This is a genomic window from Streptomyces sp. NA02950 (assembly GCF_013364155.1).
GTDB lineage: Bacteria > Actinomycetota > Actinomycetes > Streptomycetales > Streptomycetaceae > Streptomyces.
The window spans coordinates 230686-288356 of sequence record NZ_CP054916.1 but is presented as its reverse complement, the minus strand read 5'-3'; the positions used below and the strand labels follow the sequence as shown (position 1 = coordinate 288356).

44 protein-coding genes and 9 pseudogenes (2 of these 53 only partly in view) are annotated in these 57671 nt (G+C 70.3%); 34 read left to right on the top strand and 19 right to left on the bottom strand.

Features of this window, described 5'->3' with window-relative positions; genetic code table 11:
• Together HUT19_RS01195 and HUT19_RS01190 are read left to right on the top strand one after the other, a co-directional pair.
• Positions 1-3715, top strand: partial view of a non-ribosomal peptide synthetase gene (locus HUT19_RS01195; RefSeq protein ID WP_217712224.1) — the 3' end only. The gene continues 16142 nt to the left of window position 1, outside the view; 3715 of the gene's 19857 nt are visible here — the last part of the coding sequence; its start codon lies beyond the left edge, outside the window; the stop codon is at positions 3713-3715.
• A 112-nt stretch (positions 3716-3827) separates the two neighbouring features.
• Entirely contained in the window at positions 3828-4439 is a 612-nt protein-coding gene (locus HUT19_RS01190) for a hypothetical protein (RefSeq protein ID WP_176178650.1), read from the top strand.
• A gap of 70 nt (positions 4440-4509) precedes the next feature.
• Here the strand turns inward: HUT19_RS01190 and HUT19_RS01185 are convergent, their stop codons facing one another.
• Complete coding sequence (locus HUT19_RS01185) at positions 4510-5820, bottom strand: HAMP domain-containing sensor histidine kinase (RefSeq protein WP_176178649.1); 1311 nt, start codon at positions 5818-5820, stop codon at positions 4510-4512.
• 19 nt (positions 5821-5839) lie between these two features.
• Complete coding sequence (locus HUT19_RS01180) at positions 5840-6493, bottom strand: response regulator transcription factor (RefSeq protein WP_176178648.1); 654 nt, start codon at positions 6491-6493, stop codon at positions 5840-5842.
• Positions 6494-6954: 461 nt separating this feature from the next.
• On the opposite strand from HUT19_RS01180, the gene HUT19_RS01175 reads away from it, so the two are divergent.
• The 4 genes from HUT19_RS01175 (at position 6955) to HUT19_RS01160 (ending at position 11624) form a co-directional block, all read left to right on the top strand.
• Positions 6955-8106 (top strand): efflux RND transporter periplasmic adaptor subunit, encoded by a 1152-nt coding sequence (locus HUT19_RS01175; RefSeq protein ID WP_176178647.1) that lies wholly within the window; start codon positions 6955-6957, stop codon positions 8104-8106.
• A 29-nt stretch (positions 8107-8135) separates the two neighbouring features.
• A complete protein-coding gene (locus HUT19_RS01170) occupies positions 8136-8900 on the top strand; it encodes an ABC transporter ATP-binding protein (protein ID WP_176186338.1) in 765 nt (254 codons plus the stop codon).
• Positions 8897-10099 (top strand): ABC transporter permease, encoded by a 1203-nt coding sequence (locus HUT19_RS01165; protein ID WP_176178646.1) that lies wholly within the window; start codon positions 8897-8899, stop codon positions 10097-10099. The genes HUT19_RS01170 and HUT19_RS01165 overlap by 4 nt, the downstream gene beginning before the upstream one ends.
• A gap of 520 nt (positions 10100-10619) precedes the next feature.
• Positions 10620-11624: a helix-turn-helix domain-containing protein gene (locus tag HUT19_RS01160; RefSeq protein WP_254885358.1), complete on the top strand. Its 1005-nt coding sequence runs from the start codon at positions 10620-10622 to the stop codon at positions 11622-11624.
• Between the two features lie 183 nt (positions 11625-11807).
• Here the strand turns inward: HUT19_RS01160 and HUT19_RS01155 are convergent, their stop codons facing one another.
• Both HUT19_RS01155 and hppD read right to left on the bottom strand, forming a co-directional pair.
• The gene (locus HUT19_RS01155; protein ID WP_176186336.1) at positions 11808-12896 is read right to left on the bottom strand and encodes an alpha-hydroxy acid oxidase; all 1089 of its coding nucleotides are present in this window, start codon (positions 12894-12896) and stop codon (positions 11808-11810) included.
• Between the two features lie 79 nt (positions 12897-12975).
• Positions 12976-14100 (bottom strand): 4-hydroxyphenylpyruvate dioxygenase, encoded by a 1125-nt coding sequence (gene hppD / locus HUT19_RS01150; RefSeq protein WP_254885357.1) that lies wholly within the window; start codon positions 14098-14100, stop codon positions 12976-12978.
• A 192-nt stretch (positions 14101-14292) separates the two neighbouring features.
• On the opposite strand from hppD, the gene HUT19_RS01145 reads away from it, so the two are divergent.
• The 9 genes from HUT19_RS01145 to HUT19_RS01105 all read left to right on the top strand — a co-directional run bounded on the left by HUT19_RS01145 (position 14293) and on the right by HUT19_RS01105 (position 28013).
• Complete coding sequence (locus HUT19_RS01145) at positions 14293-15612, top strand: prephenate dehydrogenase (protein ID WP_254885356.1); 1320 nt, start codon at positions 14293-14295, stop codon at positions 15610-15612.
• 164 nt (positions 15613-15776) lie between these two features.
• A complete protein-coding gene (locus HUT19_RS01140) occupies positions 15777-18671 on the top strand; it encodes a helix-turn-helix transcriptional regulator (protein ID WP_176178644.1) in 2895 nt (964 codons plus the stop codon).
• A gap of 147 nt (positions 18672-18818) precedes the next feature.
• Entirely contained in the window at positions 18819-21098 is a 2280-nt protein-coding gene (locus tag HUT19_RS01135; protein ID WP_176178643.1) for an aminotransferase class I/II-fold pyridoxal phosphate-dependent enzyme, read from the top strand.
• 128 nt (positions 21099-21226) lie between these two features.
• Positions 21227-22393, top strand: coding sequence for a 3,5-dihydroxyphenylacetyl-CoA synthase DpgA (gene dpgA / locus HUT19_RS01130; RefSeq protein ID WP_176178642.1), 1167 nt, complete (start codon positions 21227-21229; stop codon positions 22391-22393).
• Between the two features lie 26 nt (positions 22394-22419).
• The gene (gene dpgB, locus HUT19_RS01125; RefSeq protein WP_217712222.1) at positions 22420-23079 is read left to right on the top strand and encodes an enoyl-CoA-hydratase DpgB; all 660 of its coding nucleotides are present in this window, start codon (positions 22420-22422) and stop codon (positions 23077-23079) included.
• Positions 23076-24383, top strand: a complete 1308-nt coding sequence (dpgC, locus tag HUT19_RS01120; protein WP_176178641.1) for a (3,5-dihydroxyphenyl)acetyl-CoA 1,2-dioxygenase DpgC — start codon at positions 23076-23078, stop codon at positions 24381-24383. Before dpgB ends, dpgC begins: the two co-directional genes overlap by 4 nt.
• Complete coding sequence (dpgD, locus tag HUT19_RS01115; protein WP_217712221.1) at positions 24380-25243, top strand: enoyl-CoA-hydratase DpgD; 864 nt, start codon at positions 24380-24382, stop codon at positions 25241-25243. The genes dpgC and dpgD overlap by 4 nt, the downstream gene beginning before the upstream one ends.
• An 83-nt stretch (positions 25244-25326) precedes the next feature.
• Positions 25327-26127, top strand: a complete 801-nt coding sequence (locus tag HUT19_RS01110) for an alpha/beta fold hydrolase (RefSeq protein WP_176178640.1) — start codon at positions 25327-25329, stop codon at positions 26125-26127.
• 470 nt (positions 26128-26597) lie between these two features.
• Complete coding sequence (locus HUT19_RS01105; protein WP_176178639.1) at positions 26598-28013, top strand: glycoside hydrolase family 16 protein; 1416 nt, start codon at positions 26598-26600, stop codon at positions 28011-28013.
• Positions 28014-28348: 335 nt separating this feature from the next.
• Here the strand turns inward: HUT19_RS01105 and HUT19_RS42565 are convergent.
• Positions 28349-28529 (bottom strand): annotated as a pseudogene (locus tag HUT19_RS42565) (DUF2267 domain-containing protein); the annotation flags it as partial.
• A 252-nt stretch (positions 28530-28781) separates the two neighbouring features.
• On the opposite strand from HUT19_RS42565, the gene HUT19_RS01100 reads away from it, so the two are divergent.
• Positions 28782-29273: an Hsp20/alpha crystallin family protein gene (locus HUT19_RS01100; RefSeq protein ID WP_176178638.1), complete on the top strand. Its 492-nt coding sequence runs from the start codon at positions 28782-28784 to the stop codon at positions 29271-29273.
• Between the two features lie 200 nt (positions 29274-29473).
• Here the strand turns inward: HUT19_RS01100 and HUT19_RS01095 are convergent, their stop codons facing one another.
• Positions 29474-29905, bottom strand: coding sequence for an SPW repeat protein (locus tag HUT19_RS01095; RefSeq protein ID WP_254885355.1), 432 nt, complete (start codon positions 29903-29905; stop codon positions 29474-29476).
• Positions 29906-30227: 322 nt separating this feature from the next.
• Between HUT19_RS01095 and HUT19_RS01090 the strand changes: the two genes are divergently transcribed.
• A complete protein-coding gene (locus HUT19_RS01090; RefSeq protein ID WP_176178637.1) occupies positions 30228-30878 on the top strand; it encodes a hypothetical protein in 651 nt (216 codons plus the stop codon).
• A gap of 855 nt (positions 30879-31733) precedes the next feature.
• Here HUT19_RS01090 and HUT19_RS01085 read toward each other — a convergent pair.
• The 5 genes from HUT19_RS01085 to HUT19_RS01065 all read right to left on the bottom strand — a co-directional run bounded on the left by HUT19_RS01085 (position 31734) and on the right by HUT19_RS01065 (position 35747).
• Entirely contained in the window at positions 31734-32129 is a 396-nt protein-coding gene (locus HUT19_RS01085) for a DUF2267 domain-containing protein (protein WP_176186324.1), read from the bottom strand.
• 101 nt (positions 32130-32230) lie between these two features.
• A complete protein-coding gene (locus HUT19_RS01080) occupies positions 32231-32662 on the bottom strand; it encodes an Hsp20/alpha crystallin family protein (RefSeq protein WP_176178636.1) in 432 nt (143 codons plus the stop codon).
• A gap of 90 nt (positions 32663-32752) precedes the next feature.
• The gene (locus HUT19_RS01075) at positions 32753-33055 is read right to left on the bottom strand and encodes a hypothetical protein (RefSeq protein ID WP_176178635.1); all 303 of its coding nucleotides are present in this window, start codon (positions 33053-33055) and stop codon (positions 32753-32755) included.
• A 71-nt stretch (positions 33056-33126) separates the two neighbouring features.
• The gene (locus tag HUT19_RS01070; RefSeq protein ID WP_368661673.1) at positions 33127-34470 is read right to left on the bottom strand and encodes a carotenoid oxygenase family protein; all 1344 of its coding nucleotides are present in this window, start codon (positions 34468-34470) and stop codon (positions 33127-33129) included.
• The gene (locus HUT19_RS01065) at positions 34467-35747 is read right to left on the bottom strand and encodes an MFS transporter (protein WP_176178634.1); all 1281 of its coding nucleotides are present in this window, start codon (positions 35745-35747) and stop codon (positions 34467-34469) included. The genes HUT19_RS01070 and HUT19_RS01065 overlap by 4 nt, the downstream gene beginning before the upstream one ends.
• A 129-nt stretch (positions 35748-35876) precedes the next feature.
• Between HUT19_RS01065 and HUT19_RS01060 the strand changes: the two genes are divergently transcribed.
• Positions 35877-38540 (top strand): AAA family ATPase, encoded by a 2664-nt coding sequence (locus HUT19_RS01060; RefSeq protein ID WP_176178633.1) that lies wholly within the window; start codon positions 35877-35879, stop codon positions 38538-38540.
• On the opposite strand, the gene HUT19_RS01055 is transcribed toward HUT19_RS01060, so the two are convergent.
• A complete protein-coding gene (locus HUT19_RS01055; RefSeq protein ID WP_303331538.1) occupies positions 38502-38864 on the bottom strand; it encodes a DUF2255 family protein in 363 nt (120 codons plus the stop codon). The two genes, HUT19_RS01060 and HUT19_RS01055, sit on opposite strands and share 39 nt — an antisense overlap.
• Before the next feature lie 119 nt (positions 38865-38983).
• Between HUT19_RS01055 and HUT19_RS01050 the strand changes: the two genes are divergently transcribed.
• Positions 38984-39253 carry a hypothetical protein gene (locus HUT19_RS01050; protein ID WP_176178631.1) on the top strand — a complete coding sequence of 90 codons (270 nt, stop codon included), beginning with the start codon at positions 38984-38986 and terminating at the stop codon, positions 39251-39253.
• A gap of 264 nt (positions 39254-39517) precedes the next feature.
• Here HUT19_RS01050 and HUT19_RS01045 read toward each other — a convergent pair.
• Positions 39518-39936: pseudogene (locus HUT19_RS01045) on the bottom strand (IS701 family transposase); the annotation flags it as partial.
• 27 nt (positions 39937-39963) lie between these two features.
• Between HUT19_RS01045 and HUT19_RS01040 the strand changes: the two are divergent.
• Positions 39964-40218: pseudogene (locus tag HUT19_RS01040) on the top strand (transposase); the annotation flags it as partial.
• A 272-nt stretch (positions 40219-40490) separates the two neighbouring features.
• On the opposite strand, the gene HUT19_RS01035 reads toward HUT19_RS01040, so the two are convergent.
• Positions 40491-41063 carry a dihydrofolate reductase family protein gene (locus tag HUT19_RS01035; protein WP_176178630.1) on the bottom strand — a complete coding sequence of 191 codons (573 nt, stop codon included), beginning with the start codon at positions 41061-41063 and terminating at the stop codon, positions 40491-40493.
• Positions 41064-41235: 172 nt separating this feature from the next.
• Here HUT19_RS01035 and HUT19_RS01030 point away from each other — a divergent pair, with 172 nt between their 5' ends.
• Positions 41236-42138 (top strand): LysR family transcriptional regulator, encoded by a 903-nt coding sequence (locus HUT19_RS01030; protein WP_254885353.1) that lies wholly within the window; start codon positions 41236-41238, stop codon positions 42136-42138.
• A 110-nt stretch (positions 42139-42248) separates the two neighbouring features.
• Here the strand turns inward: HUT19_RS01030 and HUT19_RS01025 are convergent, their stop codons facing one another.
• Positions 42249-43166 (bottom strand): NADP-dependent oxidoreductase, encoded by a 918-nt coding sequence (locus HUT19_RS01025; protein WP_176178629.1) that lies wholly within the window; start codon positions 43164-43166, stop codon positions 42249-42251.
• A 196-nt stretch (positions 43167-43362) separates the two neighbouring features.
• Here HUT19_RS01025 and HUT19_RS42560 point away from each other — a divergent pair.
• The 3 genes and pseudogenes from HUT19_RS42560 to HUT19_RS01010 form a co-directional block, all read left to right on the top strand.
• Positions 43363-43913, top strand: a pseudogene (locus tag HUT19_RS42560) (IS5/IS1182 family transposase); the annotation flags it as partial.
• 624 nt (positions 43914-44537) lie between these two features.
• Complete coding sequence (locus tag HUT19_RS01015; protein WP_254885351.1) at positions 44538-46007, top strand: FG-GAP repeat protein; 1470 nt, start codon at positions 44538-44540, stop codon at positions 46005-46007.
• A gap of 581 nt (positions 46008-46588) precedes the next feature.
• A complete protein-coding gene (locus tag HUT19_RS01010) occupies positions 46589-46861 on the top strand; it encodes a type II toxin-antitoxin system Phd/YefM family antitoxin (protein ID WP_176178627.1) in 273 nt (90 codons plus the stop codon).
• Here HUT19_RS01010 and HUT19_RS01005 read toward each other — a convergent pair.
• Positions 46842-47562 (bottom strand): annotated as a pseudogene (locus HUT19_RS01005) (leucine zipper domain-containing protein); the annotation flags it as partial. The gene HUT19_RS01010 and the pseudogene HUT19_RS01005 overlap by 20 nt on opposite strands.
• Before the next feature lie 138 nt (positions 47563-47700).
• The gene (locus HUT19_RS01000) at positions 47701-48411 is read right to left on the bottom strand and encodes an SDR family oxidoreductase (protein WP_176178626.1); all 711 of its coding nucleotides are present in this window, start codon (positions 48409-48411) and stop codon (positions 47701-47703) included.
• A 90-nt stretch (positions 48412-48501) separates the two neighbouring features.
• On the opposite strand from HUT19_RS01000, the gene HUT19_RS00995 reads away from it, so the two are divergent.
• From HUT19_RS00995 to HUT19_RS42555, 5 genes and pseudogenes are all read left to right on the top strand, one after another.
• Entirely contained in the window at positions 48502-49095 is a 594-nt protein-coding gene (locus HUT19_RS00995) for a TetR/AcrR family transcriptional regulator (protein ID WP_176178625.1), read from the top strand.
• A 3-nt stretch (positions 49096-49098) separates the two neighbouring features.
• A complete protein-coding gene (locus tag HUT19_RS00990; protein ID WP_176178624.1) occupies positions 49099-49299 on the top strand; it encodes an SDR family NAD(P)-dependent oxidoreductase in 201 nt (66 codons plus the stop codon).
• A gap of 319 nt (positions 49300-49618) precedes the next feature.
• Positions 49619-50350 (top strand): annotated as a pseudogene (locus HUT19_RS00985) (MFS transporter); the annotation flags it as partial.
• Positions 50347-51192, top strand: a pseudogene (locus HUT19_RS00980) (helix-turn-helix domain-containing protein); the annotation flags it as partial. The pseudogenes HUT19_RS00985 and HUT19_RS00980, both read left to right, overlap by 4 nt.
• Positions 51193-51194: 2 nt before the next feature.
• A pseudogene (locus HUT19_RS42555) lies at positions 51195-51421 on the top strand (transposase); the annotation flags it as partial.
• Positions 51422-52380: 959 nt separating this feature from the next.
• Here the strand turns inward: HUT19_RS42555 and HUT19_RS00975 are convergent.
• The gene (locus HUT19_RS00975) at positions 52381-52665 is read right to left on the bottom strand and encodes a hypothetical protein (RefSeq protein WP_254885350.1); all 285 of its coding nucleotides are present in this window, start codon (positions 52663-52665) and stop codon (positions 52381-52383) included.
• 202 nt (positions 52666-52867) lie between these two features.
• On the opposite strand from HUT19_RS00975, the pseudogene HUT19_RS00970 reads away from it, so the two are divergent.
• The 5 genes and pseudogenes from HUT19_RS00970 to HUT19_RS00950 all read left to right on the top strand — a co-directional run.
• Positions 52868-53435: pseudogene (locus HUT19_RS00970) on the top strand (SAM-dependent methyltransferase); the annotation flags it as partial.
• 561 nt (positions 53436-53996) lie between these two features.
• Positions 53997-54644, top strand: a complete 648-nt coding sequence (locus HUT19_RS00965; protein WP_176178623.1) for a TetR family transcriptional regulator — start codon at positions 53997-53999, stop codon at positions 54642-54644.
• A 199-nt stretch (positions 54645-54843) separates the two neighbouring features.
• Positions 54844-55626, top strand: a complete 783-nt coding sequence (locus HUT19_RS00960; protein WP_176178622.1) for an ABC transporter ATP-binding protein — start codon at positions 54844-54846, stop codon at positions 55624-55626.
• Positions 55623-56360, top strand: coding sequence for an ABC transporter permease (locus HUT19_RS00955; protein WP_176178621.1), 738 nt, complete (start codon positions 55623-55625; stop codon positions 56358-56360). The genes HUT19_RS00960 and HUT19_RS00955 overlap by 4 nt, the downstream gene beginning before the upstream one ends.
• 482 nt (positions 56361-56842) lie before the next feature.
• Positions 56843-57367: a TetR family transcriptional regulator gene (locus tag HUT19_RS00950; protein ID WP_176178620.1), complete on the top strand. Its 525-nt coding sequence runs from the start codon at positions 56843-56845 to the stop codon at positions 57365-57367.
• 229 nt (positions 57368-57596) lie between these two features.
• Here the strand turns inward: HUT19_RS00950 and HUT19_RS00945 are convergent, their stop codons facing one another.
• Positions 57597-57671, bottom strand: partial view of an NAD(P)/FAD-dependent oxidoreductase gene (locus tag HUT19_RS00945; protein ID WP_176178619.1) — the 3' end only. The gene runs 1269 nt beyond the window's last position; only the last 75 of its 1344 coding nucleotides appear in the window; its start codon lies beyond the right edge, outside the window; the stop codon is at positions 57597-57599.

Sequence of the window (57671 nt, the reverse complement as noted above, 5' to 3'; positions counted from 1 at the left end):
CACTCTGCGGAACGTCACGGCCGGGGAACTGCCCGCGGTCCTCGCGGAAGGGGCCCGCAAGGGCTTCGACCTGACCCGCGACCTCCCGTTGCGGACCGAGCTGCTGACGATCTCGCCGACCGAACACATCCTCGCGATCGTGGCCCATCACATCGCCGTGGACGGCTGGTCGATGGGCGTCCTGCAACGGGACCTCCAGCGGTCCTACACGGCACGGCAGTCCGGTGTCGCGCCGGACTGGGCGCCGCTGCCGGTGCAGTACGCCGACTACGCGCTGTGGCAGCGAGAAGTGCTCGGTGACCTGCGCGACTCCGACAGCCTGATCAGCAACCAGCTCGCCTACTGGCGGCAGGCGCTGGCCGGACTGCCCGAGGAGCTGACGCTCCCGGCCGACCGGCCCCGCCCGGCGGTCGCCTCCTTCCGTGGCGGAGACGTTCCGCTGCGGCTCGGCGCATCGGCCCACGCCGCCCTGGCGGAGGCCGCGCGCCACGGCTCGGCCACCCTGTTCATGGTGGTTCAGGCGGCGCTGGCGATGCTGCTGGCCAGACTCGGCGCCGGCGCCGACATCCCCATCGGCACCGCGGTCGCCGGCCGCACGGACAGCGCCGTGGAGGACCTGGCCGGATTCTTCAGCAACACCCTGGTCCTGCGCACCGACGTCGGCGGCGACCCCACTTTCGAGGAGCTGCTGGCCCGGGTCCGCGAAACCGACCTGGCCGCGTACGCCCACCAGGACCTGCCGTTCGAACGGCTCGTGGACGACCTCGGACATGTGCGCTCCCTCGCCCGGCAGCCGCTCTTCCAGATCATGCTGGCCCTGCACTCGGGCGGCCCGGCCCGGCACTCCGCCTGGCGGCTGCCCGGACTGGAGGCGACCCAGGTGACCGCGGAGCACGAGGTGACGGCCCGCTTCGACCTCTCGGTCACGCTCGGCGAATTCCGGGACAACAAGGGCGCGCCGGACGGCATCGGGGGCACCCTTCAGTACGCGGCCGACCTGTTCGACGAGAGCACGGCGCGGTCCCTGTCCGTTCGGCTGGTCGCGGTGCTGGAGCAGATCGCCGCCGATCCGCGGGTGCGCGTCAGTGACCTCGATGTCATCGCCTCCGCGGAGCGGCGGACGGTGGTCGAGGAGTGGAACGACACCGCCCGGCCGCTGACCGTCGGTACCCTCCCGGAGCTTTTCGAGCGTCAGGTCGCCCGCGCCCCCGACGCGATCGCGATCACCGCCCATGACATCACCCTGACCTACGCGGAGACAGAGGCGCTGGCCAATCGGGTCGCGCACTGGCTGATCGCCCGGGGTATCGGACCCGACGACCGTGTCGCGGTGGTCATGGACCGCTCGGCCGACCTGCTGGTGGTGCTGCTCGGCGTGGTGAAGGCGGGTGCGGTCTATGTGCCCGTCGACCCGGCCTACCCGGCCGAGCGCATCGGGTTCATGCTGGCCGACGTGCGGCCGGCCCTGGTGCTGGCCGCCGCGGCCGAGCGGCGCGCCGTGCCCGACGGGTTCGAGCGGGTGGTGTGGGAGGAGGCCGTCGTCGAGATGGCGCACTGCCCGGCGACCACGCCCGGCGACGGTGATCGGACGGCGCCCCTGCGCCCCGGTCATCTGGCGTATGTGATGTACACCTCCGGGTCGACCGGCACCCCCAAGGGCGTGGCCGTGACGCACCGGAACGTGGTGAGCTTCGCCGAGGACCGCAGCTGGCGCCCGGAAGTCACCGAACGCGTCCTCGTCCACGCCAACCACGCCTTCGACGCCTCCACATACGAGATCTGGGTGACGCTGGCGCACGGCGGCCGGCTGGTCGCCATGCCCTCCGGCGACGCCGGTGTCGCCGAGCGCGGTGCGATGATCGCCGCGCACGGGGTGACGAACGTCCATGCCACCGCGGGGCTGTTCAGGCTGCTGGCCGAGGAGGCGCCCGAGATCTTCGCCGGGGTGCGCGAGGTGTCGACCGGCGGTGACGTGGTCCCCGCCGCGGCGATCCGGACCCTGCTGCGGGCCCAGCCCGGGCTGACCGTCCGTACCACCTACGGGCCCACCGAGACCACGGCCTTCACCACCCAGCTCGCCTACACCGCGGGCGATACCATCCCGGCGAACGTGCCCATTGGCCGGCCGATGGACAACAGCCGGACCTTCGTCCTGGACGAGTTCCTGCGACCGCTCCCGCCCGGAGCGATCGGAGAGTTGTACATCGCCGGCGCGGGTCTGGCGCGTGGATACGCGGGCCGGGCCGCTCTGACCGCGGAGCGGTTCATCGCCTGCCCGTTCCCCGCTGCCGGCGAACGCATGTACCGCACCGGCGACCTGGCACGCTGGACTCGCGCCGGAGAACTGGTCTTCGCGGGCCGCGCCGACGAGCAGGTGAAGATCCGCGGCTTCCGCATCGAGCCCGGCGAGGTCGAGGCGGTGCTGGCCGCCCACGAGGGCGTGGCCCAGGCCGCGGTCGTCGTGCACGAGGACACGACGGGGACCAGGCGTCTGGTCGCCTACGTCGTCCCGGCCGACCCGGTTCTGGAGGCGGAGGTGCTCCGCGCGTACGCCGTGCGGACGCTGCCCGACTACATGGTCCCGGCCGCGGTGGTGCTGCTGGAGCGCCTGCCGGTGACCGCGAACGGAAAGCTGGACCGGGCCGCGCTGCCCGACCCCGGCACGGGCGGGACCGGAACCGGCCGGGATCCCCGCCTCCCCGTGGAGGCAGTCCTGTGCGGGCTGTTCGCCGAGGTGCTGGGCGTGCACCGGGTCGGCACCGAGGACTCGTTCTTCGATCTGGGCGGCGACTCGCTGCTGGCGATGCGGCTCATCGAGCGGATCCGCACGGCGCTCGACGCGGAGATCGGCATCCGGGACCTGTTCGCCGGGCCGACGGTCGCCGCCATCGCCGCGGTGCTCGACACGGACCCCGAGGTCACGGGCGACTACGACATGCTCCTCCCGCTGCGCACCACGGGCGACCGGGCACCGCTGTTCTGTCTGCATTCCGGAGGCGGCCTCAGCTGGCACTACGCGGCCCTGGTCAACCATCTGCCGGCCGAATACCCCCTCTACGGCCTCCAGGCGCGCGGCCTCACCGCGTCCGGCCGCCTGCCGGAAAGCATCGAGGAAATGGCCGCCGACTACGCGGCCCAGATCCGCTCCGTCCAGCCGAGCGGCCCCTACCACCTGCTCGGGTGGTCTTTGGGCGGAGTGCTCGCGCACGCGGTCGCGGCACGATTGCAGAGGGAGGGCGACACGGTCGCCATGCTGGCCATTCTGGACGGATATCCGAACCGCGAGATAAAGGCCGAGGAGACCCTCGACGGCGAATTCGCGGGATTCGGCGGAATGCGCCCCGGAGACCGGCCGGTGCTGCTCATCGACGGTGAGGTGGTGGACGAGGCCGCCCCGGCGGCCACCACGAAACCCGTCGGCGGCACAGCGCTCAAGGAGACGCTGTCGGCCGTCCGGAAGGTCGAGGAGAACAATCTGCGACTTCTGCGCACGTACACTCCCGGCTGGTTCGATGGAGATGTAGTGCTTTTCGTCGCGACGCTCGGACGCCCGGAACTGCTCTCGGCGCAAGCCGCCCCGGAAGCATGGCGGCCCTATGTACGGGGCATGGAGACGCACTCCATTGAGACCGACCACCGCCGCATGATTAACGGGGAACCGCTTGCCAGGATCGCCGGCGTGCTTTTGGAGAAGCTGGCAGACGAGCGTTCGTGAAACCGCGCCGAAACCCTCCGGTCCGTAGCCTTTGATTGAGCGTCATGGCGACCACAGCGCCCCCGAACGCTGGAACAGCCACCAGGAACCTCAACCAGAAACGGAGAACGACATGCAGGGTGCTTTCGGCCACGGCGGTCCGGGCAGTGGGCGTCCCCTCCGGTCCCGGCGGGGTAGGCGGCTGGCCGCGTCCCTCGCCTCGGTGACGGCGATCATGCTGTTCGCGGGCGCGTGCTCGGACGGCGACGATGAGGCGGGAAACAGCGGCGGTCCGGGTTCCTCCAGCAAGGACCCGGGTGGGGCGGGCAAGGGCAAGAGCACGCTCGCGTACGCCAAGTGCATGCGGGAGAACGGAGTGAAGAACTTCCCCGACCCCAACGCCCAGGGACTCATCGATCTCAACGGCAACCAGGTCGACATGAAGTCCTCGCAGGCCCAGGCCGCCGACAAGAAGTGCCGGACGCTGCTGCCCCCGGCGGGCAACGGATCGGCGCCCGAAGCGGTGCGCAAGGCCTCGCTGGACTACGCCAAGTGCATGAGGAAGAACGGCGTCAAGAAGTTCCCCGACCCCAACTCCGAGGGCGGCCTCGACGTGAACGGCGAGACCCTGGGGGTGGACCCCAACGGCCAGGTCTTCAAGGACGCCGACAAGGTCTGCCAGCCCATCCTGGAGAAGGCCGCCGACGGCGCGCCCAAGGAGGTCTCCACCGGCCGGCCGCAGTGACCCTGACCGATCGAGCGCCGTACCGTGCCGCCCCGAGGAGGGGCGGCACGGTACGGCGTTTCTCGGCAGGTCACGGGGTGCGCACCTGGGTCTGCACCTGCTGTGCGGAGCGGCGCCGGGAGGCCGGGGCGGGCTCGCTGACGGGAGGGAAGGTGACCGTGATGGTCAGGCCGCCCTCGGGCCGGGCGGTGGTGGAGAGGGTGGCGTCGTGGGCGGCCGCGATGGCCTGCACGATGGACAGTCCGAGGCCCAGTCCCTCGGGTCGGCCCGTGCGGGCGGCGGTGAGGCGCTGGAACGGCTGGAGGAGCCGTTCGACGGCGTCCTGCGGCACCACCGGACCGGTGTTGGAGACGGTGAGGACGGCGCGTCCGTCCACCGTCGCGGTGGTGACGGCCACCTCGCCGGCGGGGACGTTGTAGCGGATGGCGTTGTCCACGAGATTGACGACGAGGCGTTCCGCGAGGGGCCGGTGGCCCGATGCCATGGCGTCCGAGCCAGACACGCTCAGTGTCACACCGCGGAACTGCGCTTCCACCCTGCGGACGTCGACGGCTTCGTGGACCAGCCGGCCCAGGTCGAACGGCTGGCGGACCTCGATACCGGCATGGCTGCGGGTGAGGGTGAGCAGGGCTTCGATGAGCCGCTCCTGCTCGGCGCCCGCCACCAGGATCCGTTCGTGCGCCGCCCGCAGTGACTGCACCGTGGCCTCCGGGTCCGCGAGCGCGACCTGACCGAGCACCCGCTGCCGGGCCAGTGGGGTGCGCAGCTCATGGGAGGCGTTGGCGACGAACTGGCGCTGGGCCTGGAAGGAGCTCTCGAGTCTGCCGAGCAGCCCGTCGAAGGTATGGCCCAGCTCCTTGAGCTCGTCGTCGGGGCCGTCCAGGGCCAGGCGCTCGTGCAGATTGGTCGCCGAGATGTTCCGTGCGGCCGCCGTGATCGTCCGCAGGCGGCGCAGAATGCGTCCGGCGACGATCCAGCCGAGCGCTATCGAGATCACCGACATGAGGGCCAGCGCGATACCGGAGTTCACCAGCAACTCGTGCATCATCGCGTCGTTCTGCCGGGCGAGCGCCTTTCTTGCCTGCTCCGAGAGAGTGTCCATGGAGGAGACCCAGCCGCCCGGCGGGCGGGCCGGTTCCCGGGGATCGCCCGGGGGAGCGTCGCCGCCGCTCACGGTCGGCCGGGGCAGGGAGTCGGAGACGTTGCTCCGCGGGCCGTCCCCCCAGACGGAGGACCGCACCAGGATGTAGGTCATCGCCAGCAGGGCCGCGCCCGAGACGAGGAACAAGCCGCCGTACAGAAGGGTCAGCTTGGCTCGTACGGTACGGCGCGGCAGTTGCGGACGGGCGATGCGGCGGGCGAGGGCGGAGATGGCCGACATGTGCCTCCTTCGGGATCCGTCAGATCCGGTATCCCCGTTTGGCCACGGTCTCGATGATCGGCGGGTCGCCGAGCTTGGCCCGCAGCCGGCTGATCGTGATCTTCACGGCGTTGGTGAAGGGGTCGGTGGCCTCGTCCCACACCCGTTCGAGGAGTTCCTCGGCGGACACGGCCCGGCCACGGGACGTCAGCAGCAGCTCCAGTACGCCGAACTCCTTGGGCGCGAGCTTCAGCGGCTGGCCGTCCCGGCTGGCGGTGCGGCGGGCGGTGTCCATCACCAGGCCGCCGTGCCGGACCACGGGCGGTACCGCCGGGTGGGACCGGCGGGCCAGCGCGCTGACGCGGGCCACCAGCACCGGGAAGTCGAACGGCTTGGGGAGGTAGTCGTCGGCCCCCAGGCTGAGCCCGTCCACGAGGTCTTCCGTCGTCGCCGCCGCGGTGAGCATCAGCACCCGGCCCCGGCATCCGGACACGATCAGTTCCGCGCACACCTCGTCGCCGTGCATCCCCGGCAGGTCGCGGTCGAGCACGATCACGTCGTAGTCGTTGCACAGCGCGCGATCGAGCCCGCCGGGCCCGTCGAACGCCACGTCCACGGCCATATGCGATTGGCGCAGACCCGTGGCGACCGTCTCGGCCATCTCTTTGTCGTCTTCAACGACGAGAACACGCACCGGAACCCCCCTGGATGACTATGTCTCCGACACCAGCACCTTGACAACACCGGCCAGGATGTTGCATCCCCGGTTTCCTCAGCGTTTCATCGGGCCTCCGCGCGCTGCCCGGCCCCGATGACGATTCTTCTCCGGATTTCGTAAGTGTAGGTGACGCTATTCGGCCACATGGCGTCCTTGCGCGAAGACCACGCGGTCGGGTGGGGAACAAGTGTCCCCCTGCCTTCCCCTCGCGCGGGACGCCGCCGGACGCCGAGCGGCGTCGCGGAGCGAAACCTTGGCGAAACCGCGGGTCCCGTAGAAAGAGGCCATGCAGGATTTCGGCGATTAATGGAGGGGGATATGCAAAGCACCGTCGGGCGCGCTGCCGGTCCGCACACGGACGTCAATCGGGCGGCACGTCTCCGCGTGAGGTTCCAGCCGCTCGCCAACGCGGCTTCTCTTCGGCCCGGGAGCGGATCGTGAGCACTGCGGAGATTTCCACGGATGACGCGGACGTCACCGAGCCGGACGGGAACGGCGGGCGTCGGCGCTTTGGAGGTCGGCGCGGGCTGACGGCGGCCATCGTCGTGACCCTGCTGGTCGTGGCCGGTGCCGGGATCGTCATCGCCGATCCGTTCGGCCCCCAGGAGGACGACACTCCCGCCAAGCCCAGCACCCGCACCGCGGTCGCCGAGGTGGCCCGGGGCACGCTGTCCGCCCGGACGCAGGACAACGGGACCCTGGGATATGCGGGCGACTACAAGGTGGTCAACAACGGCAGCGGCACGGTGACGAAGGTGCCGGGCGTGGGCACGGTTGTCCGCCAGGGCAAAGTGCTCTACCAGGTTGACGGCAAGCCGGTGGTCTTTCTCTACGGTGCCTATGTACCCGCCTACCGGGCGCTCGAGTGGCGGATGAAGGGGGCGGACGTGCAGCAGCTCAACGCCGCTCTGGTCTCTCTCGGATATGCCAAGAAGAGCGAGCTCGACCCCGATTCGAACTACTTCGGCTGGGGGACGTACTACGCCCTCAGGGAGCTCCAGGACGACCTCGGCTTGAAGACGACCGGCAAACTGCCGCTGGGGCAGGCGGTGTTCCTGTCCGCCAAGGAGGTCCGGGTCACCAAGGTCGGCGCCGTGCGCGGCGCAACGGCCCAGCCCGGCAGCGTGCTCATGGAGGTCTCCTCGACCCAGCGGCAGGTCACCGTCGCGCTCAACGCCAGCCAGCAGTCCGATGTGGCGGTCGGCGACAAGGTGACGATCACGCTGCCCAACGGCAAGACCACCCCGGGTGTCGTGACATCGGTCGGCAAGGTGGCGACCAAGACGGACGACAGCATGACCATAGACGTCCACATCAAACCGCTGAACGCGAAGGCGACCGGTGAGCTCGACCAGGCACCGGTGCAGGTGTCCATCGTGACCGGCTCGGTGAAGAACGCGCTGACGGTCCCGGTGAACGCACTGCTGGCGCGGGCCGGCGGCGAGTACGCCGTCGAGGTCGTCGGGGCCAATGGGAAGAATCGTCTGATCCCGGTGACGACCGGCCTGTTCGACGACAGCGCGGGCACGGTCGAGGTCAAGGGCGAGGGGCTGCGAGCCGGCCAGAAGATCGTGGTGCCGTCCTCATGAGCGGGGCGAACACGAACACGGACACGGCCATGGACACGGCCACGGTGCCCGCCCAGGTGACCGGCGCCCGGCACACCGGTGAGCCGGTCCTCCAGCTGGAGAAGGTGTCCAAGGTCTACCCCGGCGCGTCGCCCGTGGTGGCCCTGGACAAGGCCGGCTTCACCATTCACCGGGGCGAGCTGGTCGCGATCGTGGGCCCGTCCGGCTCGGGGAAGTCGACGCTGCTGCAGGTGATGGGCAGTCTGGACCGGCCCACCTCGGGAACGGTTCGGATCGTCGGCGAGGACGTCGCCAAGATGTCGGACCGGGCCCTGGCCGGACTGCGGGCCACCCGGATCGGCTTTGTGTTCCAGCAGTTCTTCCTGGCACAGCACTCCACCGCCCTGGAGAACGTGGCAGACGGCATGCTCTACTCGGGTGTCAGACACCGTGCGCGGATGAAGGCGGCGGCGGTGGCCCTGCGCCGGGTCGGGCTCGCTCACCGGGCCGACCACCGGGCCCCCGAGCTCTCGGGCGGTGAGCGGCAGCGGGTCGCGATCGCCCGCGCGCTGGCCAACAACCCGGCGATCGTGCTTGCCGACGAGCCCACCGGCAACCTCGACAGCGTCAACGGTGCCGCGATCTTCAAGCTGCTCCAGGAGCTCAACGCCGAGGGCACCACCATCGTCATGATCACTCACGACCGGGAGCTGGCAGCCCAACTGCCCCGCCGCATCGAGGTTCTCGACGGCCATGTGGTCGCCGACGTCGACGCGGAAGAGCAGCCGCTGCCCACGGGGAGGCACCTGCCATGACCACCACGGCTCCGGCTCCTGCCCGGATGCATCCGGCCGACCTGGCCCGGACGGCGAGCGTGGGGCTGCGCACCCGGCGCATGCGGGCGGCGCTGTCCGCACTGGGGATCGCCATCGGCGTCGCCGCGATGGTGGCGGTGATGGGCCTGTCCGCCTCGTCCCAGGCGGGATTGCTGGCCGAGCTCGACAAACTCGGGACCAATTTGCTGACGGTCACCCCGGGCCGGGTCCTGGGCGGCGGAGAGGCCAAGCTCCCCGCCGAGGCGCCCTCGATGATCAGCCGGGTCGATAACGTCGAGAAGGTCCAGAGCACCGGAAAAATCAAGGCCGATGCCTTCCGCAGCCCCTATATCCCGTCGATCAACACCAACGGCCTCACGGTCCACGCCGCCAGTCTCGGCCTGCCCGCCGCGGTGCGGACCACCGTCGCCGAGGGCCGGTATCTCAACGCGGCCACCGCCAGGGAGCCGGTCGCGGTGCTCGGCGCGACCGCAGCCGCCCGCCTGGGCGTCGGCGAGGTCCACCCGGGGGCGCGCATCTGGGTCGGCGGTCAGTGGTTCTACGTCGCGGGGATCCTCAATCCCGCGAAGCTGACCCCGGAGATCGACTCCGCGGTGCTGGTCGGGTACTCGGCCGCTGAGAAGTATCTGCACTTCGACGGCCACCCATCGATGATCTACGTGCGGGCCGACACCGACCATGTCACGGACGTCCAGCAGCTGCTGGCGGCCACCGCCAACCCGGAGCACGCCGACGAGGTCAGCGTCAGCCAGCCTTCGGAGGCGCTGGAGGCACGGGCCGCGGCCCAGTCGGCACTGAACGGCCTGTTCCTCGGGCTCGGTGCGGTGGCCCTGCTGGTGGGCGGTGTCGGTGTCGCCAACACCATGGTCATCTCCGTCCTGGAGCGCCGCTCCGAGATCGGACTGCGGCGTGCGCTCGGCGCCACCAAGGGCCATATCCGCCTCCAGTTCCTGTGCGAGGCGATTCTTCTCGCGGCGCTCGGCGGCGCGGTGGGCGTGGCCCTGGGCGTGGTCGCCACCATGGTCTACGCCCAGGTCAAGGACTGGGCCACGGTGGTTCCGGTGCTGGCCTGGGGCGGGGGGCTCGGCGCGGCCGTCGCGATCGGAGCCATCGCCGGCCTGCTGCCCGCGCTCCGCGCGGCACGCATGGCGCCGACCGAAGCGCTCCGGACCACCTGACGGCCCCCTTCTCCATGCCCGGCACCGCGGTACCCCCGACCGCGTGCCGGGCATGGTCGTTTTTGGGCGCATGTATACGGTCGGGCATGTGCGGAATGCGCCGGGCCGTTCCTCGCCGCCCGCGCGAGCCCCGGTCCGCGCAACACCACGTCACGCCGCCTACAGTGGCTTCACCACCCCCTACGAGCCGCTGTCGCCCGCCGGGCTTCGTGCCCGTGGCAGCGCCGTTCACCTGCTCAAACCCCTCTAGGGGGACGGGCATAGGGGTGGGGTGCGGCTCCGGGCAGGGGTTTCTGTATCGAAACAGGGCTGTTAATTTCGCTCATATCCGCCGGAAGAGCATTCCACCGCTCAGATGTTCTACTCCTTGTCGGGGCGACGGGGTGGAGAGCATTGTCGACCATCTGCTTCCCTCAATTCCGCAAGAATTGCGGGGCATTTAGCAGCGGAGGGAAGGGTCCGGCGGGAGTTTCTCGCGCGGACGGCGAGGGTCGGCCGCGTCAACGGGGGAGGAGCTGGCGTGGAACCCGATGAGGAGGCAATCAATCAGCAGCCTGTCGTGGAGGTCGACATCGGCTCGTTGAGCCTGGCCGGCTCACCACGACTGGCAGGGGAGAGGCCGGAGCACATCCAGGTCCTGGCGGTGGCCCAGGACCCGCTGCCGCCGATCACGGTGCACCGGCCGACGATGCGGGTCATCGACGGCTTCCATCGGCTGAAGGCGGCCCGGCTGCGCGGCGAGCACACCATCGCCGCCCGTTTCTTCGACGGGGACGAGGCCGCGGCCTTCGTCCTCGCCGTGAAGCTCAACGTCACACACGGTCTGCCGCTCTCGCTCGGGGACCGCAAGCGCGCGGCCGAGCGCATCATCGCGACGCATCCGCAGTGGTCCGACCGGCGGGTCGCCTCGACCACCGGGATCTCCCCGGGGACGGTGGGCGACATCCGCAGCCGGGTGGTGCGGGAAACCGAGCTGACCGGCAGACGGCTGGGACAGGACGGCCGACTGCGGCCGGTCGACGGAAGCGTGGGCCGCCTTCTCGCCGGAGAGCTGCTCACGGCCAATCCGGAACTGTCGCTGCGCCAGGTGGCCCGCGCGGCGGGCATCTCTCCGGAGACGGCCCGTGATGTGCGCAACCGGCTGCGCAACGGCGAGGATCTGCTGCCCCGGAGGCGGGGGAGGAAGAACGACACCGGCCCGGATGAACCCCGCGCCCTGCGGCAGGAGTTCGGGCCCGTCGGGATCGGCCGACAGGGAGCCCGGCCGAAGGGAGCCCCCGTGCCGGACCGTGCCGTGCTCGTGAAACGGTTGAAGGCCGACCCGGCGCTGCGCTTCACGGAGACCGGGCGCAATCTGCTGCGGCTCCTCGCGCTCCACACGGTGCGCAAGGAGGAGTGGGAGGCCATCATCACCAACGTCCCGCCGCACTGCAGCGACATCGTAGCGGATCTCGCGCATCAGTTCGCCGTCCAGTGGTCGGAGTTCGCCGCACGGGTGAAGGAGGAGGTCGCACAGATCGGCTAGCCCGTGTCGGCCGGGCGTGCGAGCGTCCGAGCGTCGAAAGCGGACGGTTGGACGTTCCCTGCCGTGCCGTGCCGTGCCGGGCCCACGCCCGCCCGGGCTTCCCTCTCACATACGCGACGGGACCGCCGCGGAGTTGGCCTCCGCTGCGGTCTCCTCATACGCGGGACCCCCCGGGGCCGGACCTCACCGTGCGGGAACTCTCCATACGGTGGCCAGCCGCGCCGCGTCGGCGACGCCCGCACAGCCCGACAGACCGAGCGCATCCCGCAACTCCTCGGCCAACAGCTCCAGAACCCGCGCCGCACCGCTCTCCCCGGCGGCGGCCAGACCCCACATGACCGGGCGGCCGACCAGTACTCCGTCGGCACCGAGCGCGAGGGCCCGCAGCACGTCGGTGCCGCTGCGTACCCCGCTGTCCACAAGAACCTGGCAGCGCCCGGCGACCGCCCCGGCCACCTGCTCGAGCATGTCGATGCCGGGCACGGCGCCGTCGAGCTGACGGCCGCCATGGTTGGACACCACCAGCGCGTCCACGCCCGACTCCGCGGCGTGCACCGCGTCCTCGGGCGCCAGCACCCCCTTGAGCACCAGCGGCAGCCGGGTCCGCTCCCGCAGCGCCGCCACGGTCGGCCACCCAAGCGCGGCGGAGAAGGACTGGCGGGTGTGCTCGGCCACGGCGGAGACCTCGTCCCCGGGCCGCCGGTGCGCCACCGACCCGGGGGACGGTGCGCCGCCGCCGGTGAGGTGGACCGCCGTCACCTGGCCCGGCAGGGTGAAGCGGTTGCGTACGTCCCGCAGGCGGCGCCCCATCCAGGGCACGTCGACCGTGAGCACGATCGCCTCGCAGCCGGCCTCCTCCGCCCTGCGTACCTGCTCCAGGGAGCGCTCGGCGTCGCGCAGCCAGTACAGCTGGAACCACACGGAGCCGCCGAGGGCCGTGAGCTCCTCCACGGGAACGCTGCTCATCGTGGAGACGGTGAACGGTACGCCCGCGGTCCTCGCCGCGCGCGCGACCGCGAGTTCCCCGTCCGGGTGGAGCAGCCGTTGATAGGCCACCGGGGCGACCGCGACCGGCATGCTCACCGGCCGGCCGAGGAGCGTGGCGTCCGTCCTGCACGCCGAGACGTCCCTGAGCACCCGGGGGACCAGGAACACCCGGTCGAAGGCGCTCCGGTTGGCGTCCAGGGTCGTCTCGGCGCCGCTGCCGCCGGCGACGAAGTCCCGGACGTCGGCGGGCAGGACGCGGGAGGCGGCCTCTTCGAACTCGGCCAGCGTATGGGCCCGGGACGGCGCGAAGGCCTCCGTCCCGGGCCGGCGCGCCTCCCGCGCGCCGTGCGTCGCCGGGCCGGGCTCAGCGCTGGAGCCCACGCTGGCCCGTCCTCTCCAGTTCCACTGCCTCGTACAGCGCCTTGATATTGGAGCTGCCGAAGGTTCTGGCGCCCTGGCGCTCGATGACTTCGAAGAACAGCGTATGCCGCGGATGCGTTGAGGCAGTGAAGATCTGGAACAGCTGCCCCTCGTGGTCCTCGTCCGCGAGCACATGGGTCGCCCGCAGGTCCTCCAGCCGCTGCCGGTCCAGGTCGATCCGCTCCCCGAGCAGGTCGTAGTAGGCGGAGGGGGTGGTCAGGAAGGTGACGCCACGGTGGCCCAGCGCGCGCACCGAGCGGACCGCGTCCAACGACGAGAAGGCCAGATGCTGCACACCGGCGCCCTGGTGGCCTTTGAGGAACTCGTCGATCTGGCCGGGCTCCGCCGTCGGGTCGGGCTGGATGAGCGTCAGCGTGACCGACCCGGACGGGCTTTGGACGACCTTCGACTCCATCGCCTGCGCACCCACCACGATGTGCTCTTCGAAGATGTCGCGGAAGCCGAGGGTGTTCAGGTAGTAGTCGACCGTGGGCCGCAGATCGCCCGTGTTGAGGCAGACGGCGACGTGGTCGATGTCGGTCAGTCCCACGCCGGCGGCCCGTTCCCCGGTGCCCCGCAGGACGGGGACGAACCCCGCCGGCAGCCCCGGGCCCTCGCCGGGGGCACGCTGCACCAGGGTGTGCACGACGTCGCCGAAGCCCTTGACCGCCGCCGTGACGACGGGGCCGACCGTGGCGTCCGCCCCGCCCGAGGCATGCCGGTTCGGGCGCCGGTGGGCACCGGCTCCGTTGCCGGTCGCCGCGGTGAACGCCGCCTCGACATCGGCGGTGCGCAGCGCGATGTCGGCCACCCCGTCCCCGTGCGTGGCCACGTACGCGGAGGCGGGATGCTGGTCCGAGACGGCCTGCGTCAGCACGAGCGTGATCCGCCCGTGGCGCAGGGCGATGCTGCGGTGGTCGTCGGACTCTCCGGTGCCGGCCACCGTGAAGGCGTACCGGTCCACCCAGTCGAATGCGGCGGTCTCCAGGTCGCCGACGTACATCTCCACGTAGTCGATGGACAGATCGCGGAGCGGATCCACGTCCTGGGACTTCGATAAAGCCATCATGTGTCCCCCAAAACGGAAAAGGAACGAGAGATTTCTGAACTGTAGGGCCCGTTTCCTTGATCTGGCCATGAAGTCCCCCGCGACGGTTGGACGCCAAACCATGCTCGTTAATTGTCCGCTCTCGTGGTCGGTGGGGGTTTCTCCATAAACTCGTCGCGCTTTTCACCGTCTTTCAGGATGGGGTGATGATGCGTGTTGCGCACGATGGCCGTCGTCGGCACCGGTCTGATCGGTACGTCGATCGCGCTCGCCGCGAACCGTCGGGGGGTGACGGTCTTCCTGTCCGACCGGAACCCCGTGGCCGCGAGGACGGCCGCGGCCCTGGGGGCGGGCCTGGCCGAGGAACCCGCCGCGCCCGTGGACCTCGCGGTGCTCGCGGTGCCGCCGAGCGCGGTCGGAGCGGCACTGGTCGAGACGCAGCGGCGTGGGCTCGCCCATACGTACACCGATGTGGCCAGTGTGAAGGCGGTGCCGGTGCGGCTGGCGCTGAGCCAGGCCCCGGATCCGTCCCGGTACGTCGGGGGGCATCCGATGGCGGGCCGTGAACGGTCCGGTCCGCTGGCTGCCCGGGCCGATCTCTTCCGGGGCCGGCCGTGGGCGCTCACCCCGTCCGGGCGCACCTCGGACGCGACCCTGGAGGCGGCCCTCGAGCTGGTGGAACTGTGCGGCGCGGTCCCGGTGCTGACCCGGAGCCGGGAGCACGACGACGCGGTGGCGCTGACCTCGCACGTGCCCCATCTGCTGGCGAGCCTGATGGCGGCGCGGCTGCGGGAGGCGCCGGAGGAGGCGTCCCGCTTCGCCGGCCAGGGGTTGCGGGACGTCACCCGGATCGCCGCGGGCGACTCCCGGCTGTGGGGGGACATCCTCCAGTCCAACGCGGGGGCCATAGCCGGGGTCGCGAAGGACCTGCACGCCGATCTGTCCTGCCTGGTGACGGCCCTGGAACTGCTCGCCGGGCCGGACGGCGAGCCGGACGGCGCCGAACGCGACCGGGCCAGGCGGACGGTGGTGGATCTGCTGGACCGGGGAATCGAGGGTCTTGCCGCCGTACCTCAGGCCCGGCCTGGCGACGCCGGTGCGGGCGCCCGGGTGTGCGTGGGGGTCCGGGGCCGCCCCGGAGAACTGCGATTGCTGCTGCACGCGGTGGCGGAGCTCGGCGTCAGCGGCGAGGACGCGGTGGTGACCGACGCGGGGGCCGGACCGGAGGGCATGGCGGACGGTGGGCTCGCGGTGACCTTCCCCCTGCCACCCGCCGTGGCGGCACCGCTCACGGCCGGGCTGCGAGCCGGGGGATGGGCGGTGAGATGCGAGTACGACGAAGACGTCACGGCAGTCAAGGGAGGTCAGACGGACCAGAGTTGCGAGCGAGACAAGTGGGCCGAGGGAGAAAGCAAAGAGGAAAGGGGAAGCCGGGTTTCCGTGCCCGGCCTCCGAGGCTCGGAATCGGCTATTCCCTTTCCGGCGGCAGGAATGCGGCACACAGGGGCCGGATCGAGCCGCTATCCTGACTGACGAAGTGCTTCTGTTGTCGGCATCCTTACAGGTTCCGCCACCCCCACCTCGGTATCGATGCAGGTCAGAAGCCCCTCTCTTTTTCTTCTCCATTGCTGGACAGTTTGCCGGGCCGTGGCGCGGAATTCAGCGGCGTCGTCGGGTCGCGGCACAGGGTGCGGGGGGTGCCTGTGAATCTCAGTGAAAGAGGCGAAGAACTCCGGCTGCTGGAGAAGCTGTACACCGGGTGCGAGCAGGGGAAGGGCGCGGTCGTCCTGGCGCACGGGCCGGTGGCCTGCGGAAAGACCGCGCTGATCCGGTGCTTCGCCGACTGGGCCACCGAGCGGGGCGGCCGTTTCCTGTCCATGACGGCCTCCGCCAGCGAGCAGTTGGACCGACTGGGCCTCGTCGACCAGTTGCTGAGTGCGATGCGCGCCGTGGGGACGGTCGCCGATCCGCTCGCCGATGCGGACGAGGTGTTACCCGGGTCCGGACGGGTACCGCTCGCCGTGCTGCAGCGTATCTGCCGGACCGTCACCGAGTTCGCCCGTGAACAGACCCTCGTCCTCGGCGTCGACGATGTGCACTTCGCGGACGAGGCCTCGCTCGAGTGCCTCAGCTACCTCATACGCCGCATAGACGCCTCCGCGATCCTGGTCCTGCTGGCCGAGAGCTCCTGCCACGAGCGGGAGCTGAGGACGCTCCACGCCGAGACCCTGCACCTTCCCTACTGCCATCGGATCCGCCTGGGCACGCTCGGCGTCGACGGTGTGGCCGGACAACTGGCCGCTCACCCGGTCACCGGCTCGGCGGCCGGGGAAACCGCCAAGCTGTGGGCCGAGACCAGCGGCGGCAACCCGCTGCTGCTGCACGCCCTCATCGAGGACGCCGAAGACGCCCCGTACGCCGAGGAGCTGAGCGAGCGCGCCGAGGCGGACGCACGGGACACGCCGCCGACCGGGCCGTACTCGGCCGCCTCCCACGCTCCGCTGCCCGGTGAGTCCTTCCGGCACGCCTATCTGCGCTGCCTGCACCGCTGCGAGCCGGCCATGTCCGCGACGGCGCGCGCCATCGCGGTGCTCGGCGAGTCGGTCGGCCCCGCCCTGATCGGTGACTTCCTCGGCGACGACGTCACCTCCGTCCGGCGCAGCATCGCCGAACTGAACGCGGCCGGCCTGCTGTCCGGCAACCGGTTCCGCCATGAACGGGCCCGGCTGGCCGTCCTCGCGGACATCCCCGCCAGGGACCTCTTCGCGATGCGCGCCCGGGCCGCCGAACTCCTGCACGAGAGCGGCGCCCCGGCCGCCGCGGTGGCCGACCAGCTCATGGCCACCCATGAGTCGCTCAAGGCCCCTTGGCATCCCCATATCCTCCGCGAGGCCGCCCGGGAGGCCATTGACGCCGGAGACATCGATGCCGGGATCACCTATCTGCGCCACGCCGCCTCCGTCTGCGTTGACGCCACCCAGCGGGCCGGAGCGACGGCCGCCCTCGCCCAGGCCCAGTGGCTCGTGGACCCGGTGAAGTCGGCCCGGCACCTGGCACAGCTCAGCCGGATGGTCCGCGCCGGACTGCTCACCGGACCCGACGCCCTGGCCGTGGTCGGGCAGCACGCCTGGCTGGGCGAGTTGGCGCAGGCCGACGCACTGCTGCGGACCATCGAGGCCCGTGCGGCCACGGAGAGGTCGGAGGCCTGGGACGGAGCGGGGACGCCACCGGACGCCGTACACTCCGACCTCGACCTGGCACGGCTCTGGCTGTCCTTCTGCCGCCCCGGGCCGCGACGCGACACCGGTGAGGCCGCCCCCGGCGCCCGGGCCGGCACGCCCGGCGCGCGGGCACCGGGGTCCATGTCGCCGCGCACCTTCCTCACCCTCGCCACTGGCCTCAACGGCGACGACGAGTGCGACCGGATGGCCTACCGGGTGCTGCGCGGCGCCCGTACGAGCAGCACCTTCGAGGCCACACTGTGCGCGCTGGTTCTCCTGATCGAGTGCTACCGGCTGGACGAGGCGGTGGCGTGGTCGGAGCGGCTCCTGGAGGAGCCGTGGAACCGGCGCGTCCCCATGCGGCGGGCGCTGCTGGAGACGATCCGGGCGGCTGCCGCCCTGCGCAGCGGCGACCTGAAGGTGGCGGGCGAGGCCGCGCAGGCCGCGCTCGGCCTCGCCGCGCCCGAAGCCTGGGGCATCGCGCTCGGTCTGCCGCTGTCCCTCGCCGCCCGGGCGGGGACCGAACTGGGCGACGTCGACACGGCCATGTCGTACCTCAACCTGCCCGTGCCCATGGTCATGTTCGACACGCCGTTCGCCCTGCCCTATCTCCACGCCCTCGGCCGCTACCACCTCGCCATCGGCCGGCCGCGCACCGCGCTGCGGAACTTGCGGTCGTGCGGGGAGCTGATGAGGGAATGGCGGCTGGACGTCCCCGAACTCGTGGACTGGCGCAATGACGCGGCTGCCGCCCTCCTCGCCTTGGGCGAGAACCGGCGGGCACGGGCCCTGCTCGAGGAGCATCTGTCCCTGCTCGGTGAGCAGACCACCCGCGCCCGCGGCGTCGCGCTGCGCCTGCTCGCCGCGGCCGGCCCGCCCCAGGGCCGACTGGAGCGGCTCCAGGAAGCGATACGGATCCTGCGCGCCTGCGGTGACCGGCTGGAGCTGGGCCGGGCGATGGCCGACGCGGAGACCGCGCGGTCGGCGGCGGAGCAAGGGTCCGCCCCCGCCGAGCCGCCGCGCCCACAGACCTCGCCGTGGACGTATGTGGAGCACGCCCGGGACCACTCCGGGCCGGCGTGGCCCGAGGAGCCCGAGCCGCGCGGCACGCTGCCCGAGGACCCGGCCTCCGGGGCGCCGGAGGTTCCCGAATCGCTCACCGAACTCACCGAAGCGGAGCGCCGGGTTGGCGCGTTCGCCGCTTATGGCTGCACCAACCGGGAGATCGCCGGCCGACTCTTCATCACGGTGAGCACCGTGGAACAGCACCTCACGAAAATCTATAAGAAGCTTCACGTGCGCAGCCGGGCGGAGCTGCCGGAGTCGCTCATACGCTTCGCCGACGTCCCATGCTCGCCGAATGGGCGGTAAAGGGGAAGACACCCGGTTGCGCCTGGTCAACTCCTCGTCCAAGTGCGCATTCTGGCGTGTTGGACAGCGTTGTGAGGCCCGTCGGATTCATGTGATCCTGGCCGCCGAAATCAGCATGCCGAATTCGATTCCGCCGAGGGGATATCCATGGCCGGACGGACCCTGGACGACTATGGCCGACAGGCACGAGAGGTCCTGGAACCCTCTCTCGCGGAATTCCTGGCAGCGGAGGAGGAGGCCGCGGCGGAGAACCGGGCCGTCTTCGAGCGGGCAGGGCTGAAGCAGGGGCGGTCCGCGCGGCCCGGGCCGCCCGACACCGCCGTCAAGATCCTCCACCGTGGCTGGAGCGCGCCGCTCGTCGTCGGCCCGCTCGCCGGGCTCGCCCGTCCCAAGGGCGCGCCGGCCGTGGCCCGGGCGGCCGGCGCGGTCGTACTCCCCGCCGTCGTCGACGCGTCCACCCCCCACCGACTGGCGGATCTGGCAGCGGCCGGGGGCGGCCCGCTGTGGCTGCGGACGTACGTCACCGGCGGCCCCGATGCCACCCCGCACCGCGTGGCCGAGGCGGCGGAGGCCGGATGCGCCGCCCTCGTCCTCAGCTTGCGGCCCCACAGCGGCGACCGGCCGCCACGGGGCGCGGCGGCCGGCTGGGCCGATGTGGAGCGGCTGCGCGCGAGCTCCCCGCTGCCGCTGATCGTCGCCGGTGCCGCCACGGCGGCGGATGCCCGGTGTGCCGTCGACGCGGGAGCCGACGGCCTGGTCACCGGATCCCTGCGGGCGCTGCCCGCCCTCGCCGACGCTCTCGCCGGGCGCTGTCCCGTGCTGCTCGACGGTGGTGTGCGCGGCGGAGCCGACGTGCTCGTCGCGCTCGCCTCGGGCGCCGACGCCGTCCTCGTCGGGCAGCCCGTGCTGGACGGGCTTCTCGTCGGCGGTGAAGCAGGCGTCACCGAGGTGCTGGACGGCCTCGTCCGGGAGTTGAGGGATGCGATGACCTTCACCGCGACCCCGTCCGTGGCCGAGGCGCACCGCGCCGCGATCGCGGCCGGCCCCGGCCCGGCACCCGCCGCGCCGCGCCGGGACGCGCCGGGGCCGGGTGGGGTTCCGGGCAAGGGCGAGGCGCGCTCGGCCGAGCTGCGCAAGACGGACCTGCACCCCAGCCTCTGCGACCCCGTCCTGGACACCATGAACTTCCTGAACGAGGTCACCCACCGCTACCCGGACGCCATCTCCTTCGCCCCGGGACGGCCTTACGACGGGTTCTTCGACACCGAGGAGATCTTCACCCACCTGCGCCGCTACCTCGACCACCTCGCCGCCCGGGGACGTACCCCGCAGGACATCCGCACGGCCATGTACCAGTACGGGCCCACCGCCGGCCAGATCCGCGAGATCGTGGCCGACTCGTTGCGCGCGGACGAGGACATCGACGTCCCGGCCGAGTCCATCGTCGTCACAGTCGGCGCGCAGGAAGCCATGCTGCTGGTGCTGCGCGCCCTCATCAGCGGACCCGACGACGTCCTTCTCGTGGCGAGCCCCTGCTACGTCGGCATCATGGGCGCGGCACGGCTGCTCGACGTGGCGGTGACGCCCGTTCAGGAGGGCGAGGACGGGTTCTCCTGCGCCGAGCTGGAGGCGGCGATTCTCGGGGAGCGAGCCCGCGGCCGACGGCCGCGCGCCCTGTATGTGGTCCCCGACCACTCCAACCCGTCCGGGACCACGATGGACGCCCCGACGCGCGCCGCCCTGCTGGAGCTGGCGGAGCGGCACGGCATCCTGATCATCGAGGACAGCCCCTACCGCAGGGTGAGCCCGGGCGTGCCGCTGCCGACCCTGAAGTCCCTGGACCGCTCGCGCACGGTCATCCACCTCGGCTCCTTCGCCAAGACGGTGTTCCCCGGCGCCCGGGTCGGATTCGCCGTCGCCGACCAGCGGGTCCTCGACGACACCGGCCGGACGGAGCTCCTCGCCGACGAACTCGCCCGGATCAAGAGCATGGTGACGGTGAACACCTCGTCGCTCAGCCAGGCCGCCGTGGCCGGCGCCCTGTTGGCCGCCGAGGGCCGGCTCTCCGTCCTGAACGCCGACGCGGCGGCGTACTACGGCAACGCCATGCAGACCACCCTCCGCAATCTGGACGCACGCCTTCCGGCCGCCCGGCGGGCAGCCCTGGGCGTGCGGTGGAACGAGCCCACCGGAGGTTTCTTCCTCACGGTGCAGGTCCCCTTCCGGGCGGACAACGCGGCCCTGACCCGGTCCGCACAGGAATTCGGCGTCATCTGGACGCCGATGAACTACTTCTATCCGCGGGGCGGCGGCCACCACGCCCTCCGCCTGTCCACGAGTTATCTGACGACCGCGGACATCGAAAAGGGCACCGCGCGACTCGCGCGCTTCATCGAGGCGCAGAGCGCGGCGCGGAAGACGTCATAACGCACGGAGCCGGGCGCCGGACTGTACGGCGCCCCGGCATCGGCATCTCTCGGGAAGGCGAAGCACGTGACCGGCAGCAATACTCAAAGGCCGCGCAGTAAACCGCGCATGTGGGGGTGGACGTTCCGATGACCATCAATCTCGATCCTCCGGAGGGCCTTCGGACGACGGCCCTGGAGGCCGAGGCCTTCGACACCGCCGTCCTGACCGGAGACGGCGTCCTGAAGACGCCCTACCGGCCGCGGATCCTCGGGGTGGGCACCGCCGCCTCGTCCACCGTCTACTCCCAGCAGGAAGTGCTCGACGCGTTCGGCATCACCGATGCCAGGATCAGCTCCGTCTTCCGCAACAGCGCCATCGAACGGCGCCACCTGACCCTGCCCGAGCCGGACGGGGACGGCGTCCGCCACCCGGAGCCGCAGGGCGATCTGCTGGACAAGCACAAGGCCCTGGCGGTCGAGATGGGCGCCGAGGCGCTGCGCGCCTGCCTGAAGCGGGCCGGTGCCGAACTCTCCGACCTGCGCCACCTGTGCTGCGTCTCCTCCACCGGCTTCCTCACCCCGGGTCTGAGCGCCCTGATGATCCGTGAGTTGGGCATCGACCGGCACTGCGGCCGCAGCGACATCGTCGGCATGGGCTGCAACGCGGGGCTCAACGCCCTGAACGTGGTGGCCGGCTGGTCCGCCGCCCACCCCGGCGAACTCGCCGTCGTCCTGTGCACGGAGGCCTGCTCCGCGGCGTACGCGATGGACTCCTCGATGCACACCGCGGTCGTCAACAGCCTCTTCGGCGACGGCGCGGGGGCCATCGCCCTGATGTCCGGGCCCGGCGACGAGGCGTCGGCTCCCTGCGAGGGCCCGACCGTGCTGAAGTTCGCCAGCTGCATCATCCCCGACGCAATCGACGCGATGCGCTACGACTGGGACCGTGAGCTGGACCGGTTCAGCTTCTACCTCGACCCGCAGATCCCGTACGTCGTCGGCGCCCACGCCGAGAGCGTGGTCGACCGGCTGCTGACGGACACCGGGCTGCGCCGCGGCGACATCCGCCACTGGCTGGTGCACTCCGGCGGCAAGAAGGTCATCGACGCGGTCACCGTCAACCTGGGGCTGACCCGGTACGACCTGCGGCACACCGTCGGCGTGCTGCGGGATCACGGCAATGTGTCGAGCGGATCGTTCCTCTACTCCTACGAACGACTTCTCGACGAGCGGGTGACCCGGCCCGGCGACTACGGGGTGCTCATGACGATGGGCCCGGGGTCCACCCTCGAGACGGCGCTGGTGCAGTGGTGACGACGGGGGAGAACACCGTGCGAGACGTGAGTGATGTGCTGATGATGACCATCGACGGCACCCGGCCGCTGTCGATCGGTGCCGTGAGCGAACTGACCGTGTTGTGCGACCGGGCCGAGGGTCGGGACACGGGCGGAGTCGTCACCCTGTGCGTCACCGGCGCGCCCGGGCCGGGGTGGGCCGACGGACTGAACATCGCCCTGGTCACCAAGTGGGAGCGGGCCCTGCGGCGGCTCGAGCGGCTGCCCGCGGCGACCATCGCGCTCGCCGTCGGCGACTGCGGGGGCGCGGCCCTCGACACCTTCCTCGCCGCCGACATCCGCATCGCGACGCCCGGCACCCGGCTGCTCATGCCCTTCGACGGAGAGGCCACCTGGCCCGGCATGGCCGCCTTCCGGCTCGTCCGGCTGGCCGGAGTCGCCCGTGTCCGGCGCAGCGTGCTCTTCGGGCAGCCCATCTCCGGAGCCGAGGCACTGGCGTCCGGCATCGCCGACGAACTCACCGACAGCCCCGAAGCCGCCGCGGCCACCACCGCGCAACTGGTCGAGGAGGTGTCCGGCAAGGAGCTCGCCATCCGGCGCCAGCTGCTCTTCGACGCGGAGACCACCAGCTTCGAGGACGCCCTCGGCTCCCACCTGGCGGCCTGCGACCGCGCCCTGCGGCGCGGCGCCGCGGAGGCCGCATGACGGCCGCGCCGCACCGCCGGGAGTCCGCCCCCGACGGGTGGCAGGCCCTGACCGAGGCCACCGAGCGGGCGGAGAAGGTCCTGGCCGCGCTGCCCGGCCCGGTGCGGCGCACCGCCGAGCAGCGGGCCGAGGCCGAGGCGGCGAAGAACGCGGCCCGCGCCCGTCGGGCCCGGTTCCTGGACGAGCATGCCGACACCGTCTACGACCGCCTCACCGAGGGGCGCACCCGCCACCTGCGCATCGACGAACTGGTCGCCGCCGCGTCGGGCGCGTTCCCCGGCCTGGTGCCGACCGAGGAGCAGCTTGCGCAGGAGCGGAGCCGGCCACAGGCGGACAAGGAAGGCCACGAGATCGACCAGGGCATCTTCCTGCGGGCCGTCCTCCGCTCCTCCTCCGCCGGCCCGCATCTGCTCGACGCTATGCTCCGGCCGTCGGACCGGGCGCGGCGGCTGCTGCCGGAGTTCCTGCGGACCGGCGTGGTGGAGATGGAGGCCGTACGGCTGGAGCGCCGCGACGGGGTGGCCCGGCTGACGATGTGCCGGGACGACCGCCTCAACGCCGAGGACGAGCAGCAGGTCGATGACATGGAGACTGCCGTCGACCTGGCCCTGCTCGACCCGGGCGTCCGGGTGGGCCTGCTGCGCGGCGGCGAGATGAGCCACCGCCGCTACCGGGGGAAGCGGGTGTTCAGCGCCGGGATCAATCTCAAATACCTCAGCTCGGGCGACATCCCGCTGGTCGACTTCCTGCTCCGCCGCGAACTGGGCTACCTCCACAAGCTGGTCAGGGGGGTGCGCGCGGAGGACAGCGGCCTGTGGCACACCCGGCACATCGAGAAACCCTGGGTCGCCGCCGTCGACGGGTTCGCGATCGGCGGTGGCACCCAGGTGCTGCTGGTCCTCGACCATGTCATCGCCGCGTCCGACGCCTACCTCAGCCTTCCGGCCGCCAAGGAGGGGATCATCCCCGGCGTGGCCAACTTCCGGTTCAGCCGGTACGCCGGGCCGAGGCTGTCCCGCCAGGTGATCCTGGAGGGCCGCCGGATCTGGGCGTCGGAACCCCAGGCCCGGCTGCTGGTGGACGAGGTCGTGGAGCCACGGGAAATGGACGCCGCCATCGAGCGCGCCGTGGCGCGGCTGGACGGCGAGGCGGTGCTCGTCAACCGGCGCATGCTCAACCTCGCGGAGGAGCCGGTGGACGCGTTCCGCGCGTACATGGCCGAGTTCGCCCTCCAGCAGGCGCTGCGACTGTACGGCGTCGACGTGATCCACAAGGTGGGCCAGTTCGCGGCGGGCGAGCCGTGACGGCCGGAGGCGGGGACGCCGACCGGCCCCGGGTGCGCTACGAGAAGAAGGACGGCGTCGCTCACGTCACCCTCGACCGTCCCGAGGTGCTGAACGCCATGGACCTGCGCATGCACGAGGAACTCGCCGCCGTCTGGGACGACGTGGAGGCAGACGACGAGGTCCGGGTCGCGGTCCTGACCGGCGCGGGCGAGCGGGCCTTCTCCGTCGGGCAGGACCTCAAGGAGCGGGCCCGGCTCACCGCCGAAGGGGCCGCGGCGACGACGTTCGGCAGCCGCGGCCAGCCCGGCTGGCCCCGGCTCACCGAACGGTTCACCCTGTCCACACCGGTGCTGGCGCGGGTGAACGGCTACGCGCTCGGCGGCGGCTTCGAGCTGGTGCTCGCCTGCGATCTCGTCATCGCCGCTCACGACGCGGTCTTCGCCCTCCCGGAGGCGCGGCTGGGACTGGTCCCCGGCGCGGGCGGCGCGTTCCGCCTCGCCCGGCAACTGCCCCTCAAGACGGCCATGGGGTATCTGCTCACCGGAAATCGGATGGACGCGGCGACCGCCCTCGGCTTCGGCCTGGTCAACGAGGTCGCCGACCGGGAGGAGCTGGACGACCGGGTCGCCGCCTGGACGGCCGACCTGGTCCGCAGCGCGCCCCTGTCGGTGCGTGCCATCAAGGAGTCGGTCATGCGGTCGCTGGACCGGCCGTTGGAGGAGGCGTTCTCCACCCGCTACGCCTGGGAGGAGCGCCGTATGCACAGCCGGGACGCCGCGGAGGGCCCCCGGGCCTTCGCGGAGGGGCGCGACCCGGTCTGGACCGGCAGCCGAGACGAGTCGGCGCCGGTCGCGCCTCCGGGTGCGTCGGCGGGGTAACCCGCCGACGCACCCGGAGGCTTAACGAGTCCCGCACCACCGTGCGGGACCCCGCGGAGGAACACGGGGGAGGGGAAACGCCGATGCCGGTGGCGCACGTCAACGGAGTCGATGTCAGCTTCGAGGACCACGGCCGCGGAGAGCCGGTGGTGATGGTGGCCGGAACCGGCGCGCCGGGCCGCGTCTGGCGCGCCCATCAGGTGCCCGCGCTGCGCGCGGCCGGCTACCGGGTGGTCGCCCTCGACAACCGGGGGAGCGGAGCCGGTCCCGGGGAGCCCGGGGACTTCACCCTGGCCGACATGGTCGCGGATGTGGCCGGTCTCATCGAACACCTCGGGCAGGGCCCCTGCCGGGTGGTGGGCCACTCACTGGGCGGGATCATCGCGCAGGAACTCGTCCTGGCCCGGCCCGAACTCGTCACGCAGGCCGTCCTGATGTCGAGCAGCGGACGCGCGGACGCGCTGATGAGGGCCATGGCGGCGGCCGACCTCGAGCGGGCCGACAGCGGCGTCAAACTCCCGCCCGCCCTCTTGGCGTACCAGCTCGCGATCCAGAACCTCTCCCCGCGCACGCTCAACGACGAGGAGAGACTCCGGGACTGGCTCGGTGTCCTGGAGATGTCCCCGCCCGACCCCTCGGCGGTCCGCGCGCAACTGGGCATCGAGATCATCCCGAACCGCCTTGCGCTCTACCGGAAGATCGCCCGCCCCTGCCTCGTCATCGGCTTCCAGGACGACCTGGTCGTCCGCCCGCATCTGTCCCGGGAACTCGCCGAGGCCATCCCATCGGCCCGCTACACCGAGATCCCCGGCTGCGGCCACTACGGTTACCTGGAGCGTCCGGAGGCCGTGAACGTGGCACTGACCGACTTCTTCGCGGCATAGCGGACCCCTCGTCGTCCGGGACGGTGGAGGGAAGCGGAACGGGTCCGAGGGTTTCGCAGGTCGGCGAGACGGGACTGGTATCCGGGCCAGGGATGTCCGGCCGTCGTCAGTGGTACTCATCCGGGTACAGGCACAGTCCGGCTGCGGCCCCCACCTCGATCAACGCGCCTCGAGCGACGACGTGTCCCGGCCACATCCCTGGGCGTGAAACCCGCGCCATGAGGCCCGCGGAGGGCGGATGGCGTGAGGTGGCCGGCGGCCGCGAGTCAGCCCCGCACCAAGGGCCGCCACACCATGGAACAAGATCTCCTCAACCTCTGCGGTCACCGTATTCAGGAAGTGACCTCAGAAAACGTTGTCTGACCGTTCTTGGCGCAATCTCTTGACGCTTGAAGTAGCGGGGACGACTATCAGCGCAGCCGTCCTGAGAGCGCTCTCTGGGCGACCAACCCCTCCCAGGAAGAGGCATCATGAGCAGAGGTACCCACAGGCGCAGCCCTGTCCGGAAAGTGGTCGTCGCCGTGCTCAGCACGCTGAGCCTGGCGGCGGCCGCCGCCACCGCCGTCACGCTGCCCGCCCACGCGACAGCGCCCGCGCCGCCCGACGGCTGGTCGCAGGTCTTCCTCGACGACTTCAACGGTGCGGCGGGGTCCGGGGTCGATACCGCTGACTGGCAGTACACGACGGGCACCAGCTATCCGGGCGGTCCGGCCAACTTCGGTACCGGCGAGGTCGAGACCATGACCGACAGCACCTCCAACGTCTCGCTGGACGGCTCCGGGAATCTGCGCATCACCCCGCGGCGCGACAGCTCCGGGAATTGGACCTCGGGCCGCATCGAGACCAAGCGCTCCGACTTCCAGCCGCCCGCGGGCGGAAAGCTGCGGGTCGAAGCGCGGCTCCAGATGCCGAATGTGACCGGCGCGGCCGCCAAGGGATACTGGCCCGCCTTCTGGATGCTGGGCGCCCCCTACCGCGGCAACTGGTGGAACTGGCCCGGCATCGGCGAGCTGGACATCATGGAGAACGTCCAGGGCCTCAACAATGCATGGGCCACCATGCACTGCGGCACCAATCCCGGCGGCCCGTGCAACGAGACATCCGGCATCGGCGGCCAGCGCGCCTGCTCCGGGACGACCTGTCAGGCGGGTTTCCATACCTACGCGGTGGAGTGGGACAAGTCCACCAGCCCCCAGGAGATACGTTTCTACCTGGACGGGGTCAACTTCCACACCGTACGGGAGAATCAGGTCGACGCCACGACCTGGAACAACGCCACCGACCACGGCTTCTTCGTCATCCTGAACGTCTCCATGGGCGGCGCGATGCCCGACAACTTCGGCGGCGGCCCCGACAGCGGCACCGAGCCAGGACACCCACTGGTCGTCGACTACGTCTCGGTGCTCAAGTCGACAAGCGGCAGCAGCCCGACCCCGACCACTCCGCCGCCCTCCAGCACGCCTCCCTCGGGCAACCGTGACGCCTACAGCGCGATCCAGGCCGAGTCCTACGACGACCAGGCGGGCCTGACCACCGAGACCACCTCCGATACCGACGGCGGCCAGGACGTGACCACGGTGGCGGGCGGCGACTGGGCGCTCTACAAGGGCATCAACTTCGGATCCACCGCGGCGACGCAGTTCCGCGGCCGAGTCGCCAGCGGCGCCACCGACGGTGTCAGCGGACTGGTCGAAATACGGCTCGACAGCCGCACCAGCACACCGATCGGCAGCTTCGCGCTCGCGAACACCGGGGGCTGGCAGAGCTGGAAGACGATCCCGTCGAACATCAGCGGCATCACCGGCACCCACGACGTCTATCTGACCTTCAGCAGCGGCCAGCCGGCCAGCTACGTGAACGTCAACTGGTTCGACTTCGCTCACTGACCACCTGGGCGAGTAAGTGACGGTCCACCAGCCGTGGAGTTCGTGCGCCTGCCGAGCGTGATTGCCGGATGTCCCCCTGGCGCGGTGGCGCCATCCGACGTACCGCGCGCCGCCCGGCGCGGCCTTCCGGACCGGAGGTGCTGCGGGCACGGCCACAGGAACGCGCAGTGACCGCAGCGGCTGAAGATCAGTACGACTACCGCAAGCGCTCCTGGCGCGATCGCCTCGCGGTGGGCGTGAACGCAGTGGCCAACGTGTCGCCGGGGGCCTTCGACCCGGCCGTCCACAAGGCCGTCTCCTCCGGGGGCGAAGACTTGGCCAACGGCCTGTCTCGGTCAGATGGGTCGTGGCCGGCCGAACAGCAGGTCGCAGCCCCCGGGGGAGCTGGAGCAGAATGTGGTCCGTCAGATCTTCGCCGATGAGGTCGGCCACGACGATGAGCGCGGCGCTGACGTCCCACGTCGCGGTCTTCTCGGTGGCTCCTTCGGTCCATGCCATGGTCCCCGCGGCCCGGACGGTGCCGCTGCCCGGCTGCGGGCACGTCCCGATGGCGGGCGCACCCGGTCTGGTGGTTCGCGTGATCCTCCGGCCACAGGCCGTGCGGGCCAGAACCTGGATGGGTCGGTGAGACAACCGACGCGGCCCTTGGGCGGCTGGCTTCGGCCTGTCCCGGGCAGGCTGGAGGCCCCGCACGACAGTCGTGTGGAGGCCGCCGCACCCGGGAATGAAATAGAACGTAGAGGATATAGGTGATGGAGGTGAACGAAAATGACGCTTCCTGTGCGACGCGGCAGCCGGGCGCCGCTGGCCGAACGTCGTGCCCCGGGCTGGGCCGCTGGTCCGCTCGCGGAGTTCGACGATCTGTTCAGCCGCATGAGCAGCTTGCTGGAATCCACGGTGGGTGGCACCCTGGCGCCGGTGACCGCGGGGATGGCGTGGTCGCCGCTGGCCGATGTCTCCGAGACCGATGACGCCTACCAGATCGAGGTCGACCTCCCTGGCGCGAAGCGCGAGGACATCGACATCGAGATGGTGGGGCAGGAACTGGTCATCAGCGGCGAGCTCAGGGAACGCGAACGGGCCGGCGTCCTGCGGCGCGGCACCCGCCGTACCGGCGGGTTCGAGTACCGGGCCCTTCTCCCGGGCGAGGTCAACTCCGAAGGCGTCAGCGCGGCCCTGCGCGACGGCGTGCTGACCGTCGGGATCCCCAAGGTGGAGAAGGCCAAGCCCCGGCACATCGAGATCACCACAGGCGACTGACCTCCCCCGGACGGTGAGCCAAGCGGACCGGACGAGCCGGCCCTCTCTCGACGGCGCCAGGTCCGGCCCGCTCGTCACAGCGGCAGGGCCGCCCGTTTCTGGAGCAGGCCGGTGGTCGCAGCAGTGCCGACGCCTCTGTCGTCGGCAACCTGGGAGACGGCCGACGGCGCAGGCGCGGAACCGGGCCTTCTCGCCACCACCTAGCGGCGCAGCGCGGCTGCGCCCGTGGCTGCTGTCGTACCGGCGCAGGCGACGGCGAGGGCGCCCGCGACGACGTTGCTTGCGATGGTGGCTGCGGTCGCCACTGGACCGGACACCACCCAGGGAGCGATGATCGTCCACACCCCCAAGGCGGCCGCGGCCCAGCTCATGCCATGAGTCCGTTCGAAGGCCGAACCGAACCCGATGGCCAGCAAGGCGAAGGCGATGCCGGTGATGAGGTTGTTCACCGCGAGAGTGCCCAGACCGTTGAAGCCCACGATCCACGGCGAGGCCGCGATGTAGAGACCGGTCAGCAGGCTGAGCGCCTCGATGCCCTGGCCGGTCGGGGTGACCGTGGCCTGTTCGGATCGCGTGCGCAGCGCCACGATGTCCGGATGAGTCTCGATCTCTCGTGAGGTCGGCGTTCCCACGTCGGCCACCTCCTCCAATGGAGCGCGGAAACCTTCTCGCCGGGTAGCCGCAGACGAGGTGGCGAATCACCCTTCGAGGGAATTGCCCTCCCCCTCCGACTGCCGCAACTGATCACTAGGCACGGTAGGAATTTGACGATAAAGGCTTGATTCCATTTCCAAGCCTGGCAGGAGGCTCCCCGCGTGCCCGAGGACGCGATGGGGCCACCGCGGACTCGCCTCCCAGGCCCGGCGTTTTGAAGAGTCCGCGGAGAGCACCCCGGCGGATACCGCCTGAGGTCCTTGCCCTCCGGCACGCCCGGGACCTGCGACGGGAGTGAGGATGAACAGGAAACGCGGCAGGAGGACCACCCGGCCCGCGCGGCTGCGCTTCGAAGGGTGGATCGCGGGCACGGGCACTTCCTCCGGGACGCGCATCGTGCTCGGACACTGGGAGCGGTCGCCGTTCGGGTCGTTCAGCGACGTGATGATCGAGCGAGCGAACGGGGAACGGCTGCTGTTGGCTCCTACGCGGCAGACGGCGGACTTCGTCGCCGACACCTACGCCTTCGACACGGTGCGCAGCGTCCCGGTCCGTGTGAGCGTCGAGGCGGAGACCTGGACCATCAGTGCCGGACAACTGGAGGTGCGCTTCACCACCGGTCGGCGAGGCCCCGTGGGGCTTGCGCTGCGTGCTGTGCCCGCCGCGCTCGCCCGCCGTCCGGCATGGAGCGCGTTGACGGACGTGCCCGCCCGCCTGCTGCTGAACGGGGTGCGGACCCGCGGCAGCGCCGGCGGCGGTCGCCGTGAGTGGTACGGCGCGCGGGATCAGAGACCGATCCGCGCGGTTTCGGCGGCCTTCGAAGACCAGGACCTCGGCGTGATGGCGTCCGTCGAACCGCCTGTGCGCTTCGGGTTCGGTTCGGTGCCCCGAAAGCCTGCCGTCACGCGGATCACCACGACGGTGGAACTGGCTCGGATCAGCGGGCCCTGATCGTTTTCCACCTGCTTGTGCGGGTACTCGCCGCTTCGTACTGAGGGACGCCGCCGACTGCGCCACCGAGGGCCCGGGTCGGGCTGATCAAAGCATGTGGCCGTGGTGTTCACGCACGTGGTCAGTCCGCCACAGCAACTGGCCGTACGGCCTTTGGTCCGAAGCGTCGGCGGGCGCGGTCGGCGGCGGCTTCGGCCGCGCGGGTCCGGGCGTCGCCGGGATCCGGGGCGAGCTGCCAGTAGGCGCACGCGGTCGGCAGCAGACCGTCGGCGCGGATCGCGTAGGCGCGGACGCGTGCCCGCTGCGGTCCGAGGGAGGTCAGCAGGCCAAGTGCGGTCCCGGCGAGGGCGGGTGAGTGGTGGGTGGGTTCCGGCGGCGCACGCGTGCGCGTGCTGGAGCCGCGGTCGGCGCACCGTGAGGGTGAGCCGACTCGCGGTCTGCCGCTCCCGGCGCAGGCGTTGGCCCTGGCCGAGGATGTGCGGGCGGTCTGCCGGACGTCGGCGCCGTGGCGCGGCCGATGCCGGGCAGCGCGATGACCGGGCGGGGGGAGCCAGTCGGTGGCCCGCTCGGCGGGGACCCAGGTCTTGCCCGGCGGGGACGTGTCGGCTCCATCGCCGCCGGCACCCGGTGGCGCGCGAACCCGGCGCTGCCGCCCCGTGCATGTGTCATCAGCGGGCTTTGGCGCAGGTAGGTCCGGGTCCCGCTTATGTGGCTGAGGGGGCCGGCCGGGGCCGTGACGGTGGAGGGGAACGAAGGCCCAGCCGGTCAGGGGCTGGGTGTCGGGGTTGCGTTCGGTGAGGGTGCGGGCGGCTTGGAGGTCGTCTGCGGGTGTGCGGGCACCGGTGGTGTGGGTGGTCAGGTGGGCTGGGGGCGACCGAAGAGAAGATCGTAGCCGGCGGGGAGCTGGAGCAGGATCTTCTCCAGCAGGTCGTCGCCGGCTGCGTCGGCGGCGGTGCTGAGGACGGCGCTGACGTCCCAGGCCGCGGTCTGATCGGTGGCCCCCTCGATCCAGGCCGCCGTCGCCCGCACGAACCGCTCCGGCGACAAGGGTTCGGCACTCTGCAGCGGGTTGAGGAGGATCAGGGCGAAGTCTTCCGGCAGATGCGCGGCCAGCTGGGCACGCACTTCACCGACCAGGTGTGCGCCCAGCAGGGCGAGCACCACACGGGCCGCGCGTTCTGCTTCCTGCAGGCTGTCGTACTCGCCGCGTTCCTTCACCTGGTCGAGGAACGCTTTCCACCGCAGGGTCACCTCGACCGCCACCCTTCATGAGTCCCAAGGGCGCGGAGGACGGGAGAGGGGGGGAGATCAGGTGCCCGTCCTCCGCCGCTCGTCGGCCTGCGTTGCCCGGCTCAGCCGGAGATCTCCTTGCGGTCGGACCCTCCGCCGATGGTTACCTTGCGGGGCTTGGCGGGCTCGGCGATCGGGATGCGCAGGGTGAGCACTCCGGCGTCGTAGTCGGCCTTGATGTGCTCGGTATCCAGCCGGTCGGCCAGCGCGATCTGGCGGGAGAAGACGCCCAGCGGCCGTTCCGACAGCTCCACCTTAACGTCGTCGGCCTTCGCCACGGGCCGGCGCTCGGCCCTGACGGTCAGCATGTTCCGTTCGACGTCGATGTCGATCGCCTCCGCGCTGACGCCGGGGAGGTCGAAGGCCACCACGTATTCGTTGCCCTCGCGGTAGGCGTCCATCGCCATCGCGGACGGCCGCGACCAGGTGCCCGGGCCCATCAGTTGCTGAGCCAGCCGGTCGAGATCACGGAAGGGGTCAGTGCGCATCAACATCGCGAAACACCTCCATCGAGCAGGTTTGGTCCTTGCTGCCAATGCGCCTCACTGAAACCGTTGTAGCATGTCATCCGATGGATGACAAACTCAATGTCGTCTGGAGGGTGACGAGCCGAGGAGGTGTGCAGGACACCGGCCGACCAGCCGACCTCTTCCCACGCCGACGCCCGGACCCCGGCGTCGTTTCTCGCCGCCGCGGCAGCCCTGGAAGCGATAGAGGACGCCCTGCGTGCCGGCCGGTACGCGGCCCAGCCCCGCGGCGGACTGCCGGCCGGGCCAGGAGCCGATCGTGGTGTGCGGCTGCCAGATCCGCTCGAGAGGAGCGGCGATCCGGATGGCGTGTTCGGCGATGACGGGGGCGTGCTCGTCGATGGTCGTGGGGTGGGTCATGGCGGTTCCTCGGTGGTGGGGGCCGGGCCGCCGCAGCGGGGGACAACGGCGACCCGGGCGGCTGGGGCGGATCAGGCGGGCACTTCGGAGTCGGGGATCCAGTGGCCGTGGATGCCGGCGGGCACCCTGCGGGGGAGTTCGACGGCGGCCACGGTGCTCAGGTCTCTCGCGTCAAGGACGAGCAGCTCCGAGGCGTCGGCCTCGAGGTCGCTGACGATGGTGAGCAGATAGCCGTCGTCCTCGGCGGTCCCGTCCTCGGCGGGCGCGAAGACGGCCTCGCCGGGCATCCGGCCCTCACCGTGCGCGAGCAGCTTCTCCTGGCCGGTCCGCGTGTCGAACTTGACGGTGTGGTAGCCCGACAGACCCGCGCCGGGGAAGGCGATGGCGTAGCCGTAGCGGTAGGCCGAACCGGTGTGGGCGTCGTTGATCGACGGGAACTCGGTGGCCAGGTCGTTGAGGGACTCGGTGGTGACCTTGCCGGTGGCCGGGTCGATGATCCACCGGTAGAAGGTCGAGCCGGCGTCGGGGCTGGTGCCGTAGCCGGGCGCGCCGACCCACCACTTCCACGAGTTCTCCCAGGCGGAACGGTCGAAGCGCGGTGCTTCGAGGACGATCCGGCCCCGCGCGTCGGTGTACGCGTTGGCGACGTGCAACAGCGCTGCCTGTTCGGCCACCTCGTACCAGGTGGTCTTGCCCCCGGCGCGCGGCATCACGCCGATGCGCAGCGGGACGTCGTCGTGCCAGCGGTAGGGGATACCGGACTGCTCGGCGTGATCGAAGACCACCGGCGAGTCGATGAAGACGACGTGCTCACGGGTGATGGCGAAGTCGTGCATGAGCGACGGGCCGGCGCCGTCGACGACCTCCGACGTGACGATGTCGCCGGAGGCGTCGGCCACGAAGTAGGTCAGGTGCGGCGGGAAGGGACTGTAGCTGAAGAAGTGCAGCTCGCCGGTCTCCGGGTCCTCTTTGGGGTGGGCGGTCATCGCGCTGGTGAGCTTGCCGCCGAAGTCGTGGACACCGATCGTGTCGAGGTCGGCGCTGACCTCCCAGGGCAGATTGGCCTCTTGCAGGGCCAGATAGCGGCCCCCGTGGAAGATGATGTTGGTGGCGGCGGCGCTGACTTCGAGCTCGGTTCCGGTGAACGGCACGCCGTCCAGGAAGGGGGTGCGCACCCAGCGGTTGCGGTACCACTCGGCCCGGCCGCCCGTGAGGCGGACGCCGTGGATCATGCCCTCGCCGCGGAACCAGTGGGTGGGGGTGATGCCCGGCTTGGGGTTGTGGCCGTTGCGGAAGTAGCGGCCGTTCAGCTCGGGCGGGAGGGTGCCGCGCACCGTCAGTTCACGGCCGGTGATCTCGTCGGGGACGGGGGTGAAGTGGCCGCTGATGTACGGCTTGTCCAGGGTCATGGTCATGCCTTTCGCGTCGAGAGAGCCGAGATGAGCAGGGTCAGGGCGGCGCAGGCCAGGAAGGCCGCGCCGAAGGAGGGGAGCAGGGTCAGGAAGGACAGGCCGATGGCTCCGCCGATCTGCCGGGTGGCGTTGACCAGCCCGCCGGCCAGGCCGTTGTCGGCGGCCGGGACGCCTGTGGAGGACATCGCGGTGAGCCGGACGAAGGCCACCCCCAGCCCGATGCCGATGAGGAGCGTCGGGCCGAGCAGGTCCACCGGAAAGGTGCCGTCGGCCGGGGTTCGGGACAGCCAGGCCAGTCCGGCCGCGAGGACCAGCAGGCCCACGGGGAGCACCTGGCGGCCGGAGACCTTGCCGGCGACCCAGGACGAGAGGGTGATCATGAGGGCCAGGGGAAGCTGGGTCAGCCCGGCCTCCAGGGGCGAGTACCCGAGGGTGCGCTGCTGGTAGAGCGACAGGAAGTAGAACAGGCCGAGCCAGACCGCGCCCAGCAGGGCCATCAGCACGTTGGGCACCGCCACCACGCTCATGCGCGCCGGCAGCAGCGGGTCGGCGGCGCGGCGCTGGAGCACCGCGAACAGGCCGAGCAGCGCCAGACCGAGTACGGCGAGCGGCCAGGGGCCTGACAGGCCGTAGGTGAGCGCGACCAGCCCCGCCGTCACCGTCACCGCGCCCGGCGCGTCCAGGCTTCCGCCGCGTGGCCGGTCGGCCCCGACCAGCAGCCGGGTGGCCACCAGGACGGCCAGGGCGAGGGGCACCATCACGACGAACACCGCACGCCAGCTGTACAGGCTGGTGAGCAGCCCGCTCAGCAGCACACCCGCCGCCCCGCCGGCACCGGAGACCGCGCCCCACACGCCGAGCGCGGTGCCACGCCGCTCCCTGTCGGGATAGAGCGTCAGCACCAGGGCCAGCGCCGTGGGCGCCAGCAGCGCGGCGCCGATTCCCTGCACCGCCCTGCCGGTGATCAGCACGATCGCGGTGGGCGCCAGTGCCGCGCCCAGGGAGGAGAGGGCGAACAGGCCGATGCCGAGCAGAAACACGCGACGCAGGCCGTATACGTCGCCCGCGCGCCCGCCCGGCAGCAGCAGCGCGCCGAAGACCAGTACGTAGGCGTTGACCGTCCACGCCTGGCCGGTGTCCGACAGATCGAGCCCGGCCCGGATCCGGGGCAGTGCGACGTTCACGATCGACGTGCTCAGCACGACCAGGAACTGGGCCGTGGCCAGAACCGCCAGCGGTATCCAGCCGGTGGTGGTCCGTTGCGGTGCGGTGCGGGTCATGGCTCGACACTCGCAGCGGACGTCCGCTGCTCGCGTCGGTAGCCATCGCCTATACGGCGCCCGCGGGAGTCCCTTGGACTGGGTCTTTCCCGGATTCCCCTGCGGGGCACGACCGCATAGGTTTCGGACATGCCCGAGACATACACGGATGTGCTGATCGGTCGTCAGGACGAGATACGTCGGCTCGACGCCCTGCTCCGAGCGGCACGGGAGGGCCGGGGCGGCGCCCTGGTCCTGCGCGGTGAGCCGGGTATCGGCAAGAGCGCGCTGCTGCGGCATCTGGACGGGGCCGCGACCGGTTTCCTCGTCATGCGGGCGTCCGGCGCGGAGTTCGAGATGGAGCTGCCGTTCGCCGCGCTGCACCAGTTGCTCGCGCCGGTCACCGGCCGGCTGATGGCGTTGCCCGCGCCGCACCGCAAGGCGCTGGAGATCGCTTTCGGCCTCGACACCGGCACACCCGATCCGTTCCTGGTCGGCGTCGCGTCGCTGGGCATCCTGGCGGAGACCGTGCGGGAGCGCCCGCTCCTGTGCGTCGTCGACGACGCACAGTGGCTGGACCAGGCGTCGGCCAAGGCGCTGGCCTTCGTGGCCCGCCGGGTCTCGGCCGAGTCGATCGCCCTCGTCTTCGCGGTGCGTGAGCCGAGCCATCTGCACGAGCTGGACGAACTGCCCGGCCATGCGCTTCAGGGACTTGGCGAATCGGATGCCCACGCGCTGCTGACCGCGGCGATCCGCGCCCCGTTGGACGAGCGGGTGCGCGACCGCATCCTGGCCGAGGCGCGCGGCAACCCCCTCGCGCTGGTGGAGCTTCCCAGGACAGCCGGACTCGCCGGGATGGCGGGCGGATTCGCCCAGCCCGACTCGGTGCCCGGGGTGATCGAGCAGAGCTTCCGGGCCCGGCTGGAACTCCTGCCGCCGACGGCCCGGCTGCTGGTGACCGTCGCCGCCGCCGACCCGATCGGCGACCCCGGCCTGCTGTGGCGTGCGGCCGAACTCCTGGGCATCGACGCGGCTGCCGCTGCGGAATCCGTCCCGCTGGTCGAGTTCGGCACCCGGATCCGGTTCAGCCACCCCCTCGCCCGCTCGGCCGCCTACCGCGCCGCGGCGCCGGAGGAGCGGCGCAGGGCGCACGAGGCGCTGGCCGCGGTGACCGACCCGGTCGCCGACCCCGACCGGCGGGCCTGGCATCGCGCCCAGGCCAGCGCGGGCCCGGACGAGCAGGTCGCCGCCGAGCTCGAAGCCTCCGCCACCCGCGCCCGGGAACGTGGCGGTGTCGCCGCGGCGGCGGCCTTCCTCGAACGCTCGGCCGCGCTCACGATCAGCCCGGTGCGACGCGCCGAGCGGGTCCTGGCCGCGGTGCAGGCCAAACTCTCGGTGGGCGACTTCGACACGGCGGCCGACCTGCTCACCACCGTGGCGACCGACGATCCGGGCCAGGCCGCCAGGGCCGATCTGCTCCGCGGCAGGCTGTCGTTCGTCCGCCGCCGGGGGGACGAAGGCCCCACGGAGTACCTCCTGCGTGCCGCCACCCGGCTGGCCGCCACCGACCCCGCCTGGTCGCGGGAGTGCTATCTGGACGCCCTCGAGATGGGCCTTCTGCTCGGCGGCCTCGACCAGGTGGTGGAGGCCGTCAGGAAGGCCCCGCCGTCGGGGGATCCGGTATCCGGCGTGGCGACGGTCCTGACCGGCCTGATCAGCCTGGTCGGCGACGGGCATCCGGCGGCGGGGGAGATCCTCGGGCCGGTCGTCGGCGACGCCGACGACCGGGTGTGGGCCAGGCGGCCGTCGCTGGGCTTCATGGTGGCCACCGAGCTGTGGAACTTCGACGCCATGCACGCCATCGCCACCCGTGCCGTCGCCGCAGGCCGCGAGTCGGGCTCCTTCCACGCGCTGCCCATCGGGCTGGCCATGCAGGCCGCCGCGACCGTGCACAGGGGCGACTTCGGCGCCGCGATGGAGCTGATCTCCGAAGAGGAGGCGATCGCCGACGCCACCGGCGCGGCACCGCTGGTCTACCCCCGCCTCCACTTGGCCGCGATGCGCGGGCGGCGCGACGATGCCGTCGAACTGTTCGCGTCGGTGGATCACCGGATGAGCCTCAGCGTGCAGTGGGCGGCAGCCGTGCTCAGCAACGGCCTGGCCGACTATCCGGCCGCGCTGAAGGCGGCGAAGCAGGCGGTCGAGTACGGCGCCGTCGGCACGGCAGGGCTTGCCCTGCCCGAACTGGTCGAGGCGGCCATGCGGTGCGGCGAGACCGAGGTCGCCACCGCGGCCCTCGCGTCCCTCCAAGAGCGCACACTGGGGAGCCGGCAGGCGTGGGGCCGTGGCGTCGAGGCCTGTGCGCGGGCCCTGGTTACCGAGGACGAGTCCGCCTACCAGGAGGCGATCGGACTGCTCGAGGACAGCGCACTGGTCGTCTACCGCGCGCGGGCGCATCTGCTGTACGGGGAGTGGCTGCGCCGGCAGGGCCGACGGCGTGACGCCCGGTCCGCGCTGCGGGCGGCGCACGAGCCGCTGTCCGACCTCGGTCTGGAGGCGTTCGCCGAGCGCGCCGCCGGCGAGTTGCGCGCCACGGGCGAGCAGGCCCGCAGCCGCACGTCGAAGGCATCGGACCAGCTGACGATGCAGGAGGTGCACATCGCACGCCTGGTCGCCGACGGCGCCACCTCCAAGGAGGTGGCGGCGAAGCTGTTCCTCAGCCCGCGGACGGTCGACGCGCACCTGCGCAACATCTTCCGCAAGCTCGGGCTCACCTCACGCAGGCAACTGCGAGACCTGCCCGACATTCGTTAGCCGCATGGTGGTCGCCGCGGCCTCGTGCCCGTTCATCGACTCCACGGGGCCGGGCCAGCTCAGCCCGTACTTGGCCCGGTAGGCACCGGAGACGCGCTGGACGAACTCGGGGTCGTCCACCGGCTGGAGGATGACGGACAGCCGGACCCCGGCCACCTCCACCTCCGTGTCCGCGTGCCGCAGTGCCCGGCGGTTCCAGGCACTGCGCCGTCCGAAAGCAGAGCGGACATACGCCTCCCCGTCGAGCACCACCACCCAGACCGTCCTGGCCGACCACCGGCCGTTCGCATGCCGCACCCACAAAACGATCTCCGATCGATCCATCACCATGTTCATGGGCCAACGTTCACCGTGCCGGCACTACGTACGCGTCGGTGGTCATCACCTAGATAGGCGGGCTTCGCCGACGCGAGGGCGGTGCTCCCACGACGAGGCTGAATGCCATGACGAACAACGACAGGAACCCCGCAACCGCAACCGCGACAGGCATACTCGAGGCGGCCCCTGGCACAGCGGCGCCTCACGACAAGGACTCCAAGAAGGGCGAGGACTCCAAGAAGAACAAGGACACGAAGAAGAACAAGGCCCAGTGGCGCGCAGCCAAGGCACTGGCGTACTTCGCCCTGATCTTCACCGGGCTCATGGTCCTGGCCGAGCCGTGGCTGCTGATCCCGGTCGCCGCCCTGCTCCTGGCGATCTCCCTGTGGGACTGACCTGGGCGCTGCCAAGCAGCGAACCTCAAGCCGTCCGCAACGACATCCGGATCCTTGGAACCGGCCGGCCCCGTCCCCGGGAGCAGGCTGACTCCTGGCCTGGGACAACACGAGCCTCGTCGGTGAGCAACACGGTGGTGGGTCGGGCGCTCGGGGCTGGTGCGGAGTGGCGTTGCAGGCGAGGCAGAGCCGAGATGCGGATGAGGAAACCGTCGTCAGGCAGCCGAGACCTGGGACTGTAACCCTGGACGAGTCCTCACAGGGCTAATGACGGAATCTCCTCCGGTGCCCGTGTCTGAGCCGAGGCCACTTCATTCGCCGCATGTATAAATACGGCCAGGCTGGTGAACAGGTGCTGAATCTCGTTGCAGGTCAGCGGGATCAGTTGGTCGGGAGCCGGCCGGTGGGCGTTTTCGTGTGCCGCGGTGACGGCGAGGAAAGCGTGCGCGAGCATGTTTTTCGAGGGTGACTCATCGGCGCCAGGGGTTCCACCGTCTGACCTGGTGTTCGTCCAGTCCGGCCAGCCCCTTTCCGGACTGGAGGGTTTCCTCCACCCGCCATCGGCTGCCCGCGACCCGCACCAGTGTGGCCAGGGGCGCCGGGCGTGGTGAGTAGCAGCGGTAGAAGGCGAGTTCACCGGTGCGGCGATTACGGCGGATCAGTAGTTGGTGGTGTCCCGGTTGGACGGCGAACCGGCTGACCATGCTACCGGCCGGTCCCGGGACGGGCTGACCACGAAGATCCACCTCGCTGCGGACGGCCGCTGCCGCCCTCTCGCGTTCGTGCTCACCGCCGGACAGGCCGGTGATCCACCGGTCTTCACCGACGTCATAGCCCACCTGCGCGTTCCCCGACGACGTGGTCGTCCGCGCACCAGACGGGACGTGGTTTTGGCGGACAAGGCCTATTCGTCCCGCGCGATCCGCGACCATCTGCGCAAGCGCGGCATCCGGACGGTGATCCCGGTCCCGGCGGACCAGCGTGGCCTCTCCGCGGGTTCGGAGGGGGCCGCGCGGAAAGGGCCTGCACATGGCAGGCACCTCGTCGCGCGGCCTACCCAACCAGCCGCCTGAAGCAGTGTCGCGGCACCGCGACCCGCTACGAGAAGACCGCGACCATCTACCTGGCCGCTCTCCACATCGCCGGGATCTTCCTCTGGTCCGCCCGGTGATCCAACGCCCGCGGGCGTGGTTCCAGCAGATGTCACGTGTGAGCGTTGGTGGGTGCGCGCGTATGGTCACCGGACGACGTCGAACACACTTTTCTGCAGGCCGTTTGCATAAGTCTCATGTTCGACAAGCCTCAACTTCTGGGTGTCTTTGTCGGTGGCGCTGAACAGGCGCTTGCCCGCGCCCAGCAGGAGCGGGAAGACGAGCAGGTGGTAACGGTCGATCAGGCCGGTGTCCGACAGGGCCTGGTTCAGGGAGGCGCTGCCATGGACGATGATCGGGCCGCCCTCGGTCTCCTTCAGCGCGGCGACGTCGTCGAGTGAGCGCAGGATCGTGGTCTCGCCCCAGTTCGACACCAACGTGTCCTCGCTGAGGGTGGTGGAGACGACGTACTTGGGCATCACCTTGTAGTCGGCGAAATCCTCCATGTCCGGCCACACCGGGCTGAAGGACTCGTAGCTGACCCGGCCCATCAGCATCGCGGTGGCTTCCTTCTGCTCCCGGTCTTTGATCTCGAATGCCTCCGGGAGGAACTCCATGTCGTTGAACGTCCAGCCCGAATTCCGGTAGCCGGGCTCGCCGCCCGGGGCCTCCACAACGCCGTCGAGCGAGATGAAGGCAGTGCTGATCAAGGTACGCATCCAAAGTCTCCAATGGGTCAGGGCAAGGCGTGGTCGCGGCTTCACGGAAGGGTTGGAGCCCGGCAGGCGGTTGCGTCAGCCGCCTGTCTGAAGACGATCTCCTGACGGACCGGTGCGCATCAACGTAGAATCCGCGAAGAACTGTTTAGTCAGGTTCAACGATGAGGATGCTGTGCTGGAACGACAGGAGACCGAGGTCTTCCTGACACTCGCCGAGGAGCTGCACTTCGGCCGTACCGCCGACCGACTGCGGTGCAGCCCGGGCCGGGTCAGCCAAATCGTCAAGGGCCTGGAACGGCGCATCGGCGCAACGCTGTTCCTGCGCACCAGCCGCCGCGTCACACTCAGCGCGATCGGTGCGCAGCTGCGCGATGACCTCCAGCCCGCACACCGGCTCATGCAACAGGCATACCGGCGGGCCGTTGTAGCCGCGCGTGGCATCGCGGGCCCGCTCCGGGTGGGTTACTCCACCCCGTGGGCGGCCGACGCCGTCCTGCGTGCGGGTGCGGTCTTTTCCGCGCGGCACCCGGAATGCACCGTCGAGGCCCACGAAACCCAGTTCGCCGACCCGTACGGGCCGCTGCGCTCCGGTGAACTTGACGTCCAGATCAGCGAGTTCCCCGTACGCGAGGCGGATCTGACGGCCGGACCGGTGCTCTTCGCAGAGCCAAGGGCGCTCATGGTCCCCGCACAGCATCCCCTGGCCCGGCAGGACAGTGTCTGTCTGGAGGATCTCGCGCGTGCCCCGCTCATCACATTCGCGGCCGAGTTCCCCTCCTACTGGCTCGAGTGCCACTTGCCCACCCATACACCCGGCGGACAGCCCATCGCGCGCGGACCTGCCGTGCGCTACTGGGCCGAGGTCCTCTCCCACGTCGCCGCCGGACACGGCGTAGCGCCTGTGGCCGCCCGCGCCGAGGCGTATCACGCCCGCCCCGGCATCGCCTTCGCCCCGTTCCGCGACGCACCTACCATCGACTACGGCCTGCTGTGGCCCACCGGCCGCGTCACGCCCGCCGTCCAGGCCCTGGTAACCGTCCTGTGCGAGACGGTTGCCGCTGAGCGTTCGCCGTGATCAGCCAGGCGCATCCCGGCATCTGAGTGGCGCAGCAGCCAGCCCGGCTATTGAATCCTCAATTATTCCCGGTCATGAAGTAGTCGGCTCGGTGATCCGAACGAAGTCGCCTAGGGCCGGAGGACGATCTTGCCGTGGGTGTGCTGTTGTTCCAGCTCGCGGAAGGCGTCTCGCACCTGTTCCAGTGGGTAGGTGTTGGCGATCGGCACCTCCAGTTGCCCACGCGCGGCAAGCCGGGCCAGCTCGCCGAGCACGACCGCACACGCCGCCGCACCTTCTCCGTAGGTCCGCGCGCCGAGCTTGGCCGCGGCCTGCCAGTCGCGGATCGTGTTGATTCGCCCGGGCCGCACGCCCAGCTCTACTGCCAGTGCCACGTAGCCGTCGCCGAAGGTGTCGATGAACGCGTCGACCCTGCCGCCGGACGCCTGACGGATCCGCTCGCCCACTCCTGGCCCGTACTCGACCGGGAGGACACCGCGACTCCTCAGCCAGGCGTGGTTCCGCTCGCTCGCCAGCCCTATCACCGTGGCGCCGCGCCGCCGCGCGAGCTGCACGGCAAGCGACCCGACTCCGCCCGCCGCACCGGAGACGACGACCGTGTCGTCCGGGCCGGGGTCCACCGCGAACACGGTGGCGTAGGCGGTCGTGCCGGCCACGTACAGCGCCCCGGCCACCTCCCAGGCCAACCCCGCCGGGCGGGGGACCAGATTCACGTCGTCGACCACGACGAACTGCGCATGGCTGGCCCGCCTGTGAGTGAAGCCCAAAACCTCATGGCCCACCGCGAAGCCCCGGACGTGCAGGCCGGCCTCCACCACGACGCCAGCCAGATCGCTGCCCTGTCCGGAGGGAAACGCCGCCGGCCAGCGTTCGTGCAGCGCGCCTGTGCGGATGTGCGCCTCGCCGGGCTGGATCCCGGCCGCGCGGACCTCGACCAGCACCTGCGCAGGACCGGGCACCGGCCGCTCCACCTCCTCCACCCGCAGCACATCGATCCCGCCGTACTCGTAGAACCGCACTGCCTGCATCGCGTGATCACCGCGCTTTCTCGTTCGGACAAGGGCTTGGACAGCCGCGCGCCAGAGGCACCGACGTCGACCGTGCCACCGCGTTCAAAGATCAAGCGCGGCTCCCTATTCCCAAGAGCACGACCGACGGCGATGCCGTCCGCGCCCAGGACTCATCTGTGGCCTGACTCAGGGCTGTCCCGTAAGCGATCTTGATGTGAGATGGTCTTGGGCCGTTGCAGGTGTGATCAGGGGGTCGGAGCCATCTCGGGTAGCCCCGTTCACCGGTCTGAGCCCGCGCATCTTCACCAAGTTGGTGCATCAGCTGCGCCGTGAGGGCGCCGGGACGCCGGGGCCGTGGTCGGCCCTGGAAGTCTCGTCTCCGTTTCAGGGCCGGGTGCCGCTGGGGACGCGTAGCGGCGGACCAACCTGACGCTGAGGCAACGGCACCGCTGTTCGGGGTGTCGAAGTCGGCAGCGGACCGGGTCATCGGCCACCTCGGACCGAAGCTCGCTCTCACCGTGGCGTCGCTTCCACAAGGGCCCCTGCTGATCGTGGACGGCACCCTCATGCCGACTCGCGAGCACTTTGTGGCTGAGCAGTCGAAGAACTATCGGCTTTCGACGAACCATCAGGTGGTCACCGACGCCGACAGCCGACTGGGGGTCGTGGTCGGCCGACCACTGCCGGGCAACCGTTAACGACTGCCGGGCCTGGGCTGAGTGCCCCGCAAAGAGCGCCGTCGGCAAGACTGTGACGATCGCCGACGTTGCCCACGAGCTCTCCCGTTGTTCGAGGCGAAGGTTCACGGTGGCTTGAAGGCACAGTGCTCGGTAGAGCGCATCGACGCATTCCGGTCAGCGTCACGCTCACAGCACCAGAAAACTCCACTGCCCCAGCACAGAAAACACCACGACAGGCGGACGTCGGACCTCCTCCTGGCTGTGCGGCACCGCCGGCTCGTACAGCACGCCCCCGGGAACGCGGCTCATCGCCGCTCATGCGAAGCGCACCCAGCCGTGGCGAGACCCTCGCCACCGTGGGCGGCTTACCTCGGCTCGTGGGGAGAGCACCGTTGACAGCCTGCCTTATCTGCGCAGGATCTTTGTGCTCACCTCGGCTCGTGCGGAGGTGAGCCGGACTGGGGGGAGATCGTCATGAGGCTGGGTGTGTGTATGCATGGCGGTAACGTGCGCGGTGAGTTCCTTCCGGCTGTCGTCGCCAGGGGCGGGGATGAGGTCGGGGGATCCGGACCGGGAGGACAGCGGGGCACCAGGAGGGCACCGCCACTGTTAACCGGGCGTCAATCGCCGGTGTCTGCCGTACAACCAGCTCCGTCCTTCGGTGGTCACACCGGATAGCCCCGGATCCGTCGACCGAGTGGGAGCCTCCGTGCCGCGTAGCTGCCGCATCCTGACGTACGCCATCGCAGCCACCGTTGTGGCCACCGCCGGGTTGGTGTTCCCCTCCGGCGCCACCGCTGCCGCACCCCATACCGCCACCAGCGACTTCAACGGCGACGGCTATGCGGATCTCGCCGTCGGCGTCCCGGACGGGACCGTCGGCGGCCGGGTCAAGGCCGGGTATGTGAACGTCGTCTGGGGCGGCCCGAAGGGCGTTGGCGCCTACGGAAGCATCCGCGTCACGCAGGCCACTTCCGAGGTTCCCGGCACCCCGGAGGCGGGCGACCGCTTCGGGGCATCCGTGGCCCTGGTGGACCTGGGCGGCGACGGCATCGCGGAACTGCTCGCCGGTGTCCCCGGCGAGGACCTCACCGACCGCGGTACGGACGCAGGCATGGTCATCGCCATAGGCGGCTCGCCAGGCGGGCCGGGATCGGGGTCGACGGTCCTGACCGGGCCGTCGCCGTCGGCTGCGTACGGCACATCGGTCGTGGCAGCCGAGCTGACCGGCGACGACAACAAGGAGATCGTGATCGGCGGCACGGACAAGGTCGTTGCTCGTGTCATCCAGGGTGAAGACAGCATGATCACCGCCGTTGTCGCCGCCCCCATGGGCGGCCGCGCCCCCGTCCTGGCCACCGGTGACTTCGACAGTGACGGCACGGCGGACCTGGCCGTGGCGTACTGGACCGCGGGCAACCCCACCACGCAGTCCCACGTGCGCCTGTGGACGTGGGACGCCGGCCGGTCCGAGATGGCCAACTTCTGGAACACGGACAACGCCGACGTGACCGCCCTGGCTGCCGGCGACTTCGACGGCGACGGCCACGACGACCTGGCCCTCGGCGAGTGCCGTGAAATCGCCGACGAGAACATCGACGACCCGTGCGGCCCCGAAAAACTCGCCAAGGGGGGCGCGGTCCACCTCCACTACGGAAGCCCCGCGAGCGGCTCGTTCGGCAGCCGCGCCCAGACTCTCCACCAGGACACGGCGGGTGTCCCGGGCGTGGCCGAGGACGGCGACCGTTTCGGCGCCGCCCTCGCGGTCGCCGACGTCAACCGCGACGGCCGCGACGATCTGATCGCGGGCGCTCCCGGTGAGGCCATCGGAAGCACAGCGGGGGCGGGCGCCGCCTGGCTGCTCTCCGGCGGCGCTCAGGGCCTGCTCGATGCGGGCGGTGCTGCCACGTCCGTCTCCTGGAACCAGGACACGCCCGGTGTCCCGGGCGTCGCCGAGGCGGGCGACGCCTTCGGCGCGGCGGTCGCCTCGGGTGGCTGCAGCGCCGGCGGTGTATCGGATGTCACGGTCGGATCCCCTGGCGAGAACGATTCCCTGGGCGCCGTATGGCTCTTCCGCAGCGGGTCGGCCAGCGGCTCGGCGGCCTTCTCGCCCCGCACGCTCGGCCTCCCGTACCTGTCCACGGCTCAGAAGTACGGCAAGCCGCTGAGCAGCCGCTGAGAGCGCCCTATGGTCGTCCTGCCCACCCCCACAGCGTCGGCTCGCCCGCCGAGCGACAGTCCGACACCTCCCTGCCCTGAGCACTCGATGTACGACCCGCACGTTCCCTACGGGTGAGGCACACCGGCTCATTCCGGAAGGAGGCCGCAGACGCCGAACCGGATCGAGGCCGGCTCACCTCCGCCTGCACGGAGAGCATCAGCCGCTTCGGTGTACCAGCTCATCGCCGGCCGACTCACCTCCGCCTGCGCAGAGAGCACACCAACGATCCATGGACGGTCCACCAGTCTCGCGGCCAACGCCCGCGCGGAGTCCACGCCGCAGTGGGTCATGGATTCAGCGAAGGAGACGGCTCACCTCCGCTCGCGCGGAGACCACCCTTCGCGACTTGCGGCGTCAGAGGGGCTTTGCCTCTTCTTGAATCAAGGAGCGGCCGTCGTACATGCCTGGAACCTACTGCACGCCTCTGTCCATGCGTGAGGCGGTGAGGCTGGGGCTACGGCCAACGTCCATGTGGACTCTGGGTAAGACCCTCGGAGAAGACAGAAGACACGTGCCGCATGAAGTGTGCACTTCTGTGCATGAGCGACACCTTGCCGATCACTGAAGCGCGCGCCCGGTTTGGGTCTCTGGTCCGTCGCGCGTCCCACGCCCGGGAACGCATCACCATCATCGACCATGGCCAGCCAGCAGCCGTTCTGATCAACCCGCAGGAACTAGCCGACCTCGAGGACGCACTGGCACTGGCGGAGTACCGGGCCCGGCAGGCCTCTGGTGAAACCGCGAGTGTGCCGCACGACCAGGTACGTGCCCAGCTCGGGCTGGAGCACGCTAGCAGGGACCGTTGTCGGTGACGATCCGTTCGATGTGGATGATGCCATGGGCGGCGAACCATGCTCTCGCCCTGTGCATGAACGCGATGGCGGTTGCTGCTTTCTCGTCGGGCAGTGCCTCGGTGTAGGCGAGTCGGCTGAACCCGTCAACCGCGGAGTGCAGGGTAGATGTAGCCGCCGCGCCCGCTCTTCTTCTTGCGACGCTCGACGTTCTTGGCCTGTTCGCTGCCGCGCCCGTGGGCTCTCCAGCCGCCGCCGTCAGGGATCTGGCCGACCTTCTTCACATCGACGTGGACCATGTGCCCGGGGCGGCGCGCGCTGATCTTCCGCGGCTCCTGGTTCGATTGGCCGTTCGGGTCGATGAACTTGCGGTGGTTCAGACCGAGCGCGAGCAGGTGCCGTGACACTGTGCGGCGGCTGATCGCGACGCCCTCCGTCTGGAGCTCGAATGCGATCCGGGACGCCGGCCATTTCTGGCTGCGCCGGAGGTCCTCGATCCGGGCCACGACAGCGGCGTCTGTCGCGGTCGGCTGGCGGCGCGGGGTTGAAGGGAGATCGTGCAAGCCCAGCTCACCGTGGCGGCGGTAGCGGTCGACCCACTTCGACGCGCAGGCGCGGGATATCCCCATTTCTGCTGCGACGTGGGCGATCGGCCGCGTCTTGCATCGCTCGACGAGTCGACGGCGTCCTTCGATGGATAGAGGTGCGTTGGCGTGCGTCACGAGAAGGCTCCTTGAGGCGGCGCAGAACGGGGTCGCGAGCAGCGGTTCGCGACCCCGTTCTGCATGCAGGCCGTCACTTGCTCGCCGAAGCTGTTCCGTGTCACGACGGTGCGGCGGCTGGGCAATGGTGAAGAAGTGTCAGGCGGTGAGGCGTGCGCCGCCGTCTGTTTCGATGACGGTTCCGGTGATGTTGGGGTTGGTGGCCAGCAGCACGATGGCCTCGGCGACATCCGGGGCGGTGGCTATGCGCTTGGTGGGCAGGGCGTCGGCGGCCTGCTTGAAGAACGCGGATCGGTCTTCGGCGGCGAGTCCGTCCCACCAGGGCGTGTCGACGTATCCCGGCGAGACGGCGTTGACCCGGATCGGCGCCAGTTCGGCGGCGAGCGGTTGGACGAGCCCTTCGACGGCGGCGTTGAGCGAGCCAATGCCGGTTGTGCCGGGCAGGGCAGCCCTCGCTGTAACGGCTCCGACGAGGGTGATCGAGGCGTCCTCGCTGAGGTGAGCGAGCGAGGCCTGGAGTGCGGTGACGGTGGGCCAGTACTTCTCCTCGAACGCCTGCCGCAGGCCATCGAGCGGCAAGTCGCCGAGCGGGCCGGCGCCGCCCTTGCCGGCGAGGGTGATGACGAGGTGGCGGATCGGGGCGATCTTCGCCGCGAGCGCGGCGGCCGCCTCCGCGTCGGCGGCGTCGAGAACGTGCCCGTGGACGTCTCCGTCGATGGCCGCGGTTGCCCGGTTGAGCCGCTCTGTGTTTCGCCCGGCGATGTGGACCGCGTGTCCTCGGTTGGCGAGTTGTCGGGCGACCGCCAGGCCGACTCCCGACGTGCCGCCGATCACGAGTGCAGTGGTCATGCTCACTCCTTATTTCGAGACGTGACGTCTCGAATGAGCGTAGCATCATTTCTAGACGTTACGTCTCGATAATGGGTTAGGCTGCCTCGCATGACCGGCGCTACGACACCCGCCCGCGGCCGCAAGCGGAGCGAGCAGACGAGGCTCGCGATCCTTGCCGCGGCCTACGAGCTCACGACCGAGGTCGGCTTCCCAGACCTCACCATCGAGGGCATCGCCGCCCGCGCCGGGGCAGGCAAGCAGACCGTGTACCGCTGGTGGCCCACAAAGGCGGACGTCTTGCTCGAAGCCCTGGCGCTCAAGGCAGATCTGAAGGTCTCAACTGCGGACCAGGGTTCATTCGACGCGGAGCTGGACGCGTTCCTGCGTGATTCCGCCGCCCTGATGGCCTTCCCGGGGGTGGTCCCCGTCCTGCGCTCCTTGATGGCCGAGGCACAGCGCGACGCAGACTTCCGGCGCCGCTTCCAGGACGGCTTCCTGATCAAACGCAGGGCCGCGCTCGAGACCATCGTCGATCGGGCCGCAGCCCGCGGCGACAAGCCCGCTCACCTGACGGCAGCCTTCGCCGCCGACCTGGTGTTCGGCCTGATCTGGTACCGGGTCCTCGCCACCGAGCGCCTGCTCGGCCAAGACGACATCACCGCCATCCGACGACTGCTGAACGAACACCCCGGCGAGGAGTAGCGCATGCCCGATCGAACCATCGTCATCACTGGAGCAACCGACGGGCTGGGCCGCGCACTCAGCGACGCCCTTGCACGCCAGCCCGCAACGACGCTCATCCTCCACGGACGTAATCAGAGCCGACTCGACGAACTGGCCACCACGCTGGCCGATGCACCGCTCTCGATCCACACGATCCGGGCCGACTTCTCCGAGCTGGCGTAACGTGCGGACGAGATCACCGAGTTCACCGATCACATCTCGGTGCTGGTCAACAACGCCGGCATCGGCGGCGGTGAATCCGACGGGACCGACCGCCGATTCACCGTCGACGGGCACGAGCTCCGCTTCACGGTCAACCATCTCGCCCCCTTCGCGCTGACTCAGCACCGCTGCCGCTGCTCGACCGCGGAGCCTCCGCCCGTATTGTCAACGTCGCTTCGATCGGCCAGGCCCCGATCAACTTCGACGACCTCGCCCTCGAACACGGTTACTCGGGCATGCGCGCCTACGGCCGGTCCAAACTGGCCATGATCACCACCGGCTTCGCACGGTGCTCGGCTGGCGGGCCACATTCTGGGCCGTCGCCGCGCTCTGCCTGCCTGCAGCTCTCGGCATCCTCAAGGCAATCCCGGCGGGACGTGTGAAGCAAGAGGCGACTGGCGGGCCAGCCTTGCAGGCGGAGCTCGCCCAGCTCACAAGGCCGCCGTTGATTCTGGTGATGCTGCTCGGCGCACTGGTGAACGCAGCCACGTTCGGAAGCCTCACCTTCCTCGCCCCCGTCGTGACCGACACCGCCGGGCTGGGCGAATTGTGGATCTCTGTCGTTCTGGTGCTCTTCGGTGCCGGTTCCTTCGCTGGGGTCACCATCGCCGGCCGGCTGTCCGACCAGCGTCCCGGTCTGGTCATCGCAGTCGGCGGCCCGCTGCTGCTCATCGGCTGGCCGGCCCTGGCAGTGCTGGCCAACAAGCCGGTCGCCCTGTTCGCCCTCGTGTTCGTGCAGGGTGCCCTGTCATTCGCGCTGGGCAGCACCCTGATCACACGGGTCCTTTATGAGGCCGCAGGAGCCCCGACCATGGCTGGCTCGTACGCGACGGCGGCACTCAACGTCGGCGCCGCCGGTGGCCCCCTCATCGCCGCGACCACCCTCGGCACCGCAGTCGGAAATATCGGGCCTTTGTGGTCGAGCGGGTTCCTGGTCGCTGTCGCGCTGCTCGTCGCATTCCCTCTTCGCACAGTGATCGCTGCTGGCCGGAGCGCCGAGGTGCTCCAGTGACGCATGCGAACGCTCCTTTGACCATCGAGGGACGCCGACGGCTCATCGAGCGCTGCCGCGCCCGTCCGATCGCCGACGTCTCTGCCGAGGCAGGCGTCTCCCGGGCCTGCCTGTCCAAGTGGAAGAACCGCTACGACCATTACGGCGAAGCCGGGCTCTGGGACCACCCGAGTGTCCCGCACTCCTCACCGACCCAGACCCCGCCCGCCCTCGTCGAACGGATCGAGCAGCTGCGGCGGGACAACGAGTGGTCCGTGCGCAGGATCGCACTCGAACTCACGGACCAGGGCGTGCTCATCAGTGAACGTACTGTGGGCCGGTGGCTGGCGCGTCTGGGCATCAACCACCGCCGGTTCCTCGACCCCGAGGGCTCGGCCAACCGGCGCCCGCCGAAACAGATCGTGGCCCGCTACCCGGGCCACATGGTCCACCTGGACGTCCAGAAGGTAGGACGCATCCCCGACGGCGGCGGGTGGCGGGCCCACGGACGCGGCTCCGAGCAGGCAAAATCAGCCCAACGCGCGAAGACCGCCGGGACCAAGGGCGGGTACATCTACCTGCACTCCGCCGTCGACGGGTTCTCCCCACTGGCCTACACCGAACACCTCCCCGACGAGAAGGCCGCCATCACCGTGGGGTTCCTCAGCCGCGGCCGCGCGATCTTCGCCGCCCACGGCATCCACCGGGTTGTTCGCCTGGTCACCGACAACGGCGCGAACTACCGCGCCGCCGTCTTCGCACGCTCCTTGACCTCGTGGGTCTCTCGCCACCAGCGGACCAGGCCTTACACGCCCCGGCACAACGGCAAGGTCGAGCGCTACCAGCGCATCCTCGCCGAAGAGTTGACTGGCTCACGGTCGTCCAACTGCCGCCCTATGCACCCGACCGCACCGCAACCCCGTCGAGGGCATCTGGTCCGTGCTGCGGCGCACCGTCCTGGCCAACCGGGCTTTCGCCGACCCTGACGACCTCATCACCGCTGTCCGCAGGGGATTACGCCAGCTCCAGCACCGCCCCGACACCCTCGACGGTTGCCACACCGGCACGGGCCTCCAGCGCAAGCCATCATGACGACACCACGCTTTGAAGGTCAGTACGGAGTCCTACTGATGGAAGGGTCCGATGGAGAGGGTTTCGTATGCGGTTGCGCTAGTTACTCCCTCGGGCGTGGCGCATTGGGCCAGGTTTGGATTCGGTTCAACGATTTGCTGGGTGACGTGCCGTCCCAGGAAGACGCCACTGGTTACGACGCCGTTGATGGTGATTACCGTTTGAGCTTGCTCACGGACGGTCTCAATGCCATCGGCGTCCCAGGAGAAGACGGTCGTTCTACCGTCATTCCATGTGATCTCTTTAGAGCCTGGGAACTCTTCGTCAGCAGGAGGGGTTTGACATCCTCGTACCACGTCTACGGAGTAGGACATCTCTCCGCTATGGATGTATAGATCCGTTGAGACACAGCCCATGGTGGTGTGGCCGCTCACATTGAGGGGCCTCTCATCGTTCCGCAGACCGGGGGTGTAGGTGACATCCTGCGTTCCGACGCAAACGGCTGTATCTAGGTGGGATGGAGCGGCTGTAGCTGAAGGGCTGATGGCCATCACCGCCAAGCAGGCGGAAGCGGTCAGAGCGGGGGCACGTACCAGGCGGCGTCGCATGTGATGCTCCTAGAAGGCCAATGAGGGCGAACAGTTTCTCTCGACAGGAACCAGACGCCCCTGGCGGATCGACTATGAATGACCTGTGGCTGGAACAGGAGTTGGTGGCCTGCTATCCCCGGCATCGGCTTACGGCTCCCTGACCCTTACCATCAGCGTTCCATCGGTCGGGGCAAGGCCCCGAACCGACACTGGGGTAGCACTGAACGTTCAGGCCTCTACACACTGCAGGCAGCATCCAGCCTGGCAAAGGCCAATGGCTGGATGCCGGAACCGGCGCGTTGCAGCACGCGGGCGCATGTGGTGAGAAAAATTCCGCAAAGGCGTACCGAACGGCGATGCAGGACCTCCGTCATCCCCCAAGAGAGGAACTCACGGCATGCAGAAATCAGATATAAGAGCGAACATCGCTCGAATACGCGGCACCACCGAACCGGGCACCGCCGTCGTGCCCTGCACCGGCCGTTCACCGGCCACCACGAGGGGCGGCACGTCCTCGCCATCTCGAGGCTCCGCCAGAACCTCGCCCACCGTCTCACGGGCAATCACGAACCGCTCCCACACGGCCTCCGCCTCCAACAGCTCGGCCTGAAGGGCCTGAACTCGCTGCCGAGCGGCGCGTTCACGCTCCTCCAGCAACCCCATCACCGACGGCACCCCGGCACCTCCACCGAAAAGACGACACGACACCTCGTCCCTGCCGCCATAACACCGCACCTACACCTGACCAGCGGAAACGCACCGTCACTCTCGGAAACACAGCAGCTTCTGAAGCCAGCTCCACTTATCAGGCCCCCTGGAATCGATCATCTGGGCCGGGGAGGTGGCTGATGAGCAGGAGCGGGTGCAGCCGTCGGGAGTGTGGGCCACGGCGGTGAAGGTGGCCAGGGTGCGGGCGCTGGAGACCGAGCGGGAGAGCGCGCTGGTCCGCGACTCACTGGCACAGGCCTTCGCCACCGCCGGCCGCCTGTGGCCCTCCTCGCCGCCCCTGCCCGATGACGAGGCCGCGCGCCGCCGCCGGCTGGCCGTGTCGTTGTCCATCGTCATCAGGACGATGTTCCTTGACGACCTGTTGCAGCAGGTCTCCGCGTCCGGGGTCCGGCAGGTCGTGCTGCTCGGCGCCGGCATGGACAGCCGGGCCTTCCGGCTGGACTGGCCCGAGGGCACCCGGCTGTTCGAGGTCGACACCGCCGCGCCACTGGACTTCAAGGCTTCGGTGCTGCGCCAGGAGCGGGCCGTCGCAGGCTGCGCGGATCACCGTCGCGGTGGATCTGCGTGAGGACTGACCAGGCGCGCTGGCCGCCGCGGGGCACCACCCGGCCGTGCCGACCGTGTGGATCGCCGAAGGACTGCTGATCTATCTGCCCGAGGACGCGGTGGAGCTACGGGCTTCACGCTGCCGCGGGGGGCGACAGGCTTCTTCCGGCCGAAGGGCGGCCCGCTCCCGGAGACCGGCCTGCGGGCCCTCCGCACCGCTCTGCACACAGCCGCCCGTGCCGCCAGAGGCAAGGTGGGTGAGGTGGAGGAACAGCGTACCCTCGCGCCAAGTGCGCTTCCAGGGCACCACAACCCTGGGTGGAGTCCTCTCCAACGCTTGGGACTGATGAGCGACGGCCGGGTCGAGGGAGGTGCCGGAGGCGGCAGGGATGCAGGCCGCTCCGGTCTGACCCGCCACCCGGCCGGTGATGGGCATGCCGCTTTCCGTGCATTCCGGTACGTAGCGTGGCCGCTGGGCAGTCGGGCAGCGAGCTCGCCCGCATCCTCCCTCTGGGACCCGAGCCATTCGAAGATGCGCGCCGTATGCTGTATCGCATGGCTACTACGGCGGCAGTTACCCCGGCAGCGAGCAATGCTCTGCCCGTGGGCCGCCCGGATGCGATGCGTTCCCAGGCCGGCGTGGTTGCCGAGGTACATGGGGTTACGCGGGGGGCTTCCGCCTCCGCCTGCCGACGCGCCGCCTGGCTGGGGCAGGGCGTGGACGGCAGGCCATGACAAGCGTGGGGAACGAGCGCGGGAGCCGTCCGAAGGCGCACCGCAGACGTGGTAGACCGACCGGGGCCCGAGCCGGCGACCCCGGCACACGCGACCGGATTCTCGCCACCGCGAGGGCCGAATTCTCTGAGCGTGGCTATGACAAGACCTCCATCCGCGCCATCGCCAAGGCCGCCGGGGTGGATTCCGCGCTGGTGCACCACTACTTCGGTACCAAGGAGCAGGTCTTCGCGGCGGCGATCGAGGAGTCCGTCGCGCCCGCCCTGGCCTCTCTGTCGCCTCCGGCAGGCAAGGCGGCCGCCAGTCCGGGCACCGCGGGGGAGCGGCTGACCCGCTCCTTCTTCGGGATGTGGGAGAACTCGGCCGCCCGGCAGCCGCTGCTGGCGATCCTCCGTTCCGCCGTCGGGAACGAGACAGCCGCCGCCATCTTCCGCAGGATGATCGTTTCCCAGCTGATGCGGCGCGTCGCTGGTGAGCTCGATGCTCCGGACTCCGAGTTGCGCGTGGAACTCGCCGCCGCGCAGCTGGTCGGTATCGCGATGCTGCGCTATGTGATCAAGATAGAGCCGCTCGCCTCGGAGGATACCGAGCGGATCATCCATAGGGTTGTACCGGTGGTTCAGCGTCACCTCACCGGGGACTGACCGGGCGCGCTGTCTGCGCTTTCGCCTGCGTTCCCTACCTCCAGTACGCCTGCCCCGGTCTGCCCTGCCCTGCCCTCAGCGGCGAAGCCGGCACACGGTTGCGTCGGCTCGGGGTGACATGGCCGGTACGCGCCGATGTGCCATCGCCACACCACCGCGCCCGCTTGACCGGTCCTGCGCGACGCAGTTTAATCATCGCATGATGAATACTCCCCGAGTCGCCCCACGCGAGGCCTCCCCGGCCATTCGCGCCCAGGGCCTCACCGTCATCCGTGGCACCCGTACCGTCCTCCGATCGCTGGACTTCGAGATCCCCCGCGGCCAGGTCATCGGCCTCCTCGGCCCCAGCGGCTGCGGCAAGTCGACGCTGATGCGTGCCATCGTCGGCACGCAGGCGAAGGTCACCGGTTCGCTCGAAGTGCTCGGCCACCCGGCGGGCTCCGCCTCGCTGCGTTCGGCGGTCGCCTACGTCACCCAGTCGCCGTCCGTCTACGCGGACCTCACGGCGCGTCAGAATCTGGACTACTACGCCGCTGTGCTCGCACCCGGCCTCAGCCGGAGCTCCCGGCGCGACCAGGTCGAGCGGGCCCTGGCCGAGGTCGACCTCACCGACCACGGCGACTCCCTCGCGGCCAACCTCTCCGGAGGCCAGCGCTCCCGTGTCTCCCTCGCCGTGGCCCTGCTCGGCACCCCCGAGCTGGTGGTTCTCGATGAGCCCACCGTCGGCCTCGACCCCGTGCTCCGCCGCGACCTGTGGAACCTCTTCCACCGGCTCGCATTCGAGAAGGGCACCACACTGCTCGTCTCCTCCCATGTCATGGACGAGGCCGAGCGCTGCCAGCGGCTGCTCCTGATGAGGTCGGGCCTCATCCTCGCCGACGACACCCCGGACGCGCTCCGCGAGCGTCTGCACGCCGCCACCGTCGAGGAGGCGTTCCTGCTTCTCGTCGACGCCGCCAAGGAAAAGGAAGCAGCCCGATGAACGTCTCCCGCACCCTCGCCACCTCGCGCCGGGTCCTTCGGCAGCTCGCCCATGACAAGCGCACCATGGCGATGCTGCTGCTCGTCCCGTGCCTCCTGCTGGTGCTGTTGTACTGGGTGTACGACGCCAACCCCACGTCGTTCGACAGCATCGGCGCCTCGCTGCTCGGGATCTTCCCGATGGTGACGATGTTCCTGGTCACCTCCATCGCGACGCTGCGCGAACGCACATCGGGCACGCTGGAGCGGCTGCTGTCCATGCCCATGGCCAAGGTCGACCTGATCCTCGGCTACGCTGTCGCCTTCAGTCTGATCGCCATCGTCCAGGCCACACTCGCCACCGGCATCGCGGTCTGGGCCCTGGACATCGACATCGAGGGCTCGGCGTGGCTCCTTCTGCTCATCGCCCTGCTCGATGCCGTGCTCGGCACGGCTCTCGGCCTGTTCGTCTCGGCCTTCGCGGCATCGGAGTTCCAGGCGGTGCAGTTCCTGCCGGCAGTGCTCTTTCCGCAACTCCTGCTGTGCGGCCTCTTCACCCCGCGGGACTCGATGCAGCCCGTACTCGAAACCATCTCCAATGTGCTGCCCATGTCGTACGCCGTGGACGGGATGAACGAGGTGCTGCGCCACCCCGACATCACCGGAAACGTCGTCCGGGATGTGATCATCATGGCCGGCTGCGCCCTGCTGGTCCTCGCCCTGGGGTCCGCAACCCTGCGCCGCCGTACGACCTGACCGGGCCGCGCAACTCCGCCCCCGCCTCCCCGCCGTGAGCGGTCAGCACCGCCCGGCGGGGCGGACTCCACACCGGTCGTCGGACCGTCCGCCCCTGGTAGTACGGATATGGTCTCGCCGTGTCCGTCGGCATCCAGCGCAGTGGCCGGTGCCGGTGCCCGGCAACCGCATCCCCCGCTTCGGCCTCGCCCTGCCCCTGTGCCGGAAAGGCGCGGGAAGCCTGTGCCGTCCACGCACGGGGCCCAGGCGGGATCCGGCCCGTGTTCCACACGACACATCCACGGCAGCTCACCGTATGCAGCCAAGAAGTCACCTGATGAGCCCAGGACTATACTTGCCGGTAAATACGGAGGTGGCGGGTGCGCAAATCATCGACACAAGCTGACAGCCCCCCGCGGCAGCGGGATGCGGCGCCCGGGCCATCGGCCGGCCGACGCACGGGGCGGCGTCCTGGTGAGAGCGCCAGCCGGAGCGCGATTCTCGTGGCGGCCCGAGAGCTCTTCTCCGAACTGGGCTACGAGGGAACCACGATCCGGGCCATCGCTCGCCGAGCCGGTGTGGATCCCGCTCTCGTTCACTACTTCTTCGGCAACAAAGAAGGTGTGTTCGAAGCCGTCGTGCACGATGCCACCGAGATGCTGGAGGCGTTGAATCCGGTCCTGGACGGCGCCCTGGACGACCTCGCCGAGCGGTTGCTCCCGGCTTATCTGAAGCTGTGGGAGGGGGAGAGCGGGGACGCGCTGACCGCGGTCTTCCGGACCACTCTCGGCAAGGACAGCGCCGAACCGCTGATGGACAGCGTGACCCCTGAGGGGCTGGTCGCCAAGCTTGCCGCGGTGATTGGCGGCAGGGACGCCAGACTGCGGGCGTCCCTGATCGCCTCTCAGCTGCTCGGGGTGGCGGTGCAGCGCTATGTGCTCAAACTCGACCCTCTCTCCGCGGCCAGCATGGACAGGGTCGTACGGCGAACTGCGCCGTCCATCCAGGCGCTGATCGCCAAGCCGTAGACGCCGCTCCGGAGCTGTGCCGGTGCGGCGGGTCGGGCGGTGGGGGAGGACCAGAGGTACCAGGTCCCGGCGAAGGGACAAGACAAGAGCCGAGCGTGGACATCAGCCGGCGACACGGTCAAGGAGCCTTGGCCTGACCGGTCCCTGCGGACCGGAGCACCGCCGCCCGTCGGCACTGCCGCCGCGGACCGCAGACAGGGACCGACCCGGCACATGGTTCCAGGAGCGCCTAGAACATGGCCTTCGCCGATGGCGCTTTGAGCTCACCGAGGTAGGGATGCCACAGGTGGTCGGGATCCTCTTC

Bases quoted from the DNA above. Each gene is read 5' to 3' on its own strand.
- HUT19_RS01190 (WP_176178650.1), top strand. From the start codon at position 3,828: ATGCAGGGTGCTTTCGGCCACGGCGGTCCGGGCAGTGGGCGTCCCCTC.
- HUT19_RS01185 (WP_176178649.1), bottom strand. From the start codon at position 5,820: ATGTCGGCCATCTCCGCCCTCGCCCGCCGCATCGCCCGTCCGCAACTG.
- HUT19_RS01170 (WP_176186338.1), top strand. From the start codon at position 8,136: ATGGACACGGCCACGGTGCCCGCCCAGGTGACCGGCGCCCGGCACACC.
- HUT19_RS01165 (WP_176178646.1), top strand. From the start codon at position 8,897: ATGACCACCACGGCTCCGGCTCCTGCCCGGATGCATCCGGCCGACCTG.
- hppD (WP_254885357.1), bottom strand. From the start codon at position 14,100: ATGATGGCTTTATCGAAGTCCCAGGACGTGGATCCGCTCCGCGATCTG.
- HUT19_RS01135 (WP_176178643.1), top strand. From the start codon at position 18,819: ATGGCCGGACGGACCCTGGACGACTATGGCCGACAGGCACGAGAGGTC.
- dpgA (WP_176178642.1), top strand. From the start codon at position 21,227: ATGACCATCAATCTCGATCCTCCGGAGGGCCTTCGGACGACGGCCCTG.
- dpgC (WP_176178641.1), top strand. From the start codon at position 23,076: ATGACGGCCGCGCCGCACCGCCGGGAGTCCGCCCCCGACGGGTGGCAG.
- HUT19_RS01110 (WP_176178640.1), top strand. From the start codon at position 25,327: ATGCCGGTGGCGCACGTCAACGGAGTCGATGTCAGCTTCGAGGACCAC.
- HUT19_RS01105 (WP_176178639.1), top strand. From the start codon at position 26,598: ATGAGCAGAGGTACCCACAGGCGCAGCCCTGTCCGGAAAGTGGTCGTC.
- HUT19_RS01100 (WP_176178638.1), top strand. From the start codon at position 28,782: ATGACGCTTCCTGTGCGACGCGGCAGCCGGGCGCCGCTGGCCGAACGT.
- HUT19_RS01090 (WP_176178637.1), top strand. From the start codon at position 30,228: ATGAACAGGAAACGCGGCAGGAGGACCACCCGGCCCGCGCGGCTGCGC.
- HUT19_RS01080 (WP_176178636.1), bottom strand. From the start codon at position 32,662: ATGTTGATGCGCACTGACCCCTTCCGTGATCTCGACCGGCTGGCTCAG.
- HUT19_RS01075 (WP_176178635.1), bottom strand. From the start codon at position 33,055: ATGACCCACCCCACGACCATCGACGAGCACGCCCCCGTCATCGCCGAA.
- HUT19_RS01070 (WP_368661673.1), bottom strand. From the start codon at position 34,470: ATGACCATGACCCTGGACAAGCCGTACATCAGCGGCCACTTCACCCCC.
- HUT19_RS01065 (WP_176178634.1), bottom strand. From the start codon at position 35,747: ATGACCCGCACCGCACCGCAACGGACCACCACCGGCTGGATACCGCTG.
- HUT19_RS01060 (WP_176178633.1), top strand. From the start codon at position 35,877: ATGCCCGAGACATACACGGATGTGCTGATCGGTCGTCAGGACGAGATA.
- HUT19_RS01055 (WP_303331538.1), bottom strand. From the start codon at position 38,864: ATGGATCGATCGGAGATCGTTTTGTGGGTGCGGCATGCGAACGGCCGG.
- HUT19_RS01050 (WP_176178631.1), top strand. From the start codon at position 38,984: ATGACGAACAACGACAGGAACCCCGCAACCGCAACCGCGACAGGCATA.
- HUT19_RS01035 (WP_176178630.1), bottom strand. From the start codon at position 41,063: ATGCGTACCTTGATCAGCACTGCCTTCATCTCGCTCGACGGCGTTGTG.
- HUT19_RS01025 (WP_176178629.1), bottom strand. From the start codon at position 43,166: ATGCAGGCAGTGCGGTTCTACGAGTACGGCGGGATCGATGTGCTGCGG.
- HUT19_RS01010 (WP_176178627.1), top strand. From the start codon at position 46,589: ATGAGCGACACCTTGCCGATCACTGAAGCGCGCGCCCGGTTTGGGTCT.
- HUT19_RS01000 (WP_176178626.1), bottom strand. From the start codon at position 48,411: ATGACCACTGCACTCGTGATCGGCGGCACGTCGGGAGTCGGCCTGGCG.
- HUT19_RS00995 (WP_176178625.1), top strand. From the start codon at position 48,502: ATGACCGGCGCTACGACACCCGCCCGCGGCCGCAAGCGGAGCGAGCAG.
- HUT19_RS00990 (WP_176178624.1), top strand. From the start codon at position 49,099: ATGCCCGATCGAACCATCGTCATCACTGGAGCAACCGACGGGCTGGGC.
- HUT19_RS00965 (WP_176178623.1), top strand. From the start codon at position 53,997: ATGACAAGCGTGGGGAACGAGCGCGGGAGCCGTCCGAAGGCGCACCGC.
- HUT19_RS00960 (WP_176178622.1), top strand. From the start codon at position 54,844: ATGATGAATACTCCCCGAGTCGCCCCACGCGAGGCCTCCCCGGCCATT.
- HUT19_RS00955 (WP_176178621.1), top strand. From the start codon at position 55,623: ATGAACGTCTCCCGCACCCTCGCCACCTCGCGCCGGGTCCTTCGGCAG.